The organism is Clostridia bacterium, from assembly GCA_017410375.1.
In the GTDB taxonomy this organism is placed as follows: domain Bacteria; phylum Bacillota; class Clostridia; order RGIG6154; family RGIG6154; genus RGIG6154.
Genome location: JAFQQW010000013.1, coordinates 1 through 57671 on the forward strand (window position 1 = coordinate 1; position 57671 = coordinate 57671).

A 57671-nucleotide genomic window follows, 5' to 3' on the forward strand; every position below is an offset into this window, starting at 1 on the left:
CTCCGCAAAACCCACCTTCCCCTCAAGGGGAAGGCTTCACAACGATTTGGTTTGTATCATTCTACAATGTTGCTTAACAATTTACGTTTGTTATATACTTTAGTTTCCTGTCTGTTCATCGGTAAACCTCTATTGAACCACACGAACATCGCGAGATTTTCGTTGCACAAAAAACAACACCCGTAAGGGGTGTTGTTTTTGTAATTTGAATTAGTCTTCGAATGTGCCGTCGTCGATGTACATCAACTGGAGGCAAACTTCATTGTTACCATGGTTTTCTGCACGCATTACAATTTTCGGGCAGAGATAGTAAGCGCCATCAACTTCGAATACATTTTCGGGTAAGTTATCAGGATCTTCAACAGTGATTTCTTCCGGAATCGGAATATCTGCTGCATCGATTTCCTTCAAGGTACCCTTGTCAGCATCTAATTTGTAAACAGCCTTGAAATCAGTGAGTTCATATTCTCTGGTTCCGGTAATGCCGGGAACAGTAATTTCGAAGATTTCACCGGATTTCTTAACTTCATAAGAGGTCATGTAACCTGCATAGTAGTCAGAAATTGTACCGTATTCACCATTAAACTTAGTATAATGGGTCAAAGCGTTACCACCGTTCATTGCAGTATAGTAACCGTAGGTTTCACTATCTGTGCTGAACAACAGGTTCCACTTGTAAACTTTACCGTTAGGCATCTGAGAGAAGGTGATGATATCGCCGGTCTTCAACTGAGCAGCGGATTTATCGCCAACAATTTCAGGTGCAGAATGTGCCTGGGTTGCATCCAAGGTAATGGTGATTTCGCTCAAGCCACCGCCACGGTATTTGTTACCATAACCGGTTACCTGGTATGCTTTACCATCTTCATTCTTAGTCAAAGCAACGTCGGTAATGAACATATAAGTACCACCACGAGAGTTGGAGTATTCGCTGGAGCTTTCGGTATCCAAGTAAGCAACAATCAAAGCAGGAACACCATTTTCGTCTGCATCATACCATGTAAAGTCTGCAGAAATATGGCTGGAGTACTGATTGCTGAAGAAAGAATCAGGCTTGGAAATCGCAATATCGTCTTCAATGATATCGCCATTGGTATGCGGAACGAACAGCATATCAACACCCTTCCAGATAAAGAGCTGTCTCATATCACTCTCAGAGCCAGAACCCAATCTGCCGCTGCTACATGCGTAGAATGCACTTCCGGGCGGTGTGGTCTTTCTGAAGAGCTTAAGATCTTCATCGCTGTAGTCAGCAGGATCTGCTGTACCCATGTTCTTAGCAACTTCGATTGTGTCAATCTTATCGCTGGAATCGGTAGAGAATTTGAAGAGCTGGGAAACAACTTCGCCATCTTTCTTCAAACCATATTTGGTCCAAACAGCATCTGTGATTTCTTCAGATTCATAAGGTTCAGAAGCTTCGCCTTCTTTAATAAAGGTTACATCGTCAGCAACGTTAATAACGCTAATGCCTGCATCTTTGGTGTAAACCTTTAAGCAGTAAGTATCGCCTTCCATAACATCGTTTTCAGTACCGATGTCGAGGAGATATGCATAATCTTCTGCGCCTGCAGTAGTGGTTGTTACGTATGCAATCTTACCATAAACGTCGAGGTGCAAGGTAGCATTGTCGCCTACTTCGCATTCGTCAACATTTACGATTGTGCTGTATTCATACTTTTCATCATCGATAACAACTTCGCCGTCACCGGTAATTCTCTGAACAACACCGCTTACATTTTCTGTGCAAGCTTCAAGATTGTAGGTGTTACCTACGATAGAATAAGAAACTACATCGTTTTCTTCAAGATCAGAATATCTTGCTTCTTCACCGTCTTTAACAATGCTGATTCTTACATCATCATCTTCCAGGTCGATTTTGCCGGATTCAGGGAATCTTGTGCCGTCTTTAGCAAGAATGTAGAAACCGCCGTTGGTCTTTACAACTCTGTCAACAACCATGGTCTTCATGATATCAACGAACAAAACGTCAATGATTTCGTTCTGGTCAATATCAATGATAAGAATCTTACCGTTGAAGGAAGGATCGCCATCTTCCTGCGGATCCAATGCAGTTACATCAAAGCTTCTGTCACCAACACCGTTTACAAAAACAGGAGCGGTAGCAGGCAACTGATAAGAAATCTTCTTGGAACCATCTTCATTTGCATATACTTTGATTTCATCATAGTCTGCATTAATGATATCTTCGGGAGCATATTCGATGAAGTCGGTCATTTCATCATCAATTTCATAATGAACGATGAACTTATAATCTTTATCTACTTTTTTGTCTTCCTTAGCATAGATAATTACAGGGTAACCCATGTAACCATCAATACCTTTGCTGGAATCCGTAATCCAATAGATGGTATCCTCTACACGAACCTGATTGGACTTCAAAGTACCTTCGCCAACCAAAGAAGCTGCATAGGTTTCGGTTACAACAACATCTTCAACCTTTTCAACCTTCAGCTTTTCGCTGAGCAAGGTTCTGCCAGGATAAGACATGTAGGTTTCGGTTTCACCGTAACCGGTCTTTTCGAGGTATTCAACGTCAATTGCGTTTGCAACCAATTTAGCTACAGTTTCACGGGAAGCATCACCGGAGGTGGTAATTACGTTTTTGGAGATATCCAAGTCGTTTGCAACTACCAGGTAACCTGTCGGCCAGCCGCCTCTTTCATTTGCTTCTAAACCATAGCCTACTACGCAAACGAGCATTTTAACTGCTTCGTTGTAAGTAACTTTGTCATCGGGTCTGAATGTGCCGTCACCGTCACCGTTGATAACACCGAGACCGGAAGCAATATTGATATAGCCTGCAGCCCAGTGAGATTCGGGAACATCGGTAAATTCAGTAGTACCGGAGCTGGTGTTTACAGAAGATTCCATGCCATAGATACGAACGATGATTGCAGCCATTTCCGCTCTGGAGATGGTGTCGTTCGGACGGAATGTACCAGCAGGATCGCCAGCGAGTACAGAGATTGCATTCAAAAGATTGATTTCATCTTTGTACGGGCTTTCTGCGATATCCGTAAAGCTTGTTCTTTCAACAGATACAATATTGTTTTCCTGCTTGGGAGTATCCACTACCGGAGCGGAAGGGGTTACTACCGGAGCAGCAGTACCTGCCGGATGTACAGTTAATTTGAATGTGTGCTTCGGAGTAGCTGCAGTTTCATCTTTCCAGTCTGCTACCTTTACAGTTTCGCAACCCGGAACGATCAAAGTGAAGTTACCGTCACCACGATCTTCAACAGATTTAATTGTGCTGTTGAACGGAGCAGAACCGCCATCATGTTCTAATGTACCGGAAATAGCTGCACCGGCAAGAACAGTTGCAGGATTTTCAGGAAGATTTTTTCCTAATACAACAATGCGGAACTGGTCGTTGGCAGAGCCATGATATTCGTACTTTAATTCGAATGCTTCAAAGTCTGCCGCAAATGCCGAAAAGGGTGCCAAGCAAGAAATAAGCAAAGCCACCGTGAGCACTAAGGCCCATGTTTTTCTAAACATTTTTTTTACCTCTCTTTCTTTATTAAAGTTCATCAAAACAACTCCCTTCAATAATAAAAAATATTTTTTTATCAGCGTTGCCGATGTAAATATACTATTATTATAGCATATTTTCAGATAATTTCAAGTACTTTTTTAAAAAAATATACTCGTATACATTATCCTTTAAAAATTATACTATAACTTTTTGGAAATTTCCATGTGTTTATATTAGATTCTTAGTGTTTTTTTTGTTTTTTTCCAATATAAATCCATTTTTAAAAAGAAAGAAAAAAGGCAATCCGAAAGATTGCCTTTTTCATTCAAAATTCATTATTTTGCAGCTAAACCAAAACGTTTTCTGAACTTATCAACCTGACCGCCAGCATCTACCAATTTCTGCTTACCGGTAAAAAACGGATGGCACTTGGAGCAAATTTCAACATTGATCTGATCCTTGGTGGAGCGGGTTTCAAAAGTTTCGCCGCATGCGCATTTAACTACGCAAGTTTTATATTCGGGATGGATACCTTCTTTCATGGTTTTCACCTCTTTCTTCTCAATAACAAATCTACAACAGTAAGATTATAGCACACATTTTTTCAAAATGCAAGTGCTTTTTTTAATTTTTTTGAAAAATTATGAAAATTTCGGGCAAGCGGTTCCCCGCTCGCCCGATAAATCTGATATTAGAACTTGTTTCTCTTGGTGTAGGTGGTGTGCAACAAGTCATGTGCCTTATGAGAACAGGGTTTTTCAAAGTATTCATCATAGAGCTTCTGAATAACCGGGTTTTCATGCGACTTTCTGATTGCTGCGCCTCTGTCTTCAGCATACAGTGCCTTTGCACGTTCTGCACGAATGTCAACGCCTACTCTGTCTTTTGCAGAAACGATAGGCTGACCGCCACCGTTTACGCAACCGCCGGGGCAAGCCATAACTTCGATGAAGTCATATTTAGCTTCGCCTGCTTTAATCTTTTCGAGCAATGCTTTTGCGTTCTTAGTGCCGTGAACAACTGCAACCTTAACAGGTTTACCTGCGATGGTAAGTTCTGCTTCTTTAATACCTTCAACGCCACGGATCGGTGCGATTTCGAGGTTTTCAAGAGGCTTACCTTCTAAGATTTCGTATACAGTACGGATAGCAGCTTCCATAACACCACCGGTAGCACCGAAGATAACGCCTGCACCGGTAGCTTCACCAAAGGGAGCGTCGAATTCTTCATCAGGAAGTGCATTGAAATCAATACCTGCTTCACGAATCATCTTCGCAAGCTCTCTGGTGGTCAGAGATGCATCGATATCCTGCTTACCGGAGCTGCTCATTTCGGGTCTCTGTGCTTCATATTTCTTGGAAGTACAGGGCATGATTGCTACAGAGTAGATATTATCCTTATTAATATTCTGCTTTTCAGCATAATAAGATTTGATTACTGCACCGAACATTTCCATCGGAGATTTTGCAGAAGAAAGGTTTTCTGTAAATTCAGGATAGTTATGTTCACAATATTTAACCCAACCGGGGCTGCAGGATGTGATAAGCGGAAGCTTTTCCTGCTTGGTGAAGCGTTCAATAAATTCTGTGCCTTCTTCCATAATGGTAAGGTCAGCAGAGGTATCTGTATCAAATACTTTATCAAATCCAAGTCTTCTGAGTGCTGCAACCATTTTACCGGTAACAGGTGTACCCATGGGCAGACCGAATTCTTCACCGAGTGCTGCACGAACAGCCGGAGCGGTCTGTACAACAACATGCTTTTCAGGATTGTCAATTGCTTCCAATACCTTCGGAACATCGTTCTTTTCGTACAATGCACCAACCGGGCAAGCTACGATACACTGACCACAGAAGATACAGTTTGTATCCATAACGGGAGTGTCGAATGCACAACCAACGGTTGTTGCAAAACCACGGTTCTGTAAACCAATTACAGAGATTGCCTGATTTGCACAAGCAGCTACGCAACGACGGCAGAGGATACATTTGTTATTATCACGCACATAAGATGCAGAAGAAGTATCTAAAGCAAATTTCGGATCGTTTTCACCGCTGTAACGAATTTCTTCGATACCGAATTCGTCAGCCAATTCGCGAAGTTCGCAGTTTTTGTTTCTGGGGCAAGTGAGACATTTCTTTTCATGGTTGGAAAGAATAAGCTCTAAGTTTGCCTTTCTTGCTTTACGAACAGCAGGAGAATTTGTGAAAACTTCCATACCTTCGTTTACAGGATATACGCAAGCAGGCTGCAAAGTTCTTGCACCTTTAATTTCTACCATACAAATACGGCAAGCACCAATTTTGTTAATCCCTTCCAGATAGCAAAGAGTCGGGATATGAATGTTTGCCAATCTTGCAGCTTCCAATACAGTGGAATTTGCGGGAACGCTGAATTCCATACCGTTAATTTTAATATTTACGTTTTCCATTCTTTTCCCCTCCTTACTTGCTGATTGCGCCAAACTTACAGGTGGATTCGCAGACACCGCACTTGATACACTTGGTGGTATCGATTACGTGTGCTTCCTTAACCTGACCGGAAATAGCGCCAACAGGACATTTTCTTGCACAAAGGGTACAACCCTTACATTTATCTGCATCAATTGTATAGGAAAGAAGCGACTTACATACGCCTGCACGGCACTTCTTTTCAACAACGTGTTCAACATATTCGTCACGGAAGTATCTCAAGGTAGAAAGTACCGGGTTCGGTGCTGTCTGACCCAAACCGCACATTGCGCTGGTCTTGATGGTGTTACTGAGTTCTTCCAGTTCGTCAATGTCTTCCAAAGTACCTGTACCGTCTGTAATCTTATTTAAGATTTCAAGCAGACGCTTTGTACCGATACGGCAGGGAACGCACTTACCGCAGGATTCATCCACAGTAAATTCAAGGAAGAATTTCGCGATGTCAACCATACAGGTATCTTCGTCCATTACAATCAAACCACCGGAACCCATCATGGAACCGATTTTGATTAAGGAATCGTAATCAATGGGAGTATCAATCAAATCAGCAGGGATACAACCGCCGGAAGGACCACCGGTCTGTGCTGCCTTGAACTTCTTGCCGTTCGGGATACCACCACCGATTTCGTATACAACTTCTCTCAAAGTAGTACCCATCGGAACTTCAACCAAGCCGGTGTTGTTGATTTTGCCGCCAAGAGCAAATACTTTAGTACCCTTACTGGTTTCGGTACCGAGTTTTGCAAATTCTGCTGCACCGTTTAAGATGATAACAGGGATATTTGCATAGGTTTCTACGTTGTTCAGTACGGTAGGCTTTTCCCAAAGACCTTTAACTGCCGGGAAAGGCGGTCTCGGACGGGGTTCACCACGGTTACCTTCAATAGAAGTAATAAGCGCAGTTTCTTCACCGCAAACGAACGCACCTGCACCAAGTCTGATATCCAAATCGAAATCAAAGCCGGTGCCAAAAATATCTTTACCCAATAAGCCGTATTCTCTTGCCTGATCGATAGCAACCTGCAGACGGTGTACAGCGATCGGATATTCTGCACGAACGTAAACATACCCCTGGTTTGCACCGATTGCATAACCTGCAATAGCCATAGCTTCGATTAAGCTGTGGGGGTCACCTTCCAGAACCGAACGGTCCATGAATGCACCCGGGTCACCTTCGTCGGCATTACACAATACATACTTCTGGTCATTTACAGACTTAGAAGCGAAATCCCATTTCATACCTGTGGGGAAGCCACCGCCGCCTCTGCCACGCAGACCGGAATCTTTAACTTCCTGGATAACCTGTGCGGGAGTCATTTCGGTCAAAACCTTACCGAGTGCCTTATAACCGTCACAAGCGATGTATTCGTCGATTTCTTCAGGGTTGATAACACCGCAGTTTCTTAATGCTACACGGTGTTGCTTTTTGTAGAAGTCAACTTCGTTTAAGGACTTAACATTGTTTTCGTCCACAACGGTTTCCTGATACAATAAACGTTTAACAATTTTACCCTTCAAAAGGTGCTGTTCTACGATTTCAGCAACGTCATCTTTCTGAACCATGCTGTAGAAAGAACCTTCGGGATAAACGATAACGATCGGGCCTAAAGCGCAAAGGCCGAAGCAACCGGTCTGGATAACCTTAACTTCTTTGTCGATATCGAAATTTTTGAGCTGCGCTTCAAATTCTTCAATAATCTGCTTAGAACCGGACGAAGTACAACCGGTACCGCCGCAGACAAGAACGTGAGATCTTACGAGTTCCATTTCTTATCCTCCATTTCCAAATTATTCGGCTTTACCAATTGTGTATTCGTCAACAACCTTGCCGTTTACAATGTGATCGCTCACAATTTTTGCTACTTTTTCTGCTGTCATTTTAACATATGTAACTTTTTCCTGACCGGGAACATAAACTTCAACAACAGGTTCCAAACGGCAAACGCCGATGCAACCGGTCTGGGTTACAAATGCATTGGAAATATTTCTCTTCTGCAATTCTTCCACAAAAGCCTGCATAACAGGTCTTGCGCCTGCTGCGATACCGCAGGTAGCCATACCTACAACGATACGGGTTTCTTCTGCACCTTCTTTACGAAGACCAACCTTGTTTACAGTTCTGTTTCTGATTGCTTCCAAATCTGCTAAACTTTTCATTACTATACACCTCCGTGAATTGATAAAATACCATCATTTATGTATTCCTGCATCCATAGAACCACCTCAGGCTCGTTGAACGGAACACCTGCCAAAACCTCCCGGATTTGCTTTGTATCAAACACAAACTCTTCTCCGTCCGAAACATGTCGGTACAGAAAATCAATGTGCTCGTTACAGGACGCGAGCGACGACATGGTCTGGGCGATATCCCCTAAAGGTACCCGGTCGATGTGGTCAAGCTTAAAGGTTGCGGTAACCACAGTCCCTACCCCAACCTCCGATTCGATATTGAGCTTTCCTTCCGCCTGCTCTGCCGCAAGCTTCAAAAGCGGAATGCCCATCCCCACCTTTCGGGGGGTTCTCGTCGTGGTAAAAGGGTCTGTCACATTTTTCAAAAACTCGGGTGCCATACCCTTGCCGTCATCCTTGATGGTTAAGGTAAGCAGATTCTGCTTTGTGTCCTTGACCACCGATATTTCCACCAAACTTGCGTTTGCAGAAATAGAATTCTGTGCAATATCCAGAATGTTTAAAGATAACTCTTTCATGGTATTAGTATTTTGCTAAGATATCATCAACATCATCAACGGTAAGACGTCCGTGAACATCTTCGTTTACGGTCAATACCGGTGCAAGACCGCATGCACCGATACATCTGGAAGCTTCCAGAGAGAATTTACCGTCAGGTGTACATTCCCCAACGTCGATGCCAAGTCTTTGCTTCAATCTTTCCAAGATTTCGCCGGAACCCTTTACATAGCAAGCGGTACCAAGACATACTGCAATTTTGTATTTTCCCTTCGGATACAGAGAGAACTGTGCGTAGAAAGTTACAACACCGTATACTTCTGCCAGGGACAAGCCCAGACCTTCAGCAATTATGGTCTGTACTTCAATCGGAAGATAGCCGTAAATTTCCTGCGCTTCATGCAGAACAGGAATCAAAGCACCGCGGGAATCCTTATGCTTTGCGATTACTTCCATGAGCTGATTTTCCTGCTCTTTTGTGCCATTAAAAGCAGGTACTTTTTTTTCTGCCATTTTACTGCCTCCTTTATTTTTGAATACAAAAAGTATTACATATAGTTTTAAGTATGACGCACGTATCACATCATACCTTATAGATTATAACACAACTTTTGACTAAAATCTACATTTTTATAAAATATAATGATTTTATTTTATATTTTCTTTTTCAAATACGAAATCAGTGTTTTTGCAGATTTTTCAGGAAGTTCAAGATAGTTTTCCGGCTCGGAAATATCCTCTAAGTAATGCGCATCCGAATTCTGTATAATTTGTTTTCGCAAATACGCAAAGCTTTCAGGCAATGCTTTTTTGGAAACTTCTACCGTTTCAAAGCCGATATCCGGCAACAAACCTAAGTTTGAAAGCACACTATATGAGCTTCTGTCCACATGGGCAGGCACTGCTACCCCACCGCATGCATCAGCATATTCTTTGATTTTTTCAAAGTCCAGTGTTGTGGCGGTTACCAAGAGCTTTTCTTCTGTACCGACAACCTCATCTTCTTCGTTCATGTATTGCTGATCACCGAAAATTTCAGGTCGGTTCAAAACAGGACCCATGTGATTTTTTACAATCTCCCCCATTTTCTCCGCACTTTCGATATCCGGAAACAAACACAACACATGTACTTCTTCTTCGCTTTCCACTTCCATACCGGGCACCACTACCAAATCCGTCCCTTCTGCCACCTTCATGGCAGACCGCACATTTCCAATGCTGTTGTGGTCTGAAATTGCAATGATATCCAAGCCCTTCAGAATAGACATATTCACCACATTATTCGGTGTCATGTCTGCATCACCGCAGGGCGAAAGTGCCGTATGGATATGCAAATCGTAAAAACACTTCATAACAGCTCCTTTATCGCGCAAGCTGCCTCAAAGGAAGAAAGCGATGTTTTTAAGATAGCAACCTCCTGCTGAACGGCTTTTTCCAAAGTCGCAGGCTCCGGGTCTACGCCTTCGCTCAGCACGATGCACGCCACATCCGTCAGCACCGCCACAGCCACAATATTTGTGTTGGACATAATGGTCACCCACGCATCGTCCTGCTGTGCTTTGGACATCACCCAGCTCAAAAGGTCACCCACATAACCGTTTTTCACATCTCTGTCCAGATTGATTTCTCCGGTTAAAATTTCAGCATTCAGCTTTTCAGCCAATTCTTTTACTTGCATAAAAACGCTCCTATTCATCCAGTTGATTCATTTCGTTAATCAAGAAATTCAGTTTTTCGCGGAATTTAAAGATACAGTCGGATTCTTTAGCATACCCTTTTGCAATATCCTCCGAAAGTGCTTCGCAGGAGGGTGCACCGCACGATCCGCAGTCCAGACGTGGCATATTTTTGTAAATTTCATCCCGCTTGTTCATGATTTCCATGGCTTCTTTAAAGGTTTTGCCAAGGCTCATAACCGGAATGTATTCTACCTCTTTATCAAACATCAGATCTTCCAGTTTAACATCGCCCATGTCCACAGGTTGATTGTCAAAGGTTTTGGAAAGCTTTGCAATACGCGAGCTTGCCACAAAAGAATTTTCTACCGCCAATATGCCGCCGACACAACCGCCGACACAAGCTAAGCACTCTACAAAATCCACTTCGTCCAGCTTTTCGTCGTCCACTTCTTCCAGAACCTTAATGACATTGTCAATGCCCGAAACCGAAATACTGTTTTCCAGCTCAAGTCCGCCCGTTTCACCGCCCGACAACGCCCAGGACAACCCGGACGAGGTAACTTTGGACGCATTTTCCACATTCTGCTGTTTAAACAGGAAGGGTGCAATTTTTGCATACACCTCAGTCATGGAAAGCACGCCGTCCAAAGCGGTGCTTTCAGTGCCGACAGGTGAAATATATGTAGCCATTTTTGCCGCACAGGGAGAAATGAAGAAAATGCCGATTTCTTCTGACTTCAAACCCGTCTTTTTTATAGTTTCCTTACGGGCAACCCTTGCTATGCATTCCATTGGACTGATAATGGGCAGAATGTGATCTACCAGATTCGGAAAACGAATCTGAATCAGCTTCACCACTGCAGGACAAGCAGAATTGATAACCGGTTTTTTCACATCTTTCCGCTGTAAATAAAGCTTTGTAGCTTCGGTAATCAAATCTGCACCGGTTGCCACGTCATACACTTCATCAAAGCCGATTTCTTTCAAAGCCGCCAAGACCAGATTCACGTTTTTGAGCATTTTGAACTGCCCGTAAAGTGTCGGTGCCGGCAACGCGATTTTATATTTATAATTATTTATTTTTTCAAAAGGATCCGTCACTGCCTTTTTTGCATGATACGGACACACACGGATGCATGCACCGCAATCCACACAGCGTTCCTTTACAATTTTTGCTTTTCCGTTCCGGACACGGATTGCTTCGGTCGGGCAACGCTTCAGACAGTTCGTGCATCCCTTACACGCATCTCTTTCCAAAGAAACAGAATGAAAATATGTATTTATACTCTTGTTTTCCATTTCTTTTTAATCACCTCTTTTGATATGCTTTTTAAGCAGGAATATTCACAAATATTTCTATTGTGGTTCCTTTGCCAAGCTCAGAACTGATATTCATTCTGTCGGCATATTTTTTAATATTCGGCAAACCCATGCCTGCGCCAAAGCCCAGCTCACGAACCCCTTCCGGTGCAGTGGAAAAGCCCTCCTGCATCGCCTGATTGATATCCGCAATACCGGGACCTTCGTCAGCCAGAATAACATGTACATATTCCGGAGAAATTTCCACATCAATCTGTCCGCCGTTGGCATGAATAACCATGTTGATTTCTGCCTCGTACATGGAAATCGCCACTTTCCGGATAACCTCGGGTGGCACGCCAAGCTTTCTTAATGCTTTTTTCACTTCACTGGATGCTTCTCCGGCTGCCTGGAAATCGGTCGGACTTACCTTGTAGCTTAATTTTACTACATCACTGTTCATAAGCTACCTCCCTGTCAGCGAACCAGTCCGCCGCTATAAAGCTTACCGCAAGCAGAATAGAGAGGCTCTTCGGTCGTCATAATAATCATATCTTTTTTCTTTGCCAGTTCAATAATTTCATCCTCGGGCATTTTACCGCGCACAAAGCAGATGGCACGAATGTCCATCATTTCCGCAGTGCGAACCACCTGCAGATTATTAAGACCGGTAAGCAGCAACCCCTGATTCTTTACATATGCCAGAACGTCACTCATCAGGTCGCTGCCGCAGGCAGAAAAAACTTCCTCGTCCAGCATATCCTCACCATTTAAAATTTGTGCATTCAAAATTTCTTTTACTTCACTGATTTTCATATGTTCACCTTCTCATAAAGATTTATATAATTAGTATAGCAAATTTTGCAAAAAAATGCAATAAGCAATTGTTGGGCACAAAACACAAAAAAAGAGCCTGTTTAGGCTCTTTTTTATTGGATATTCAGTTCAAGTCCTTCACGCATCAGCTTGATGGGGACACCCTCTTTTACAAACACATCCCGTACGATCACATTTTTCAGAAAATCGGATTCACGCATACAACGGAAATCCAGGCCGCAGCCGATATAATTTTCATCCGGATCATTAATGAATTTTTCCATACGGTAATCCGCTGTTCCATTGAAATGGATGTTTTCCAACAATACATTTTCCAAAGACGCACCGCCCGAAACCACACAACCGTTTTCCCAAAACACGCCGGAGGACTGATATGTGGATATTGCATACATAGATTTTCCTTCCGCATACACATCACGGATCACAGAATCCTTTAAGGTTGCTGCCAAATATACAGTTCCTCTGAACAAAGAACGCACATTTGTTACCGTAATGTTGAAAATTTCTCCATGTATTGCCGGACGATTTCTGTAATAATTATTTTCCCCGATACGCACAACACCCCAGGGACCGTATTCCTGATTGTCCGGATAAATTTCTTCCGAAGTAGAAATGTTATCAATCCGTATATTATAAAGCTTTGCGCCATCCGAACAACGAAGCGCAACCACCGTTGCCGCCGTTCTGGTACAAACATCCCGAATGGTAACATCATGTATGTCACAATTTCTGTCTTTACAAAGATACGCACCATCAAACTCTGCAGGAAATGCCGAAAGTGCCACAGAGTCATCTCCTGTTCTTCCCTTGATGCGCTCAATCAAAATTTCCGAACAACCGATTCTTAAATTGATGCCATCCTGATTCGGAACATGCGCTCCGTTATAAAAAGTAATGTCAGAGAGTCTGCCTCGCTTGCAACCAATTTGATTGATTGCCCAATAACGCATATTTACGCATTTGATACCTTCTATCACATAGTCAACAACGTTGCACAGAAAAATCAAATGGCTTGTTTGCATGGGAATGCCCATTTTCTGATAGGTTTGCTCATGCAGACCATTTTCATTGTTTCCGCCATCCAGAACAGCGTTTCCTCTGCCGAGAATTTGGATATGGCTTTGTTCTTCACCCAAATACGACCTTGATTCAAAACAAATATTTTTGTTTCGGAAAATATTTTCATAAACACCGTCTGCCAATGTCAGATGACAGTTATCTAAAATGATCGTGATGTCCGAGGGTAAAAGAATGGATTTTTCAATCACCCATTCCGTTAAACCGGTTCGTTCCGACAGTTTGGGAATAATCACAGTGTTAATATTTTGTTCAATCGCATAATCAATGGCGTTTTGAATGGACTCGGAGTCGGATTTCCCTATAATGTTTTTATCATTCGGTGTTACGCAGCGCATACTAAAAGCCCCTTTTACAAAAAAATTATATGCGTTAATTATAGCATTTTCAATCTTCTTGTCAAGTTAAAAGTTGCATTTCGAAAATTTTTCGTAAATTATTTCAGCAACGCCGCTTTATCTGTCTTTTCCCATGCAACGCCTAAATCTTCACGACCCATATGACCGTAAGCTGCGAGTTGTTTGTAGATAGGTGCTCTTAAACCCAACTGTTTGATGATTGCCGCAGGACGCATGTCAAACACTTTGTTTACGCGGTTTGCAATTTCTTCTTCGGAAATTAAACCGGTACCAAAGGTATCAATCATAACCGAAACGGGTTTTGCCACACCGATCGCATAGGCAAGCTGAACCTCACATTTTTTAGCCAATCCTGCCGCAACAACGTTTTTAGCGATGTAGCGTGCATAGTAAGCTGCGCTTCTGTCTACTTTCGTCGGGTCCTTGCCTGAGAAAGCACCGCCACCGTGACGTGCATAACCGCCGTAGGTGTCAACAATAATTTTTCTGCCGGTAAGACCGGTATCTCCCATAGGACCGCCGATTACAAAACGACCGGTGGGATTTACATAAATCTTGGTATCAATATCCAAAAGTTCAGAAGGAACAATAGGTTCAATAACAAGGCTTATAATATCTTTACGGATTTGTTCTAAGGATACGTCTGCTGCGTGCTGTGTGGAAACAACCACCGCATCAACGCGCACAGCCTTATCGTCGTCATATTCAACCGTAACCTGTGTTTTGCCGTCCGGTCTTAAATACGGAAGTGTGCCGTTTTTACGCACTTCTGTCAGGCGTTTTGCCATCTTGTGTGCAAGCATAATGGGAAGAGGCATCAGCTCAGGGGTTTCGTCGCAAGCATAGCCAAACATCATACCCTGATCCCCTGCACCGATGGAAGAGCTGTCTTCGGTATCACCGTCTTTCGCTTCTGCCGCCATATCTACACCAAGCGCAATATCTGCAGACTGCTCATGGATAGCGGTCATAACACTACAGGTGTTGCCGTCAAAACCAAAATCACCGTTGTTATAGCCGATTTCATTTACAGTATCGCGCACAATTTTCTGTACGTCCACATAACAATCGGTGGAAATTTCACCCATAACCACAACAGAGCCTGTAGTTGTAAAGGTTTCGCAGGCTACACGTGCAGCAGGATCGTTGGTATAAATCGCATCAAGCACCGCATCCGAAATGAGGTCGCACATTTTATCGGGATGCCCCTCAGTAACAGATTCGGAAGTAAAGAGTTTTCTCATAGTATAATCTATCCTTTCTCAAAAACGTAATTATATCGGTTTAAGCAAATGCCATAAGTCCCAAATGGCTCAAAGCAAGCATAACCAGCCCCGCAGTAACAACACCCAGTGCGATTGCAGGAAAAGAATGCTTAAGACGCATCCCCATAACAGATGCAATCAAAGCACCTGTCCAGGCACCCGTACCGGGAAGCGGAATGGCAACAAAGGCAAATAATGCCCAAAAAGAAACTGCATTTTTACGGGAATTTCTTTTCCTGGCATCTTCCTTTGCATTTGCCGCTTCAGCCTTTTTCTTCGCACGGTTTTCCAGGCGAATCACAAGACCTCGCAACAGCTTTGTTTTCTTCATCCATTCAAAAATCGGACGTAAAAACCAGATAATGAAAGGAACCGGAAGCAGATTTCCAACCACGCAAAGCAAAAGTGCTTCCAGCCACGGCATATTAAACGCAACGACCGCAACAGGCAATGCTCCGCGTAATTCAATCACCGGAATCATAGATATTAAAAGCACAATAATTTCATTCGGAACCGATGAAAGCAAATCTAATAAATAATCCATATGTCCTCCCATTTTTTATAAATCATATAGATTATACTATAAAAAACGACAAAAAGCAAGTTTTATTTTTCAGAGATTTTCACTAAGATGACCGTCATATCATCTTTACAGCCTAAAACCCGTCTTACCGCCTCCTCCATTAGTTTATCCGCACCATGCTGCGCACTGCAGTCCCCAAGATTTATCAAGAAATCCTTAATCCATTTATCATCGATACTCACGTCGGTCACGCCATCCGAAACCAGCAAAATCCAGTCCCCCGAACAAAAGGCAAGTCGGCGGTTTGCAGTCTCAATTTCGCCTACAATGCCGGCAGGCAGAGCCTGTGCCGCCAACACCCCCACCTGATTTCCTCTGCATAAATACGAGCAGGCGCTGGCGTTTTTAATAATTTCTCCCTCTCCGCTGAACAAATCCAGTACAAGCAAATCCAATGTGGCAAAATTCTCATCATAAGACTTAAGTACAAGCACGGAGTTAATCAACCGCACCGCCGTTTCCCGGGCAATGCCTGCCATGAGCATATGCTCTAAAAGACCGACCGTCTCCCGGCTTTCCTTTGCCGCCCGGTTGCCTGTTCCCATGCCGTCGCTTAAAGCAATCACCAGTTTCCCCTCTTCGGGGTACATAATAGCATAGCTGTCTCCGCACGCCTGCTCTTTTGACGGGCGTATCCGCGAAATACCAATCTGCGCTTCAAAATTCTCCTTTTCGCGATATGTAAAGATACTTCTTTCTCTGTTCGTGTTTTCCTGCAACAATGAAAAATTCCTGCCGGTCACTTTGCTCAAAACAGCCTTACTGTCTCTTATACAAGCCTCCTTCGATTTACAGTCAAGCACCGAAATCTCCGCCTCCAGACGATTGTTCAACCCTTTTGTAACCGACACATTTTCCACATACATTCCCAGCCCATCCAGCAAAGTAATGATCCTTTTTTCACTCTCCTCTTCAAAAACAACCGTCTCTGTTATTTCATTTGCCAGACAACGCACTACGCCCGAAACCTCACTGAGCTGCTTTGATACCAGTTCGCGGTTTTCTGCAATACGGTTTTCCCAGACACGGTTTACCCGAAACACCTCGTACACCTTATTGCATTCCGAAAGCATTCGTTCATTTTGCAGACATCGGTTTTTTATATTTGCCGACAAGTCTGTCCGCTCTGCCCAGCCCCGATGTATTGTTTTTTGCAAAAGTCCTGCAATTTCTGATCTCGCTGTCTCTTCACGCAGAATGCATCTACTCCTTTGTTCGCATTTTCCGCAAACCCTTTCGTACACATCCGCAGTCAGCAAAGCTGCTGTTTCTTTTTCCCCTTCTTTCCTGATTTTCCCTGCGTTTCCCATGGATGCCGCCAGTACGGAAAAAGCATCCGCAATACGGTTCAATCGTTTTACTGCCATTTTTTCAAACGCCTCTCTTTCGTTTTTTTGGTATATTCCTTGTCTTTGTGTCAAAAGCAAAATGCTTTGTTTTATTTTTAAAAGCCTCTTTTTCGGCATCAAAAGAAAAACTACACCTGCAATAAATATTTCCGGCAAACCAATCAGGAATCCCTCCGGATTGCCCGTATAAAATGTCATCAGCACGTCCGAAAGAACCATACCTGCAACAATACCCGGCTTACCAAGCCTTTTACACACACAGCAAAAAAGTGCCGCCACCGAATATGCACCCACCGCATATAGCATAGACGGACTTAAAAGACTCACAAAAAAACCAAGCACCGTTCCCAAAACAACACATGCTCCAACGGAAAAGCTATATGCCGAAAACAATACTATAAAAACAGAAAAGGTCTCTGCCAGATACAACCCCTGCGTCGGTTGCAGACGCGTAAGTCCTGACAGACAGATACAAAACACTGCAGCAATGCAAAAAAGCTCCTCTGCAGTTGCGCTTCTGCGCAGCTTAGGGGCAGACAAAAAGCGGAACACCGTTATATACGCATGCACCGAAAAAAGTCCCACAACAAGCTCTGCGCCTGCAAGAATCCAGAAGTAAAGATTTTTTTCTGCAAAACCGCCATAAATCAAATCCGCAAGAAATAAAGCTATGCAGTAAAACACACAGCCTGTCCGCTCCGTTACAAAGCCCCGTCTGCCTGCAGATGCAGCAGTCAATAAAAGAACTGCAATCCAGTATTTAAGTGCAGATATCCCGAAGCCGCCAAGCCCGATTCCCAATGCGATCCAGAGTGCCGACAATCCGCATGGCTCAAGACAGTATACTGCCGCAGCACAAGCCACGCCAAAAGGGGAAAGTGTTTGCAAAACACATCCCATGCCGGACAGCACCAGACAGCTTGTCCTTAAAATCTGAGCGACCGAAAACATTCCGATTCCCTTCCGGAATATTCTCCGAAAAGTCTCCATCCACACCCCTCCTTCCCTGCAATACGCTTACATTATACGCATTTAAATAAAAAAATCTTGTAGACTTTTCTGTTTTATGCACATTTCCCGCCAACATTTCCAAACAAAAAAGCATACCGCAAATGCGGTATGCTTTGATTTTATCTGCAGCCTCTGTTACAGTTCCCGTCCTCCGCATCACTGAAGAAATCGTGCTTCTGGGGCGGGTAAAATTCGTCCACAGGGAATTCGATGCGATCAAACAGCTCGCAGGGGTTTTCCGCAGAAGTACCCACGCATTCGCTTTCCGGTACACAGAAATCATAAACCGGAATGAGAAGCTGTACATTTCGTTCAAGCTTTACAATGGAGAACAAGCCTAAGGTTACATATACCTGTCTGCCTGCATCCGGTTCTGCAAACACATCATCAAAGCACTTGCAGATAAAGTCGGGCGCGCCGGCAATATCATACTGGTTGCAGCAGCAATGATTGTTGCAGCAATTTTCAGGCTCTACAATTTTTGCAGACAAGCTAATGGGTTCTACAACCTCAACGACCGCCTGGGGCATATTGGTTTTCATAAGCATCTGCGGATCTAATTCATCGTAGGCAAAAGTAGAACGGAAAATCTTGGATTTACCTTCGGAGCCGAACAAAACAACCTTTTTGTCATAAACCGCAAGCCCCTCTACCCGCTTGGTTTTCATTAAACCGCAGAATACATCTAATGTAACTTTAAAAAAGAATTTAATGTCAATGGTATAATAGCCCGAATTGAAAGGCACCGGTTCTACATCCTGATGTACATACAAAATTTGCGCATTGCTGACTTTAACGGACAATGCGTTTTCAATCAGCTCCTGCCCTTCACGGCAGAGATACACCCGCAAATCTTCGAGACATTCCTTGTCACGGCAGGAATCATACACCTTGTCTGTATGGATACAAACCGCTTCACGGATACCGTTGCAACCGTCACCGCAAATCGGACCCGGCACTACTTCTCTTCCCATATCCATTCCTCCTATTCTTATTTCGGGTTTCCCCATTTACATACTATGTGAAAAAACAAATAATGTGCCAAAAAACTCATGCGGGGACACTTTTTCCAAAACACAGATTGAATGATTTTATTGAATAACCACTCTTTCTCCCGCATATATTGAAACAAAAACCGGATAAGGAGAAAAAACTATGAAGCAAGTTCTGTACACACCGCAAGGACTCTGGAAATTTTACCACGACGAAAAAAAGGGCATCTGCTTTTATGCCCCGAAAAGCACAACACCCATGCTGTTATTCGAAAAGGGATGTGCTGATTTTGATACCGCCTGCGACGAAAAAGGCAATCTCTTTCTAATCAGCCAGGACGACAAAAACAATCTGTATTTATTCTATTATGATAAAAAACGTTGGAACCGCCAATGCATTTTAGAATCTAAAAGTGTTGTTCCGTATGACAAAAATTTCCGTCTTTTTTGCACAAACGGCTGGGTGCATGCCTTTTACAATATCCGCCACGAAGCCCAGTATCTTCTGGTGCACCATATGTTAAACGAAAACACAAAGCCGGAGGTCATTGAATCCAGAAGTTATCCGTTTTGTTATGCCGTCACGCAGGACAGCAAACAAAACATACATGTATTCTATGAAAAAAGCGGACTGATGCAAAAAACATTTTTCTGGCAGAACAAAGCCTGGGTAGAACCGAAGCTTCTTACCGAAATCAATGGCGACTTGATTTCTCTGCAGGGTATTTTTGATGAAAATGATGCGATGCATCTTGTGTACAGCCGTCGCAACAAGCAGGAATATTCGGTTTGTTATTTAAGCGAGCGGGGCACGCAAACTTTGCTCAGCGGTCTTGAAAACGCACCCGAGCCGATTATTTTGCAGTTTAAAGAGTATCACATTCTGTTCCGCATGGCAGGAAGATTGCTCCAAAGCAGTGCCATCCGTCCCGAAGAAGGCTTTTTAAAACCACAGTACTATTTCCCCGGAAGCTTTAATCCGCACAGCCTTTTCCGCATCAAAACCTCACAGACCTTACGTCGACACCATATTTTCGTCGATACTATTTACGGCACCGAGGCGCGTCCCGACCGTTTTGATGCGACCTTAATCGGAGAAGCTTTAAATGCCATTGATTTTGCTCTGCCCGAAAAACCCGTTGAGCAAGAAAGTGACCTTACACAGTATATGCAGGAGGTTTCGGATTTCCAAAAGGAAGAACAAAAAGAAACCGTCTATGATTCTCCTGCCCCCGAAGTGACGCCCCTCGATTCCAAATTAGATGCCTTTGAGGCACGCATCTCCGCCTTAGAAAACCAATTTAAAAAAGCAGATTCATGAAGAATCTGCTTTTTTTGATTAGTCGATTGTTACTTCTTTCATAACCTGATCCACTCTGGGTCTGTCCATATAGTCTGTGGGGATGCCTGCGATTTCATCAACCACATCCATACCCTCTACAACCTTGCCGAACGCGGCATACTGACCGTCTAAGTGCGGAGCATCCTGATGCATGATAAAGAACTGCGAGCCGGCAGAATTAGGATCCATTGCACGTGCCATGGAAAGCACACCTCTTTCATGCTTCAAATCATTCTTAAAGCCGTTTGCTGCAAATTCACCTTCAATTTGATAGCCCGGGCCACCCATGCCGTTGCCGTTGGGGCAACCGCCCTGAATCATAAAGCCCGGAATTACGCGGTGGAAAATTAAACCGTTATAAAAGCCTTCTTTAACCAGCTTTTCAAAGTTTGCCACGGATTTGGGTGCGATTTCGGGATACAGTTCAATTTTAATCTGCTTTCCGTTTTCCATTGTAATTGTTACCATTGTTCATTTCTCCTTTTATGTTTATTTATGGTTATTACCATTATAATTTTTTAATTCTGCGTATTCACCGTTCTCTAAAAAGACAGCCGGCGCAAAATAGGCGTTGGAATACACACTTCCGTCTTCTTTCTTATAAAAGCTGTGTTCGTCCCCTGTCGGTCCGTGACCATACAGATACACATCTGCCTTTCCCTCAAGGTCAATTACCCGATGACACAAAAGAAAGTCTTTTCCGAAGAGCGTTACGATTGTGTTTGATTCCACCACCTTGCTTTTATCTGCAATTTTCTGAACATATTCAGGTAAATCGTTATTTCCGCGAACAATAAAAACTTGTTTTGCATGGTTTTCCATACATTTGATCAGTGTCGGAATGTAGTCTTTGTATAAAGGAATGTCTTCCTCTTTCCGACCTGCCTTTAAATTGTCGCACAAATCACCCGTATGCACAATAATATCTGCCTTAGCTTTTCGAATCAGCTTTTTAATAAACGGATATCCGTCTAAAGGAATATCACCGATATGCAACAGCTTTTCCCCTTTGTAATTTAAAAGATGTGCAGGAATTTCAACCGCTCTTCGTTCGTTGGGAATGGTGCTGTATATGCTTTCATCTGCGGTATAATAAATCGGATTGGACAAAAGGATACATCTGTCCTCTTTATATACACTTACGCGCACAAAGTTTACCTTATCGGTCATAGAAACAGATATTTCGCCCGTGTAGTCGTTTTCAACGTTTTCGGTTTTAACATCCTTGCCGTTCACCGTCCACACGACCCTTGATTTTTCAGGCAGTCCTTTTACGGAAGTATATACCGTTTTGGCTTCGTTGGTAAACACAACATTCCCCATGTCGTTTCCGTCTTGGTCGTAAAAACAAAAATCCACATGTTGCAGATATACAGGGTCACCCGTGTAGAGATTTCCCGCTTTCATGCTTTCAATAAATTCGTTTTCACAAGGGTTTTCTGCCGCTATATACGCACAGAAATTATTACGATCAAACCAGTTTAAGCTGTTGGAGTGATTGTCGCTGTCGCCATATCCACTGATAAAAATTCCGTTCGCGGATAAAGTATCCCAAAGCTTTAAAAAAGTTGAAAATTTTGTGTTGTTTCTGCCAATCGGAAAGCCTACCTCCAGCATGGTTGCACCATACGCACGGTTTGAAACGTAATCGTCAATCACCTCGGGTGCAAGCTCGTCTGCAAGTTCGGGATTTAACCGCAGTCTGTCTTTTAAAGCATCAAACGGATGGTTTCTTGCATAGATTCCGCCGTACGCCTTTACATGCTCGATTGCCTGTTGTTCGGTTACATTATAATTGTGTTTCTGATAGTCAATCACAGGCACTTTTGTGGAAAAACAGATTTTATGCGGTCCTGCCGCTGTAATTTCATAGGTTACAATAGGTGTTACGCCATATTTTTTGCCGATTTCATCCGCAAGCCGTTGTTGCTCAATTCTGCCCTCTTCAAAGGCAAGCGCCCAGTCGATGGAAAGACTTTTTAAGAACAAAGTAGCTTCCGCCCCACATCGTGCAGACACGGAAAAGGTAATCTGGGCTAAAATATTATCGCCACCGCCTATTTTTTCTGCATCCGTCAAAAGATTTAAATCAATGGTATCCGCTTCAAAAGATAATGGTTTTACAACGCGATATGCGTTTTCCAGTCCTTCTGCGTTGCCCGCCACATATAAAATATGACCGTTTTCAAATTCAGGCGGTCGCTGAGAAAGCTTTACATCTACCATGACTCTTGCATTTTCTCCAAATCCCTTAGCATGCATAGCAAGATGAAGCATGGTTTTTGCAAGCAAAGCATATTCATGACGTTTTTGCGAAGAACCGAAGGCAAGGCTTACGGTTGACCATTCCTCCGTTTTTCCCTTTGCCGTTATATTTAATATTTTGTTATCATCAATAAACCATGTGCAATCTTCGTCTTGCTTCTCCACCGTAAAACCCTTATGTCTTGGTCTTAACGGATCATCTGACGGCTCATGAATCATAATTTCACCTTGGGAAAAATCAAAGTATGAAACCTGATTTTCTCTCGGACCCATGCGACTGTCATGATCGGTTATATACATATGTTGCATCCCAAGCTTTTGGGCATTGTAAAAATGCCCCTCCATGCTCGCCTGACTTTCCCAGGCAGAATGCATATGTAAATGTATCGGCCAATATTTCATAGTACCCCTCCTTGCTGTATCAAAGTACAAATCATACAGGCAGACCCGTAAGCTTTTCATCTGCTCCGCAATTGGATTTTTGCTCTGCACCCGCTAAAGCTTCTGCCGTTTTTTTAATAATATCAACAATCTGTTTTGCACATACTTCCGAGCCCTCATCCGTTAAGTGGATATTGTCATCATTTCTTATATACCGATTAATGTCTTTCGCTACGGTACTGTACAAATCGTTTATAATAACACCTTTTTCTTCAAGCAAAGGAACAATCATTTTATTGTATCTATCTATTACTAAATTTCTGTTATACATATTTTCTCCCGAAACAGGGGTCGTTGTTGCAAAAATAACCTTATCATATTTTGAGAGCAATATGTCGGCTACTCTGAGCATATTTGTTCTATATTCATCCTCTGTGGAAAAAGACCCGTCCCCAAACAAATCACACGTATCCCACAAACCGTTATTCCAATGCACAATTCTGCTGCCTGCCATATCCGCTCTCCAGTCGAAAAGACCTCGCAAGGTATATTTGGCAAACCGACAATTATCTTTTGGCTGAAAGACTTCGTATACATCGCCTAAAAGCTCCGGCACAAGGCACCCGTAACCGATTAGTCTTATAGAATCTCCTATCAATGTTACCTTCATTTTTTCTTCTCCTTACCAAAGTATTTTTTTAGTTGCAATGCTTTTCAATAAACTCTATGATTGCTGTATTGTCCGTAAGTCCATGGGGGTGATGTCCACAATTTTCTTTCCCGAACACAACGATATTGCCATTGTTTTTCCGATAGTATTTTTCAAGAATCTGTCCGTTTTCATCATAAGGTACAACCTCGTCCGAATCACCGTACACCATAACAACCGGAATATTGTTTTGAATGAGTATATCCAGCTTATCCACCGGATTTTCTCTGTAATTGATTAAATCAATAAGATTCATGCCCGTTGCATCTACAAATTCCTGCATCATGCTGTTTCCTGCTTTACCAATACCTGCAGGACAAGACAGAAAATTCATAACCGGCGCATCAAGGTAGAGAACCTGCACATACGAAGGATGCCTTGCTGCAAATTTAGATGCAATCAATCCACCACAGCTCATGCCGATGGGTACACACTTTTTATGCAAACCAAATTCGTTAGCCACATACTCTGCAAACCGCTTTTTTAAATCAAGGTCTTCATCTAAACACCAACGCGTAATATTTTTTATGTAAGCCAAATGCCATCCGCGTTTAAGCATTTCAATCTCAAGATTGGGAAACGCATCAAAATATTCGGTTTTAATCATCCAGTTTTTGTTCTTGTTCGGCTTCAAAGGAAAAACCAGTATTGCTTCTCTTCCCTCAAATTCAAAATCAATTCTTTTAAATCCGTTCCACAAAGATTCTTTCAATCTTAAATCCTTCTTTCTTTTTTGCCAAGTTTCAAATAAAAGGCAAATAATTCAGACACTGTTTCCAGGTATATTTAATTCTCGCTTCGTCTTGGCTTTTCGCCTTTTTCAATATCCATCGGTGTTGAATGCTGCAGCTTAATGTTTCCGTCACTACAAGCTACAATTCGAGGCGCATCAAACCCAGAAACAGTTACATTTTCAAAAATTATATCTCTGAAATTCAATGCTTTGGCAACAGGCAAATCTCTTGCACCTTCCCTTGCCGTAATGATACAGTTTTTCATTTTAAAAGTCAGCGGTTCGTCTTCAGGACAACAGATATTTATAGGCAAGCATACGTCATTAAAAACACAATCTTCAAACATAATGTTATCTAATGCTCTGTTACATGCCCACACATGCCCGAAAGCTTGCGAAAATACCGAATCCACATTTTCAAATCTGCAATTTTTAATTAAAATGTCGCCCGGTATTCTCCTGATTTTCGCACGGTAGTCACAGTAATACAAAAACGCGTTAAGACAATTGTGTCGACAATTTTCATCGGTAGCTGCTCTGTTTTTTTTCTGTTCCGGAGACAAATTACCACGAAAACCGTATTTGTTCGGTGCAACAACCGCACAATTTTCAACCAACACATTTGTACCTCCAAAGCGCAAAGCACTACAGGATGAATTCAGCACAGAGTTTCGCACAACTACATTGATATTATCGAATCCTGCAATGGCATCATCCCCCGAATAAAACACAGTATCTTCCACAACCACATCGTCGCAGGTTCTTATGTCAAAACCATCGTGCCCACCAAGCACAGTAATACCTTTAACATGTATATTTTTACTGTTCTGAATGGCGTGCGCCCAGTTGGCACTGTCTTTCATCGTATAGCCTGAAAGTGTTACATTTTCACAAAACCACATATTTATGCCGTGCGGTCCTCTGTATTTTTCTTCACCCAGTTCATCATAGCAGTTTTGCCCGGATATGGTTGCATTTTTTCACCGATTATGGCGACATTTTTCGCATTTATCGCCCGGACTATCGCATTATTCCAACGACTGTATGGCTTTACGGATCGAGACTGACTTATTGATGTATCAACAACTTTCTCAAGGTCTTCCGGATTTACGGGTTCTATCTTATCATCAAGATACGCACAATAATCTTCAGGATCTGTGCTTCCTGTCAAAATCGCCCCTTCCATAAGATGCAATGTAACATTAGACCTTATTCGTAATCCACCAGTCAAAAAATTTCCACACGGAATAACAACTTCTCCTCCGCCTGCCAAAAAACATTCATCAATCGCTTTTTGAATTTGCTTTGTACAAATCTCATTTCCGGCTTTTGCACCAAAATCAGTAATATAGTACACGATGCCCACTCCTCATTTTGTAACACTATTTAACTTTCCTAAGTAAAAATCGCATAATTCAAAACCCGTTTTTCATATACGCCACTTTACATGCACGGGCATAACATTGCGAAACATATTCTTCAATTGTCATTTGGGTATACATATCATTGTCGTGTCGGTTTGGCTTACTGGTTTTATTCAGTTCAAATGTAAGAATATCGTTATAAGCGTATCTGTTTAATCTTTCAACAACGCTTTCCCAGGACGTAATGCCATCAAAGGGAAGCAGATGTAAATCGTCTGTCCAGATAATATTCCCGTCAAAATCACTGACCCCTAAATTGTCATTTAAATGGGTCGCAATGAGTCTGTCCCCGTACAAGCTTAGCATATCTTTTCCTCTGTTATAGCAAAGCTCATGCCCCGTATCCCAGCAAAATCCAACATTTTTGCATGTAGAAAAGGCATTCATCAATGATGCAAGGTATGCTTCGCCCTCGGTGTTCTCAAAGGCAATTCTGACATTTGATTTTTCAGCCTCCCGAACAACCCGTCCGAAATTCTCAATTCCTGCCGAATTTGGTCCGTCGCTCGGCTCAAAACCGATGTATGTATGGGCAACCATAATCGGAACACCCGATTCCGCACAATCTCTAACACACTCTAAAAGCTCATTTACGGCTTTTTCCGCTTCGGCATCACGCTTCCACATCTTTGCTGCATTTATAAAAGGTGCATGGACAGACTGATATATCATTCCGATTTCATCGGCTAATTTACGATAACTTTTTGTTTGTTTATCCCAATTTGTAAAAAAGGCATCAAATCCCGTTTGTTTGAAAAGAGAAATCTGTTCTTCTATACTGATTCCATACTGTGAACTTGTTCCCAAGCACAACTTTGTTTTATACACAACAATCAGCCCCTTTCCATATCATTACTTATACGACAAAATACGTTTTCTGACAAAATTGATTGCATGGCAAGCAGTCAGTTCGCGGTTTTTGTTGCGGTTGTACTTTAAATTAAGCTTAAAGTACTCGGTTTTATTTTTATCCGAAACACCGATATAGACAAGCCCCACAGGTTTTTCAGGCGTACCACCGTCGGGACCTGCAATGCCGGTTGCGGAAACACCGATGTCCGCATTTGCCGCAATGCGTGCCCCCTCTGCCATTTCCATAGCCGTTTCCGGACTTACTGCACCATACGCCTCTAAGGTTTCATGCTTTACACCAACCAAGGCTTCCTTGGCGGAATTGGCGTATGTAACATAGCTTTGGTCTAAAATGGCAGATGCGCCCGGCACACCACCTATTTTGGAGGCAATTAAACCTGCTGTACAGGATTCTGCCGTTGCAATTTTAAGCTTCTTTTCAATCAAAAGCTTTACAGTTACCGCTTCTAAGGTATCCTCACCCGTGCCGTACAAATCTTCGCCAAACACAGCATACAGCTTGTCGGCAGTTTTGGAAATCAGCTGCTTAGCTTCATCTAAATTCTTACCCTTGGCAGTTACCCGAAGCAAAGCCTCTGTTGCCTTGGCATAAGGTGCAATGGTAGGGTTGGTCTGGTTGTCAATCAAATCCTTTACCATTTGTGCTGCCTTTGACTCACCTACACCGAAAATATGATAGAATTCGGATTTTAAAACGCTGTCGGATTTTTTGAGCAGATATGGCTTAACAAAATTTTCAAACATCACGGTAAGCTCTGCCGGAGGTCCGGGAAGCACCACAATGATTTTTTCGCCGTTATCATATAAAAAGCCCGGTGCTGTGCCGTTTAAATTTTTAAGTGCCAAAGCCCCTTTGGGAATTAATGCTTGCTTTTTATTGCTCTCGGGCATTTCTCTGTCTCTAAAATAGTAAAGCAAATTGTCAAGGCTTTCTTTATGCATTTCCATCTCGAGTCCCAATGCTTCTGCCACCGTTTCTTTGGTGATATCGTCCGCAGTAGGTCCTAATCCGCCCGAAAAGATTACCATATCCGAACGGTCGATTGCCATTTTTGCATATTCTAAAAGTCTGTCATGGTTATCCCCCACAACGCCCTGATAATACACATTGATGCCTAAAGCAGAAAGCTCCTGTGAAAGGTACTGCGCATCGGTATTTAAAATGTCGCCCAAAAGAATTTCGGTGCCGACGGCTATAAGCTCACAAACCACTTATGCATCCACTCCTTCGATATACATGGTTTCGGTTTCCGCAATACATTTTTCAATAATGGCAGGAATATCCAGTGCTTCCTCCGCATATTCCACAAATTTCAACACCGGCTTTGTTTTGGGGTGCTTGGGTACAAATACCGTACAGCAATCCTCATAAGGCAAAACCGAGGTTTCGAGTGTACCGATTTTTCTTGCAATTTCAATAATTTCGTTTTTGTCCATACCAATTAACGGACGCATAACGGGCATGGATGTAGCGCAATCTGTAACGCTTAAGCTTTCTAAGGTCTGGCTTGCCACCTGACCGATGCTCTCACCCGTAATGAGTGCCGCGCTCTTGCCCATTTGTGCAATTTTTTCGGTGACCATCATCATCACTCTGCGCATAATAATGGTCAGCAAATCCTCAGGACATTTTTCATAAATTTCAAGCTGCGGCTCGGTAAAGGGTACGATATGCAAGGTAAAGGGACCTGAATATTGTGCTACAATTTTTGCAAGCTCGATGACCTTTTCCTTTGCACGCTCTGAGGTGTACGGAGGCGAGAAGAAATGCACCGCTTCTAATGCCACACCTCGCTTGGTTACCATATAGCCTGCAACGGGGCTGTCAATACCGCCCGACAAAAGCAGAGTTGCTTTGCCGTTGCTTCCCACCGGCATTCCGCCTGCACCCTTAATTCTGCCGCCATGCACATACGCCGCAAAATCACGCACTTCAGCCGTTACGGTAAGCTCTGGATTTTTTACATCCACCTTAAGGTGTGGAAACTTACTTAAAATATATCCACCCAAATCTCTGCAAAGCTCGGGAGATTGCATGGGGAATTTTTTATCTGCGCGCTTGGCTTCACATTTAAAGGTTTTCGCATTTTTCAGCTGGTCGCCAAGATATGCCACCGCTGTTTCGCAGATGGCTTCAAAGGTCTTTTCGCAAGGGGCTGCCGGCACAACCGAGGCAATACCAAACACTTTTCCTGCTGCTTCAATAGCGCGGTTAATATCAAAGTTTTCTTTTGGGGTAATCAAAATGGTAGACTGCCCCTTTTTCATATCAAATTCACCGGCACATTTTAATGCCGCCTTTGCGTTTTTCATCAATCTGTCTTCAAAAGCACGGCGATTCAATCCTTTTAAAACAATTTCGCCAAGCTTGAGCAAGAGAATTTCTTTCATGTTCATAAATCCTTTCTATCTTCGTTTAAAGCGCTTTAAGAATGCAACCTGCTTTGCCATTTCTTCTGCCGCTAAGTCCAGTTCTTCGTATGTGGTATCATTACCAAGGCTTATGCGCACAGAGCCTTGTGCCAATGTACGTCTTACACCCATACTTTCCAAAACATGGCTGATTTTTGTAGACTTTGATGTACATGCAGAGCCTGTGGAAACATAAACGCCCACATTTTCAAGGGCATGAAGCAAAACTTCTCCTCGCACACCGTCGAATCCGACATTTACAATGTGTACCGCTTCTTCTCCGTTTATTACCGCTTCGGGAATTTTTTCAAGCAGTTTTTCTTTTAAATACTCTCTTTTTTCTTTGAGGTCTGCCATAAGACGTGTACCGTCTTTTGCGATGCGCTCCGCTTCTAAACCAAACGCCACAATTCCGGGTGCGTTCATGGTGCCTGAGCGGATTCCTTCCTGGTCACCGCCAAAGCTTTGTGGCGAAAGTTTAATACCTTTTTTTACATACAGCGCACCAACACCCTTTAAGGCATGTACTTTATGTGCCGAAAAGCTCATTAAATCCACCTGCATTTTAGAGGGGTTAAGGGGTATTTTTCCCAACGCTTGCACACAATCGGAATGAATTACAGCTTTAGGTGCAATTTCTTTTAATTTTTCTATAGGTTGTACGACCCCCGTTTCATTATTAACCGCCATCACCGAAATGAAAACCGTATCGGGGCGTACCGCTTGCTTTAATTCTTCTAAGTCCACTTCCCCGTTTGGCTTTGTGCCGATGTAAGACACCTGCCAGCCATTCGCTTCCAGATGTGCAAAGGTATGCAAAACTGCATGATGCTCCATCTTTGTGGTAATAATGTGTCTGCCCTGATGCTTTAAAGACTGCACCGCACCTAAGATTGCTAAGTTATCACTTTCTGTTCCGCCCGAGGTAAACACAATTTCAGAGGCGTCACAGCAAAGGGCGCCAGCGAGTGCCTGCCTTGCTTTTTTGATTTCCTTTTCGGCTTTTAAGCCTAGCCCATGCAATGCCGATGCATTACCGTAGCATTCGGTTGCTACCCGGTTAAACGCATCCAATGCCTCTTTGGAAGGTCTGGTGGTTGCCGCATTATCCAAATAAACTTCCATGTAAAACTCCTTAAAATAAACTCTCATTATAGTTTACTATAAATTTTAAAATTTTTCAATAAAAAAGTGCGGAAAATCCGCACTTTTTTGTTATTTTTCCAAACATTTATGCAATACAACACCCACATAAGAGGCAAACCCGTGATTTAAGCTGTTGCTTACATCCTTGTGCTCCCATAAGGTTCCGGATTTTTCAACCATATCCGCAAAGAAATCCTTTATTTCTTTCAGCAACAACTCGGTTTCACCAAGCTGAAGCAGAATATCCATGCGCAGGTAAATACCGTTCATTGCGTTAGAGGGCTCATACGGAACAACAAAATCATGTGTACCATTCATACCGAACACTTTCAAAACGGTTTCCTTAAGTTCTGCATACATAGCATCATTCAAATCTGCAACACCGCACCATACAGCATAATACTGGCAGGTTTCGGACACGTTGTCGGTGTTTTTGGCAATGCCGTTCTCATAAACTGCGTTTTCTTCAAAATACTTGCCGTTAAAGGATTTTTCGATAATTTTTGCTTTTAAAGCTTCCGCTTTGCCCTCCGGAATCATTTCCGGGAACAGAGCAGTCACACAATTTAAAAACTTATAGTAAAGCATATTGGTGGGATAGTTAATATCTTGTGTCCAATCATTACATTTGGACCATTCCACAAAGTTCCAGTTTTCTAATTTTTCAACCAATCCATCCGCATTTTCTCTTTTGGCAAAGAAATCCACCAAATCCTGCACACGTTTTCTGTATTTTTCGGGGTTCTGCCCACTTCTTTCGATTTGCTCATAAATCTGCACAACAAACCACATAGACCATTGCGGAATGTATTCGCCCTTTAAAATAGCTGCCGGATAACACATGGGAATCATGCCCTCAGGCAAGTCATCAAAATCGGTTGCCACCACAAAGTTATTCAGCATCATCTCGTTGATGGTGGTTTTTCCAGTCAGGAAATATTCGGTTCGTGCCGTAAACATTGCATCCATCAGCCAACCTGCCCGTTCTCTTGTGGGGCAATCCATAAACACATCCACCGCATTCTGACGGAAGGTGTTTGCAGCAGCTTGATATATACCATGCAATGCCTTGTCGTCCGTGTGCAGTTCCGGAATTTCTTCCAAAGGATAGCAGTACTCGCGTACCGAAGCATCTTCTAAAACAAGCTCACCCTCGGTTACAAAGACGTAAAGATAACGGAAACCGTATACCTCCATGGTTTCGCCTTCATATTCGCCGTCTGACATGTGGTAATCTATTACATTTGTGATGTTGTTTTCTAAAATCGGGAACACACCGTCAAGACTTCTTTCGCTAAAGCCGATAATCAAACGGGCATTTTTGGAAACATTGACTCTGTGACGGATAAAACCTGTCACATTCTGACCAAAATCCAACACAATATACTGTCCCTTAGAAACGGTATACGGGAATTTTAAATCAGACTTCTGCTCTGTCACCTGATAGTCATAGCCATACATATCATAAAGCGGCCTGTACTCAATTTCTTCCAGCTTAAAGCCGTCTTTACCGTTATACCCAACAGGGTTAATAAATCTTTTTTCCGGGATTTCCGGCGTTACGGGAACGAGATTTCCTTTCCATGCACAAGAAACAGGATTAACAATGTCATAGTTCGGAAAAGGCGCTTTACGAATCATATAAGAAAGCTTAGGCTGAACTTCTTCCACCGGCACTTTCAGCATGCTACCACCTTTACGCACATACACTTCCGAGAACTGTCTCTGATAAGAATAGCGCATAACTTTCTGAATGCGTTCCACATCTGCAAAGCCCACAAAGTTATAACCGGTTGCCGCAACAGGCTTGCCCTCGGCAGTAATTTCCGCCTGCAGAAAGCCTGGTACATTGATGCATGCAAAATTATCACAGTTATAGCTTGCAACCTCAATCACAATCTGGTTTAACCCCCAGGAGGTGTGCTTTGTGATATCCATAGTATCAATTCTGGTAAACCCTTTGGGTGCACGGGCAGGACCGTAGCCTGCAAATTCACCGTTTACCGTAATTCTGTAGTAAGTCGCACCGGTGATTTCCAAAATTACATTTTCGCCGTTACATTCGAAATTTGCCGCAAAAAATGCGGTAATGTTCATCTCTTTACTTAAGTCTTTTAAAAAGACGGGTTTAGAAATTTTAAACATAGTTATGTATCTCCTTATAAAAGTTCTTTTTCCATAAAGGGCATTGCAGGAAGCCCCAGACTGTTAAACAAATGTGCATGCACAAAGTTGTGTTGCAGATAGCGCACTTTTTTCGCATTTTTACACGGTTCCTTGCTCCACGCCACATTGCCTGTCGCCGCAAACAGAACCTCTTCCCAACCCTTTTCGGTTTCCACTTCAAAACCACCGATGGCAACATTATCGCCTATCAAGTAGTCATATGAATTTGTAAATTCTACACATACTGTGCCGTCTTTTCTTATGTAAGCCTTTTCAAATTCCGGATACCGCCATAAAAGGTCATGTCCGTAGCATTCCGAAAGAGCACAGCCTGCCATACGTTCACCGATTGCCTGCTTTTCAAAGGGATGAATGTTATGCTTTTCACCGCAATCAATGGCATTTACACAGTACACATTTTCGTTTTCCTTTTCAAAATCAATCAATGCCTGACGCACAGCGCACCAACCGTTTTCTGCGCCGTTGTCGTATCCCGGAAGAAGGGTTGTGATAAAGCAAAGGTCATCGGCTTGTAAATCCCGCATCCAGGTTTTCCGAAGCAAATTCATGCCTGCCATATATCTGTCGTAGCATTGTGCTGTCTCATGGGCATCCGACTCACCCTGATACCAGATTACGCCCTTTACACTATACGGGCAAATAGTCTGAAACATGGTTTCGTTGGTGCCGCCAAAACGGGAAAACAATTCGGGGTTTGCATAATGGTCCACGAAGTCATACCCCTGACCGACAGGATGTGTAGGTCCACGGAATTCCAGGTCATCTATGTACGCCTTATTAGAGGGTCTGTAATCCTCGGGCTTCATACTGTCTAAGGATTCAAAATGGTCTTTTACAAACGGATAAACTTTTTCATCTTCCATCATATCCTTACGGGGAATCCAGAAAAATACCGAGCTTCCGCCCCAGTTGCAGGAAATGATACCAACCGGCACATTTTCCTGCTCAGCAACACGTTTTGCAAAGGTATAGGCTACGGTAGAAAGCTCTCTGCCCACCGTACCGCCTGCAATTTTCCATGGGGTATCACAAGCCTTTTGAGATATAAACGGCCAACCCCAGCAGTCTTGTCCCACCTGATGTCTTCGTGCAACCGTAATGAAACGCACATCATCATTTTTATGGAACTGTAATTCGTACATACCATTTTTCGAAACCGCAAGAGGCATTTCCATATTAGACTGTCCGCCTGCAATCCACACTTCCCCGACAGCGACGTCCTTTAAAACAATCTCTTCTGTACCGCTTTTGACAGAAAGCTCATATCCCTTACCTGCTTCAAAAGACGGAAAAAGGAGCATAAATGAACCGTCCTTGCCAACTGTTTTCGCAGTTGCACCGCGGAAAGTTCCGACAACCTCCGCACCGGTTTCACATGCTCCCCAAACTCTGATTTCTTTATTTCGCTGCAATACCATAGAATCGGTAAAAATAAATGCAAGCTTTAACATCCTTTTAAATCCCCTTTTCGCATCGTTTTCTTAAAGTTTCCAGCACTTTTTTCTCTATCCGGGAAACCTGCACCTGAGACACACCAAGCCGATTTGCGACCTGCTGTTGTGTCTCTTCTTTAAAGTATCTTAATAATATCACTTTTTGACTGCGCTTGTCAAGGGAATCTAACAATTCTTTTAAAAATATCCGCTCTACTGTTTTTTCCTCTTCATTCTCCTTTACAATAATTTTATCCAGCACAAAACCGCTGTCGTCATACTGTTCATAAATGGATGTACATGGTTTGACTGCATCTAAGGCTTCGGCGATTTCTTCTTTGGAAAGTCCCGTCGCTTCCGACAGCTCCGAAACGGTTGGCGACCGTTGCAGTTCTTTGAAAAGCTTTTCTTTCGCGTACCCGATTTTCCCTGCATTCTCCTTAATGCTTCTTGAGATTTTCACCGACCCGTCATCCCGCAAATAACGCTTGATTTCACCGATAATCATGGGCACAGCATAGGTAGAAAACTGAAAGCCCTTGCTTTCATCAAAGTTTTTTACCGCCTTTATCAAGCCCATAGCACCAATCTGCACCAAATCCTCGTACTCGACGCCACGTCCCAAGAATCGTTTAACCACCGAATACACAAGTCCCATATTCTGTTCTACGCGCCCGTTGTCCATTTTAAGCCCTCAATGTCTTTCGCATAATCACCTTGGTTCCTTCACCTATTTCCGAAATCACGTCCACCATATCCATAAAAGACTCCATTACAGTAAAGCCCATACCCGACCGCTCCAGCTCAGGCTGGGTGGTAAACATGGGTTCTCTTGCCTTTTCCACATCGGGGATGCCCACGCCTTTGTCACGGATAATGATTTCGAGCTCGTTTCCGTCATATGTAGCAGACAGCACCACTGCGCCGTCCTCATTTTTGTAGCCGTGAATAATGGCATTTGTAACCGCTTCGGAAACTGCAGTTTTGATGTCGCAAAGCTCTTCCACCGTTGGGTCGGCATCCATTAAAAATGCCGTTATCACCTGCCTTGCCAGTCGTTCATTTTCTCCGATTGCAAGAAATTTTATCTCCATACTGTTTCTCATTTAATCACCCCGCAAACTCTCTTTTCCGCCTTTTCCATGGTTTCATAAAGCGGAATAATCTTATGTAATCCTGAAAGATTAATTACCCGCTCCACCTCCGGCTTTGCGGCGGCAATAAACACCTTACCTTCCATCTCACGGATTCTCTTGTACCGCCCTAAAATCAATCCGATACCTGAGCTATCCATAAAATCCAGATTGCTTAAATCAAACACCAGATTTTTTATGGGTTTTTCCCGGATTTCTTTATCTATGGCAGAGCGCATCGGCCCCACATTATAATGATCCATATCGCCCGTGATTGCAACAATTAACGTATTGCCATTTGTTCTGATTTGCATGCTTACCCATCCTTTCTTACTATCAGCATACTGCATTCAAAAGTATTTTTAGGTAAAAAAAAGTCGTAAACTTCAAAAAAGTTTACGACAATTTTTTTAAGCTTTAAAGTTTTGCAAGGCTTTCTAAAACCTTATCTAACATTTCCTGATATTTAATACCCTTCTGGCGTTCTTCCTCTACCAGATGAGCAGGTGCCTTTGCGGTAAAGCCCGGGTTATTTAACTTGCCCTGAACACGCTTTACTTCCGCTTCTAAGGTCTGCTTTTCTTTGGTCAGACGTTCTCTTTCCTTTTCGATGTCAACCAAATCACCAACCGGGAGATAGATTACCGCGCCGTTGGATACAACCGATACGGTATTTTCTTCCACATCCGCTTCCACAAATTCCACTTCGGAAGCAGAAGCCAGCTTCTTAAAGTAATTCTGACCGTTTGCAAAAATTTCTTTGTCCTCGGTCTGGATATAAAGCTTTGCTTTTCTGGAGGGCGGAACATTCATGCCCGCACGGGTATTTCGAACCGCTTTGATGGCATCCATAATCATGCTCATCTGCTTGTCTTCTGTTTCAAAGGTCAGCTTTTCATCAAATTCCGGCCAGGTAGTACGCATAATGGTTTCCCCTTCATGCGGTAAGTGCAACCAAATTTCTTCGGTGATGAACGGCATAAACGGGTGAAGCAGTACCAAAGTGTTGGACAAAACATGTACCAATACCTTCTGTGCGGTTTTGTTTGTGGGGTCTGTTTCTTCATACAGTCTGGGCTTAACCAGTTCAATGTACCAGTCGCAGAATTCGTCCCAGATAAAGTCATACAGCTTTGCAACCGCAACACCTAATTCAAATTTATCTAAGTTTTCAGTAACTTCTTTTGCCAGACGGTTGAATTTGTTCAAAATCCACTTATCTTCCAGACAAAGTTCTCTTGCATCCGGTAAAGTTACATCGTCAATGTCAAGGTTCATGAGTACAAATCTGGATGCATTCCAGATTTTGTTGGCAAAGTTTGCACTTGCCTGTACGCGTTCTTCATAGTAACGCATATCGTTTCCGGGCGAGTTGCCGGTTGCTAACATAAAGCGAAGTGCATCCGCACCAAACTGCTCGATAACCACCAACGGGTCTACACCGTTGCCCAAAGACTTGGACATCTTTCTGCCCTGGCTGTCGCGTACAATACCGTGAATAAATACATGCTCAAAGGGTGCTTTGCCGGTGTGTTCCATACCGGAAAATACCATTCTTGCAACCCAGAAGAAAATGATGTCATAGCCGGTAACCAACGTGCTTGTGGGATAGAATTTTTCGAATTCTGCAGTCTTTTCAGGCCAACCCAATGTAGAGAAAGGCCAGAGTGCAGAGCTGAACCAGGTATCCAGCACGTCGTTATCCTGCCACATTTCTTTACCGCAATCGGGACAAATTTTCACATCTTCTTTGGAAACAACCATTTTTCCGCAATGGTCGCAATAATATGCAGGAATTCTGTGTCCCCACCAGAGCTGACGGGAAATACACCAGTCACGAACATTTTCCATCCAGCCAAGATAGGTCTTGGAGAATCTGTCCGGAACAAATTTAACGGTACCGTTCTTTACAACCTCTACAGCAGGCTCAGCCAAAGGCTTCATCTTAACAAACCACTGCAAAGAGGTAATCGGTTCAACGGTTGTACCGCAACGGTAGCAGGTACCTACATTGTGGGCATGCTTTTCAATTTTAACCAGATAGCCCTGTTCCTCGAGGTCTTTAACCATCTGCTCTCTTGCTTCATAACGGTCCATACCTTCGTATTTACCGCCATACGCATTCACTCTTGCTTCATCATCCAAAATCTTAATGATGGGCAGGTTGTGGCGCTGACCCACTTCAAAGTCATTCGGGTCATGTGCAGGTGTGATTTTAACCGCACCGGTACCGAATTCCTTTTCAACATATTCGTCCGCAATCAGCGGAATTTCTCTGTCGGTAAGCGGAAGCTTTAACATTTTACCAACCAGGTGGGTATAACGCTCATCCTCGGGATGTACAGCAACAGCAGTATCGCCTAAGAGTGTTTCGGGACGGGTGGTTGCAATAATTACATACTCGTCAGTGCCTACTACAGGGTAACGGATATGCCAGAAATTACCTTCCTGTTCCTCATACTCTACCTCTGCATCCGAAAGTGCGGTGATACAATGGGGACACCAGTTGATAATTCTGTCACCACGATAGATTAACCCCTTGTCGTAAAGGTTTACAAACACTTCTTTTACGGCTTTGGAGCAACCTTCGTCCATGGTAAAGCGTTCACGGGACCAGTCGCAGGAGGTACCCAGCTTTTTAAGCTGTTTAATAATGGTACCGCCATACTTTTCCTTCCATTCCCATACAAGCTTTAAAAATTCTTCACGGCCAAGGTCATGACGGGTTAAATTCTTTTCTTTACGGAGCACTTCCTCTACCTTAATCTGTGTTGCAATACCTGCATGGTCGGTACCGGGCACCCATAATGCTTCATATCCCGAAAGGCGCTTATAACGAATGAGAATGTCCTGCAACGTTTCGTCCAAGGCATGTCCCATATGTAACTGGCCGGTTACGTTCGGAGGCGGAATCACAATGGTATACGGTTCTTTTTCAGAGGATGCATCTGCCTTGAAATAACCGTTTTCCTCCCATTTTTTATACAGACGTTCTTCTATTTCAGAAGGCTGATAAGATTTATCTAAATTCTCATACTTGCTCATGATTTGTTTCTTCTTCCTTTCCTTCTTTTAAAACTTTAAAAAATATTCTTGCATAAGAAAACATGGCATAAAACGCAGCGACCACTGCAATTCCCGACAAAAGGGTTGCCCAGAATATCAGTTCCGCTTTATTAAACACATTAAAAAATGTCAGCAGGAATATCACAAATGCCGTGCTGTAAAAGACAACTGTTGCAAATTTGCCCGAAATATTTGCCTTTATCACAATATCTTTACGAAGCAAAATAAACGTGCCTACCGCCATCATGACCTCTTTTACAAAAAGCAATGCCACCAGCCAGGGTGGAATCAGCTTTGCAATGAAAAGGCACACAAAAACCGTAAACTGGGTCAGTTTATCTGCAATGGGGTCTAAAATGGTTCCGAGTCTTGAAACCATGTTAAACCGTCGTGCAATCCATCCGTCCATCACATCCGAAAGTGCTGAAATGCAAAGCAATATAAAAGTTACAATGTATTTGCCTTTCGCAAAGGTCGTCGCCCAGACAGGAACCAATATAATTCTTATAATTGTAATTATATTCGGTAGTGTCAAAAAAATCCCTCCAATTACATATCTGCCAGAATTTCCAATGCGACACCTGTTTCTGCCGCCGGAACCAGGATCTCAAAAAAGTACCGGTCATCATCTAAAAAGGATTTACATTTGGTCAGGATGCCTGCTTTTCTGAAATTTTCCAAAACCTGCGTAACCCGCTCTGCTTCAGCAGTTACCCAGATACTATTCCACATAATAACACCTCTTATTTATCGCAAAAAATATGCTTTTACGCAATATAATAGTAGTATACCACATTTTTTTTACAAATGCAACAATAAATTTGCACACTACGCAGCACACTTTAATCCAAATGAAGCTTATAAAAAATGATAAGATAGGTTGCAAGAATTGCAATCATTGTCATCAAGAATACAATCAGGAGCGTTGCCGAAACCGGAAAGCTTTTTTGCTTCCTCGAATGTTCTTTATAATAAATCAAATTTTTGATGGTTTCGTTCTCATAAATCATATCATCCCGTTTAAATATCTGCCACAAAATATAAACACCCGATATGGTAATGGTAAACTGCGCTGTAAGATGAATTAAATCCCCGAGCAGATTGGTTTGTCCGTACGGAAAAAATGTAGTTGCAACCACACTTGTGAGCATTGCGGCATAAAAAACGCCAATCCAGACATTTATGATTTTCACGCCCGACTCCGGCTTATAGTTCGGAGACTTTTTTACATAATCGGGCACTTTGTTCTTCTTCATAATGACTCCTTTTCAAACACACAAACCACCATTTTTACGAAATACTCGCGCAAAAACCCTTTGCAGAACGGCTTTAAGAATCCGCGAAGCGGTGCTTCATTGTAATACACCGATTTAAAGTCTGCATTTTTACGGATTTTGTTGAACCTCTTGATGGTCATTTTATTTAAGTACGAAAAATACTCTTTACCGTTTTCATCTAATCCGATACGGAAGGAAATACGCTCATCCCCGTCCGGTTTGTCTTTTACAAGGTCTTTGTACACTGCGATTAAAGTTTCATCCGAGAAAAAGGTCTGCACCCACGGCATACCGATAACATCACTTAAATGTGCACCATATGGATGATTGTAGGGCGGAAAATTCACATACAGTCTGCCGCCCGGCTTTAAAATCCGCTTCATTTCGCGAAGAACCGCCTCAGGTTTGGACACATGCTCCATCGCGTCATTCATAATAATGGTATCAAAGCTGTTGTCCGCAAAATCTGTTTTCGCGGCATCCTGACAGGAAAATGTAAAGCCTGAAAGTCCGAGTTCATCTGCGAGTGCTTCGGATTCCTCTTTATACTTTTCCACCACGTCAATACCAACAACTTTTTCAGCGCCCTGACTTAAGTAGTAAAGAGACTTTCCGCCTGCACCACATCCCACATCCAGAACCGCTTTATCCTTAAACATAGTTTCCACATCAGTAAATGCAAGATAAAACTTAATGGTTTCCTTTCCTTTTTCATACTGCCAGCGGGAATAACGCATACCGCCCTCCGCCTGTGTATTAAACGGATGTACGGGCAACGGAAAACACTTATTCAATGCTTTTAAAGTACTTGCTGCAAATCCCATTTTCCAATCTCCTTTTTTCAATAAGCCGAATAGACAATCTGTCCGTCTTTTACAGTTTGTACAACTTCAAAATCCTTATCCAGAATCACAAAATCCGCCCGCATACCGGGTTTTAAGATGCCGATATCCGTTTCATTTACAGATTTTGCCGGGGTTTCGGTTGCCATGCGCACCGCCTCTTCCAACGGAATACCCATCTTTGATACAGAACGCACCATATCATAAACCGTAGAAGTACTGCCTGCCAAGGCACCGTCATCGGTACGGGCAATACTGTCCTCTACCGTTACATGCATATCGCCAAGCATATATTCTCCGTCTTCAAGACCGGTTGCCGCCATACAATCCGAAATCAGAATCATACGGTCACTGCCAAGCAGTTTATACGCCATGCGTACCACCTCGGGCACCACATGAATACCGTCTCCGATAATTTCCACATAAAAAGGCTTGTCAAAGGCAGCACCGATTAATCCGCTTTTTCTGTGATGTAACGGATTCATTGCATTAAAAAGATGTGTAACATGGTCTGCACCTGCATTAAACGCGGTAACTGCCGTTTCATAGTCGCATGCCGTATGTCCCAATGATACTTTGATACCCATTTCCGAAGCCTTTGCAATAAACTCCAGATTCTGTCCGATTTCAGGTGCTACCGTAATCAGTTTAATCTTATTTCCCGAAAGCTCCTGTAACCGGTATAAAAAGCCGATATCCCCTTCACGCACCAGAGACTCCACATGTGCACCGCGCATTTTTGCATTAAGATATGGTCCTTCGATATTCAGTCCTTTTATTTCCTTTTTATCCTTGAAGAAAAGTACCATTTCTTCCATATCCGCATCGGTTGCAGTAACCGATGTGGGATAAAAGGTTGTGATGCCTTTAGAATACATGTAATAAATGTATTCTTCATAGTTTTCTATTATCATGGCATCCTGCCCGACTACACCGTGTGTATGCACATCCACAAGACCCGGAATAATATACCCTTTAAATTCTTGCGTTTCTTCAGGTTCCATTCCGATAATTTTGTCTTCATATGTAAGTGTCAGCGGGACAAAATGAAAATTTTCATCCAAAACCTTGTATCCGGAAAGTATCATTTCTTCTTCTCCTTTTTGATTTTTCGTGTATATCATAATTCATATTATTATAGCATATGCACTCTTTTTTGTCAATTCATAAAAATATTTTCTTCTTATATAAAAATAGTTGCTTTTTTTAAAATTTAGGTGTATAATATATAATATCTTGAGTTATGGAAAGGTAAATGCTTATGTTCAAAAGAAAAACATCCTCTGCTGAAACCCCAAAGCCCGAAAAGAAAAGAAGCAAGTGGTCGCCCGTATGGCGTTTTATCCGCAACTTTATCATTTTTCTTTTTGTTTTTTCCGTGCTTGCGGTTTTAATTATCGGCACGCTGTTATATAACCATGCCATTGACACCATGCCCTTTGACTACGCATCTGTTTCCACCCGTGAGCTGGACTACTCCTCCATCATTTATGCTCTGGACGAAGACGGCAATCCGGTTGAATATGACCAGATTCACGGCGAAGAGAACAGGCTCTGGATTAACTTTGATGACATTCCGCAGGATCTTTTAAATGCATTTGTGGCAATTGAAGATGAGCGTTTTTACGATCACAGCGGGTTTGACTTACCCCGTACCTTCAAAGCAACCTATAACTTCATTTTTAACAAAAGCTCCTCTTACGGCGGCAGTACCATCAACCAACAGCTGGTTAAAAACTTAACCGGCGAAAATGAAAAATCTGCAGAGCGAAAAATTTACGAAATCTTCCGTGCAATTGATATGGATAAGCACCTGAGTAAAGATCAGATTCTTGAACTGTATTTAAACACAATCTATCTCAGCCAGGGCTGTAACGGTGTTAAAACCGCTGCCGAAAAATATTTCGGCAAGGAAGTAAAGGACCTGACCCTTGCGGAATGTGCTTCTCTTGCAGGCATCACACAGTTTCCTTCCCAGTACGATCCTATTTTAAATCCGCAGAACAACAAAGACAAGCAAGAGGTTGTTCTGATGAAAATGCTGGATCTGGAAATGATTACAAAAGAACAGTATGATGAAGCTGTAAACGAAAAGCTCAACATTCAGAACAATGAGATTTCCAAAACCTCCAGCCAGTCTACTTTTGCAGACCATATGCTTAATGAGGTTATCGCAGACATTCAGACTGAGCTTGGCGTAAGCGAAACTGTTGCCACTAACATGGTATACAGTGGCGGTCTTCAGATTTACACCACACTGGATTTAAGTGTTCAGGATGCTATTGATGAAGTGTATGACAACCCTTCAAAATATCTTTCTTCCTACAATCCTGACAATCCGGTTCAGTCCTCCATTGTAATTATAGACCCCTCCACCGGTGCTATTGTCGGCATGCGCGGTGAATTAGGCGAAAAGGAAGGCGCGTTTACTTTAAACCGTGCAACCCAGACTCTGCGTCAGCCCGGTTCTGCCATAAAACCGTTATCCGTTTATGCGCCCGGCTTTGAATACAAGAAATTTACACCCAACAATATGTTTGTGGACGAACCTTTGGTTGTTGACGGGCACAGATTCCGCAACTCCTCCGGTGGACACAGCGGTCCCATTTCGGTAAAAGCCGCAATTACCGTTTCTTCAAACATTGTTGCTGTAAAAGCCTTACAGAAGGTTGGCTATGAAAACTCTTTTGATTTCATGGTAAACAACTTAAACTTTACAAGCATGCATCCAAACGACAAGGCTGCAGCGCCCTTGGCCTGCGGTGGCCTGACAAACGGTGTCAGCGTACTGGAAATGACAGCTGCCTACACCACCTTTGCAAACAGCGGTATTTATGTAAAGCCTTACTCTTATAGTAAGGTTACCGACAAAGACGGAAACGTAATTCTGGAACGCCGTAAAGACAGCTCGGTTGCCATGTCGGACGAAACCGCATATTCTATGCTCAATTGTTTAAGAACTGTTGTAACCGGTGGTACCGGCTATGGTGCAATTTTCTCTTATGATTACTATATCGGCGGCAAGACCGGCACGACCGACGACTACAAGGACCGTTGGTTCATGGGTATTACCCCTTATTATGTCGGCGGTGTTTGGTTTGGTTATGACATTGCAAAAACCATTAACGGCTATAGTTCAAACCCCGCAATGATTTTGTGGAAAAATGTTATGTCGCGCATTCACGAAGGATTACCTCCGAAGCAGTTTGATGCGCCCGAAGGTGTGTCTGCAGTCCGCATTTGTATTGACAGTGGTCTGCTTGCAAGCGATTTGTGCTCTAAGGATCACCGTGGTTCCCGTGTTGAAACACAACACATGAGCAAAGCGGTTGCACCTACAGAAACCTGCGACGGTCACAAGTCCGTTCAGATTGACACAACCACCGACATGATTGCATGCAGTGCATGTCCGTCAGACGCTTTGGAAACACGCGTAATGTTCGTGGATTCAAACACCCCAACCTGCTCAACACATGGTGACGGAACTGTATATTCTGACGCGCAGAAACGAAAACCGACTACCGGAGATGACACAACAAAGGATAAGACCCCCGGCAACAATGACGATTCCGCGGAAAAAACAGACAAACCTGAAAATGCCACTATAGAAAAACAACAGAGTTCGGAAGCTGATGAGAAAACAACAACATCTTCGAACACGGAAACAAAAAAGGAACAGGGAAATAACCCAACGCTTCCCGCTCCTGAACAACATTAGCAGCAATTTAAAAGGTCAGATGCCTTAGGCATCTGACCTTTTTTTATAGAATAAGCATTGCATCTCCAAAGGAAAAGAATCTGTATTTCTGCTCCACCGCCTGCTTGTAAGCTTCCAGGACCTTTGTACGGTCATACAACGCACTGACCAGCATCAGAAGTGTGGATTCGGGCAAATGGAAGTTGGTAATCAGGCAATCCACCGCTTTAAAGCGATATCCGGGATAAATAAAGATATCTGTCCAGCCATGGGATGCGGTAATTTCACCCTTTTCGGACGCAACCGTTTCCAGTGTTCTTGTAGAAGTGGTTCCTACCGCAAAAACACGTCCACCATTCTTTTTTGTGCTGTTGATTACATCTGCCGTTTCCTGTGTGATTTCATAAAATTCACTGTGCATTTTGTGGGTTGTGATATCCTCTACTTTCACAGGACGGAAGGTGCCTAAGCCCACATGCAACGTCAGATACGCAATTTTAACACCCTTTTCTTCGATTTGCTTTAAAAGCTCGGGCGTAAAATGCAAGCCCGCCGTGGGTGCTGCTGCTGAGCCGGTATTTTTTGCATATACCGTCTGGTATCTGTTTTTGTCTTCCAATTTTTCGGTTATATAAGGTGGCAAAGGCATGTGCCCCAATCGGTCAAGCACCTCTTCAAAAATGCCGTCAAACGCAAAATTTACGGTTCTTAGACCATCTTCAGCAACACCGTCCACCGTACAGCGTAAGCTACCATCACCAAATACGATTTTTGCTCCGGGACGGGTTTTCTTGCCGGGTCTTGTCATAACCTCCCATCGGGTATCAGTCAAACGCTTTAAAAGCACAACCTCCACATGAGCACCCGTTTCTTCTTTTACACCGTACAAACGTGCCGGCAGTACTTTTGTGTCATTTAAAACCAGACAGTCCCCTGCCTGCAGAAAATCCAATAAATCTTTAAAATGCTTATGGGATATACCGTCGGTCTGTCTGTCAAGCACCATAAGGCGCGAGGAGCTTCTGTCCTCAAGCGGCGTCTGCGCAATCAGTTCTTCCGGCAAATCATAGTAATAATCCTTTAACTGAAATCCTGTTTTCATTTTTGTCCTTTCGTTACGGAGTGATGGTCACTCCTGTATAATAATGCTTGATAATCTGATCATAGGTAAACCCGGACATTGCCATACCTTTTGCACCATACTGGCTCATACCAACACCGTGCCCGTATCCGGTGCCTTTTAACGTATAGGATTCAACCTTTGCACCCGCATTGGCATCCACCTTTCCTGTAGCACCTAATATACGGCTTACACCACCAAGCACGCCGTTTTTGTCTAAACTGCTAGGGTTACCCGCAAAGGTTTTCCCGCTGGCACCGAGCACGGTAACACCGCCACCCGAGCCGGGAGCATAATTTTTAATAATTTCATAGCTTTGGCTTCTTAAACCAAGCTTATTTCTCGTATCAATGTTTTTAAACGTATATGTACCGTTTGTACCTGCAAAGGTCAGCTCCTTCACAGCCCCATCATCCGAATAGATGCTGACGTACAAATCGGTAAACGTTCCGATGTTCATGCCATTGCGGTCTGCGATACTCTGCAATTCTGCAATGGTGAAATTCTCCTCCCATGCATGGCTGTCCGGCTTGGCAATCGCCTGATAGGAATCATCTACACTCACAAGATAGTCAAACGGATATCCCCAGACATTTTCTACATTGAAGGTTCTGCAATTAGAGCTTGCAGAAGAATACAGTGCTTCAATCAGCGCACCATTATAAGTAATTACCTGCCCTTTTGTTTCATTTACAGCCTGATTGGTATCTGCCTTTTCCACATCTGCACCGCCATATACCTGCGACATGGTGGTATTGTACACGTCAAAGCCCTGAGACTTATATTTATCCTTACTGCGCGCCACGAAGGTTCTGGCACAAACTGCCTGCACCTTTAACGCCTCCATGGGCCATCCTGTGGACATTTCCAGCGGAACCACGCCATACAAATATTCTTCAATATTCAAGTGGTTTACAACCGTTATAGCCGAGCCCTTAGGCACAAGCTCGATTTCACCGCGGTAATGCTTGTTTTTTACCGTCAGTAATCCACCTGCGCTCATGACAGTCATTTTTTCGCCATAAAAGGTTACAGGCTGTGCTCCACCGGTAATGTACCAGTTTTTATCGGACTGGGAAATGGTTGCCGATGCCAGCCATCCCAAGTCTGTACCATCACACCGCAGATACACACCGCCGTCCGCGGAAACCGTAACCGAGCTTAACGCCGATGATCCGAAATAGATGCCCACGCGAACCATTTCGGGCACGGTAACCGCAAAGCTTTGTATACTGCAAAAACTGCAAAGCATAACAATCAAAAGTAAAAAGCTGACTGTTTTTTTCATAAAAGTACCTCTTTTTTCATCCGTTTCTCTTTTTCGACAACAACTGTCAGTTTTATTTTATCACGAATTTACTTCTTTTTCAAGTTCTTTCTCTGTTTTTACTGCAATTCCCATTTTTAAAAGCTTTTCAGCAGTAATGCCGTTCCCCGCTATAAGTGTACCCGAAAACGTGCCGTCATAAATGCTTCCTGCTCCACAGCTTGGACTGTTTGCCTTTAAAATTGCAAGCTTTACATTATATTTTTCCGCCATATCTGCCACTTGCTTTGCACCGGCTTCAAAAAAGGCGGTCACATCTGTGCCGTCTTTTTGAATTACCTTTTTGTCTACAATTTCCGAGGGTAAACGAGGTGCAGGCAATCCGCCCATCATTTCAGGACACACCGCCACATACCTTTTCCCTTTCAGAAACTGTATAACCGCATCGTTTTTATTGTCAGAGCCATTGTATTTGCATTTTTCGCCCAACAGACAAGCACTGACTAAAATCATGCCTTTTTCCCCTTTTTCTTTGTTTTCTTTTGCTTTTCCTTCAGCAATTCATAATCCTTTTCGTTTTCTTCATCCATATTCTGAAGCAACACTCTGTCTATGTAAAAGATATGTGTATACCCCACAAACGCCATACCGCCAAAAGCAGTAAGGAAGATGCCGATAGTCGGATAAATCGCAAAGGCAAGTGCAATCACAGCTGCCGATGCCAGCTGTAACAGCAGATTTTGCGGAAGCTTTATGAATACAAGTGCCATAGAATATCTGTACAAATCCTTTAAGCTTACCTGATAAGACACCGCCATAGGATACAAGTAGCTTCGCATCATCAAAAACAAACCCATAAGAACAAGAATGATGTAGTTTACAATGGTTAGCTTCATTTCACCGTTCATGCTGCCGTAATAATAATACATCCAAACCATAAAAAGCACAAAAACACTGTTGATTAAGCCAACCCAAAAGCCCTGCTTATAGTTTTTCGATGCCTTTTCCAGCATATCGCTGAATCCCCAGGAATGCTGTTCACGGGCATAGTTTCTCAAAACATATGTAACACCCATGGTAGCAGGTCCCGAAATTAAGGCAATCAGCGGTATACAAATCAGCATAAACTGCAACATGTTACCATATACAATCGCACCGTCAACCGGTCTGGTGTGAAATGCATACATTCCAAAAAGTGCAAACACAGCAAATGCCAGTACCGGAAGGGATGCCACAAACTGCGTTGCGCCCAATGCAATCATGCGTCCCCATTTTCTCTGTATAACGCCAAAATACACCTTAATCGGTGCTTCTTTTTCTTTCGATACCCCTTTGCCTTCCGGCATCGGTTTTGGTTTTACCCAACTGTATAAGCCCATATTTTCCTCCTAAAACTCAATACCGCGTCTTGCAGAAATACCCCGATCATAGATGTGCTTTACCTGCTGCATTTCGGTTACATAATCCGCTGCTTCAATCAATTCTTCCGATGCATCTCTACCGGTCAGAACCACTTCGCAATGTGCATTCTTTAAAAACTGCAATAATTCCTGTTCTTCAATAAATCCGCAAGCAACTGCACCCAGAATTTCATCCAGCACCAGCATGTCACATTCGCTGTTGCATGCCGCAAAGAAAAGCACTCGTGTTTTTTCTTTCAGTTCTTCTTTTTCAGAGTCAGTCATGTTGCAAACAAATCCGAATTTTTCTTTTACACAATGAAATTCAACCGCCTCAGCCAATGTAATACATTCGCCCGACGGCTCACATTTTAAAAACTGATAAAACAGCACCTTTTTACCGTATCCGGCACACCTTGCAGCCAATCCTGCGGCGCAGGTGGTTTTTCCTTTACCATCACCGGTATAAATGTGAATTGCCACGATAATTATCCCCTTTAATTATTTCTGTTTTCCATTTGTCGTGCAAGCGAAATCAGGAACGAAGCCTTTTCGCCGAACGCATCGCTTAGTGCTTTTGCCGCATCTTTCGTACAGGATGCAATCAATTCTTTGCACTTTTCAGCGCCATACACAGAAAGGTAAGTACTCTTACCACTTGCGATGTCGCTCCCCTTGGTTTTTCCGGTATCTGCATCCGGGTCATTGTCCAGTAGGTCATCCACCAACTGGAACGCCATACCGATGTTATCACCATACACTTCACCTGCACGGATTTCTTCTTCTGAACCGCCTGCAAGCGCAATCCCTGCACAAACCGAGGCTTTAAAGAGTGCACCGGTTTTTAAACGGTTCAATTGCGAAATCACATCCGCATCTGCTTTTTTGCCCTCGTAGTACAAATCAATCATCTGTCCGCCACACATGCCATGCAAGCCTGCGCTTTCCGCAATGATAGAAATAGCACGCACCTGCTTGATATCGGTAACAGACTTTGCCATCAGCTCAAAGGGATATAGCAGCATGGCATCCCCTGCCAAAAGCGCTGTCGCTTCGCCGTACACTTTATGGTTGGTCGGCTTACCACGTCTTAAATCATCATTATCCATAGCAGGCAAATCGTCATGAATCAGCGAGCTTGTGTGAATCATTTCCATCGCTGCCGCAAAGGGTAATGCCTTTTCCACATCTCCGCCTGCCATTTCACATGCCGCAAGAAGCATGACAGGACGGATACGTTTTCCGCCTGCCTTTAAGCTGTAGCACATGGAATCAGTCAGTTCCTTGTAATACCCCGATTCCTCCAACATCTGTTGCTGAAGCTTTAAGAGATAAGCTTCGATTTTGCTTTTATATTGCTCAAAGCGTTTCATCCGTTTTCTTCTCCTTCAAAAACTACTTCTTCCAATCCGTTTTCGCCTTTGGAAAGAACGGTTACCTTCTGCTGTGCATCATCTAACATTTTGTTACAGATTTTAGAAATTTTTACGCCCTCTTCATAAAGAGACAGCATTTCATCCAAATCTCCCGTACCGCTTTCCATCTTCTGTACAATTGTATTCAAGCGCTCCATATGCGCTTCAAATTTCTTTTCTGCCATTTTCTATTTCCTTTCCACCTTAGTAACTTTCGAACAAACCAAGCCGTCTGTCAGCACCGTTTCCAAGGCATCACCTACACAAACATCCTCTGTTTTCCGAACCACGTTTCCCGTATCAGTCCTAGTTACGCTGTAACCACGGCTTAAAACGCCTAACGGGCTTAAAGATTCCAGCTTTGCCACATTTTTTGCGAACTGCTCTTTTTTGTTTGCCAATGCATTTTCTAAAGCACGCAAAGCCCGTTGCATATCGGCATCAATAATCAGTCTTTTTTTATCGTATGCCGAAAGCACACCGTCTTTAGAGATTCTGCCTGCCAGCTGTTGCACAAGTGCACGGTTTAAATCAATTTTGCGCAAAGCACTTCCGCGCATCCGTTCAAGAAAACCTGCCAGCACACCCGAAATTTCTGTCATGGATGGGGTTGCAAGCTCTGCCGCTGCTGAAGGCGTTGGTGCCCGCAAATCTGCTACAAAATCGGCAATGGTAAAATCCGTTTCATGACCGACCGCCGAAATGATGGGAATCTCGGAAGCATAAATGGCTCTTGCCACAATCTCTTCGTTAAACGCCCACAAATCCTCAATAGAACCACCGCCACGGCCTGTGATGATTACATCTGCAAGGGCATTGGCGTTGACATACGCAATTGCTTTTGCAATTTGCTCTGCCGCACCGTCCCCCTGCACCAAAACAGGACAGACCACCACATCTGCTAGCGGAAACCGCCGATTCAGTACATTTAAAATATCCCGGATTGCTGCACCGGTCGGAGAAGTTATCACCGCAATTTTTTGCGGAATATACGGAATTTCAACCTTATGCGTTTCTGAAAACAAGCCTTCCGCTTCCAGCTTCGCCTTAAGCTGTTCGTATGCCACATAAAGGGCGCCTACGCCATCGGGTTGCATTGCCTCGATGTACACCTGATACTGTCCGGCACTTTCAAAAACCGAAACGCGCCCAAACACCACGACCTTCATGCCGTCCTCGGGCTTGAATTTCAAACGCATTGCGGCATTTTTAAACATGACTGCACGCACAGCACCGCCTGCATCCTTCAACGTCATGTACAGATGCCCTGACGTATGGTGCTTAAAATTTGAAATTTCACCTTTGACCCAAAGACCCGAAAGTAAAAGATCGGTGTCTAAAACGCGTTTGATGTATCCGTTTAATTCAGAAACACTTAAAATGCGCTCACTCACTCTTTGCTTCCTCTTCCTTCTTGCGGAGCACACCGCGAAGCAAACCGTTTACAAACCCGCCCGCTTTGGGAGAATCGTAAATTTTTGCCAATTCTACTGCTTCAAATATAGAAATGCTGTCCGGAATATCCTCACGGAAATAGATTTCATATACCGCAAGACGCAACAACGCCTTGTCTACCTTTGAAATGCGGTTTAAGGTCCAGCTTTTCACCGCACCTGAAAGAATACCGTCAATTTCCTCTTTTTTTGCAAGCACGCCGTTTACCACGTCTGCAATATATTCCTTATCACCTTTTGTATAATTGTATTCCGCAAAGAAATCTTCCATTGCTTTTCCCGGTTCGTTGCTGTTAATATCCAGCTGATAAAGCATTTTAAACGCACCGTCTCTTGCTTCCTTACGACCCATAATTTCCTCCTAATTCTCTTCCAGTAATTTATGCTTCATATTCCAAAGCTTTTGGCTTAAATCCACATAGTATTTGTGGGGATTTTCAAACCGCATCACTTCATCCCAAAGGCTATCCACCTGCTGTTTGCAGTATGTGCGGATTTCCTGCAGAGAATATTCCGGGTACACGCAGTCCCCTTTATCAAACGCCTGCACCAAAAGCTTGCGGGCTGTAAAATCCGTTAAGGTTTTCTTTTTCCATGTGTACTCAGGATCAAAAATGGTATAGGGCTTGGTGTCATCAATCTGCTCACCAAACAAGGTTACCACATCCGCAATCGCCTTGCCCGAATCCTTTTCGTACAGTCTGTATAGCGTTTTAAAGCCCGGAGTTGTGATTTTTGCCACATTTTCACTCTTTTTGATTTTTGGAATTTCCACGCCGTCCTTTTCTACAGACACCAGCTTATACACGCCTCCGAAAACCGGCTCGGATTTTGAGGTGATTAGCCGTTCGCCTACACCGAACGCATCAATTTTCGCCCCCTGACGTAATGTTCCGCGGATGATATGCTCATCCAGGGAATTGGATGCCATGATTGTGCAGTCTGAAAAACCTGCCTCGTCCAGCATCACTCTTGCCTTTTTGGAAAGATACGTAATATCACCGCTGTCAATACGAATACCTTTTGGTCTTGCACCCAAAGGCTCTAACACTTCTTTAAACACTTTAATGGCATTGGGAACACCTGATTTTAAAACATTAAAGGTGTCTACCAGCAACACACAGCTATGCGGATACAGCGAAGCATATGCCTTAAAAGCTTCGTACTCACTGTCAAACGCCTGAATCCAGCTGTGTGCCATAGTTCCTACTGCCGGAATGCCGTATAATTGTTCCGCCACCGTACATGCCGTACCGTCGCAACCGCCAATATATGCCGCTCTGGCACCAAGCACCGCCGCGTCGGGACCTTGGGCGCGTCTGGAACCGAACTCCACAACACGTTTTCCCTCTGCTGCCCTTACGATACGGTTGGTCTTGGTTGCAATCAGGCTCTGATGATTAACGGTCAACAAAATCATAGTTTCCACAAACTGCGCCTGAATCATAGGACCGCGTACAATCACAATAGGCTCCTGCGGAAAAATCGGCGTCCCTTCCGGCACAACCCATACATCACAGGAAAACTTAAAATTCTTTAAATACTGCAAAAATCTTTCTGAAAAGATTTTTTTACTCCGCAAAAATTCTATATCCGCATCAGTAAAATGCAATTCTTTAATATAATCACAAAGCTGTTGCACGCCTGCCATGATTGCAAAGCCGCCATCATCGGGAATTTTGCGGAAAAACATATCAAAACAACCAATACGACTGTCCATACCATACTCAAAATAGCCGTTTGTCATGGTCAATTCGTAAAAGTCTGTCAACATGGTCAGATTTATTTTAGAATCAATCATTTAAAATTCCTTTCTGCCTCAACAACAAAAAAGGCGAGATTTCCTCGCCCTTTTTCACTGTTTTTTATTATTGTCTACTTTGTTTACGCGTAAAAAATACACAATAAGCTCGTAAATATACAGCAAGGCAAGCACTACCCCTATAATCATAATACGATGCGACATGTTGTTAATGCTTGCAGGAAATTGTCCGTTTAATCTCAAAAACAAACCGGAAAGTGCAATTACAGCAAACATCACCGGATAGTACCATGTAAGCTTTTTACGCAGAATGAGTCGGACTGCAATGAATGCAACAAAACCAACTATGCCACCCCAGAACATAAATCCGAAGATGTTCCATGCCAAAAGCACATTCTGATAAGTGGCGAGTGCATTTAAATAATAAAGCCCCATCGCTGCAATAATTGCATATACTGTTGATAACAAAAAGCGGTTTACCACTTGCTCATTTTCAGGTTTCTTCGCCATTTAAGATAGTCCTCCTTGTCAATCTAATTCCCCGAAACAATGCATAACAACCGTGAGCATCACAATTGCCGCCGTTTCGGTTCTTAAAATACGTTTACCCAACGAAACCACAGATATTCCGCCGTCTGAAAGCTTTTCGATTTCCTTTTCGGAAAATCCACCCTCGGGACCGACAAATATACCGCAGGTCCCACCCGGCTGAACTGTGTTTAATACCTCTGTTATACCTACTGTCCGTTCCTTTTCGTAAGCACAAATGCCTGCATCACAATCCTGAAGCATTTTTAAAGCCTCATCAAAGGATACGGCATCATAAATTTTCGGAACTGTAGGTCTTTTGCACTGCTTTGCCGCTTCAAACGCAATCCGTTGCCAGCGCTCGGGCTTGCCCTCTTTTGCAACCGCAAACTCGGTTTCTACCGGCACAACTGCCGTGATGCCAAGCTCTACGCTTTTTTGAATAACAAGCTCCATTTTAGCGCCCTTAGAAAGTCCCGCAAACAACATAACCTTTGTTGCAGGCTCCGAGTCGTCTTTTACAGCCTGCCCTACTTTAACAGTAACGTCGTTTTTGGTTACGACCGTAATCGTTCCGGGATAGGTATAGCCCGATCCGTCGCAAACCTCCACCGAATCACCCGGCTTGAAGCGCATCACGCGACTCATATGCTTTCCTTCGTCGCCCGAAACTAAAATCTCTTTGTTTTCATAAATTTGAAAATCAACAAAACATCTATGCATATTACACCTTAAATTTTACTATTTTCTGACGAATTTGTCAACCTAATTTTTAAAATTTCTCAAAAATACTTGAAACTTTCACTCTTTTGGGATATAATAAAAACCCGAAAGGTGGTTTGATTTGTATGATGGATGAAAAAAACGTAAACGATACTGCTTTTGAAGATCTGGGTGATGCAGTAGAAATTCTTTGCACCAACAATGAATTTGAAGCAGACATTTTCATATCCAAATTGCGTGCTTTCGGCATTCCTGCCTTTTTATCCTTCCCCGGAGAAAGCGGTGCCGCAAAAACCATGTGTGGCAGAAGCAATCTGACCATCCGGATTATGGCGCCCTCTTCTAAGGCGGAAGAAGCCAAAGAAATTCTGGCAAAAACTGAGGAAGAATACGATTTTTCCGAGGCAGAAAACTTTGCACCGCCCGAAGACGAAATGTCTTATTTTAGTTTTCTTGCAAAAGGTTTTATATACGTTTTGGGTATCATCCTTTTGTTTATCATTCTGACCATCGTCGCTTCTTACAATTAAAATACTTTAAACGTTTGCGGAATTTCTGCAGACGTTTTTATTTTGCTTCGCAGGTCATGATTTCACCCACACCGTTTAAAACATAGGTCGGTGTATACGGAAAATCCGGCAGCATTTCAAGGGTCGTAACACCGCTTAAAACCAGCACCGTATCAATCATAGATTCAAGTCCCGATACAATATCGGTGTCCATGCGATCGCCCACAAACGCGGTTTCTGCACTGTGACAACCTAAACTTTTTATAGCGTGGCGCACCATCAGCGGATTGGGCTTACCCACAAAATAAGCTTTTTTACCGGTTGCAATTTCAATGGGTGCAATCAGCGAACCGACTGCCGGCATGATGCCGTTTTCGGTAGGTCCCGTGATATCAGGATTTGTACCAATCAGTTTTGCGCCGTTGTTCACAAGCGCAATTGCTTTTTCAATTTTTTCGAAATTATAGGTACGGGTATCCCCCATAACCACATAATCGGGATTCACGTCGTTCATGTAGATTCCCTGATCATACAGTGCATTCATCAGACCTGCTTCCCCAATTACATACGCACTGCAATTCGGCTTCTGATGAGCTAAAAATTCTGCTGTTGCCAACGCACTGGTATAAAAATGCTTTTCAGGCACTTCCAAGCCCATGCGCTTTAGCTTTTGACTCAGTTCTGTCGGTGTACGTTCTGCACTGTTGGTCAGAAAAATGAATTCCTTTCCGCTTTCCTGCAGCCACTTTACAAATTCAGTCACCCCGGGCAACAGATTGTTGCCATGATAGATGACACCGTCCATATCACAAATAAAGCCTTTTTTCTCCTGTAAAACGCCCATACAATTCCCTCTCTCTGCTTAGCGTGTTTCTATATATTATATATCAAACTCAATAGAAAGTCAACCAATTCAGACGGCTGACATAGACTCTTTTGGCAAATTTCCCCACAAAGCCAGCCGTGTGCTTGACTTCCGCATAAAAACCGCGTTTTTCCATAAAACGCATATCGGTTGCCGTCCGGGTTAAGAAAACGCCGGGATAAGCTTTGTACTCGCCCTCATACACAATGTATTGTGCAAGCTTTTGGCGCACACCGTCTAAGGTGCGCTCGGAGCGAATATCCTTTGCCGCCTTAATTCCCGCATAATGCAAAGCATCCTTACAAAACTCAATGCAAGTGTAACACTTGTTTACACGGATTGGCTTTCGGAAAACTGTTCCCAAAGCATCCGCCAGATTATAAAGGTAACCGTCTGAATCATACATCACATCCCGTATGAAATTACGCACCTCTTCATACTGCTTACGGGTAACCGGAATACGGAACACGCAAAGGTTTACAGGGGAAGCACCGCCTAAAGACAACGTATAATAGCTCTCCCGTATAAACCCTGCCGTGATAAAATTTTTAATGGATACTCTGCCAAAAGAATACAGCGCACTTAAATCCTTGTTCAGACTGATAGACATATGATTGTATTCATTATGTAACACGCCCCGAATCATTTTACCGACTACAGAGGGTGTCCTAGTCACAGTAACATAAATGTACACCTGTCTATCCCCCGTTATTCTTCTTTTTTCTTGCGCATCATCAGCTCAGAAACCGCTTCTTTTGCGCTTTTCCCTTCATAAAGTACCGCATAAGCCGTTTCAACAATAGGCATTTCCACGTTGTGCTTTTTTGAAAGTGCGAATGCCTCTTTACAGGATTTAACCCCTTCTACGACCATGCCCACCTCGGAAAGCGCCTCCTCTAAAGATTTACCCTTTCCGATTAAAATACCGGCTCTGCGGTTACGGCTGTGCATACTGGTACAGGTTACAATCAGGTCCCCGATACCCGTAAGTCCGCTGAACGTATCGGCTCTTCCACCCATGGCAATGCCGAGTCTTATAATTTCTGCCATGCCGCGAGTCATAAGTGCCGCCTTTGTGTTATCTCCAAAGCCCGAGCCGTCAGAAATGCCGGCACAAAGAGCAATAACGTTTTTCAATGCACCGCTGACCTCTGCACCAATCACATCGGTGTTGGTATATACCCGGAACATGGGCGAAATAAACAAATCCTGCACAATTTCTGCTTTTTTAATATCCTCACAGGAAGATACGATGGCTGTCGGCAAGCCGATTGCCACTTCTTCCGCGTGGGTCGGACCGGTTAAAAGCACAGTGTTTTCTGTTTCCAATGTGTTTGAAATTACAACCGTTAACCGCTCCAGTGTGTTTTCATCAAAGCCCTTTGCTACACAAATTACAATCTGGTTTTTATAAAAGGGCTTTAACTGCGTGCAAACAAGTTTTACCACATGTGACGGTACGGCAATCAGTATAAAATCTGCATCCTGAACGGATTGCTCCAGATTGTCGGTCAAATCCACCGATTCGGGCAGAACCGCCTGAGGCAAGAGTTTATTCTTTCTCTCTTTTTTCATTTCCGCAATTTCCTGCGGGAATGCCGACCACATGCAAACTGAATGGTTCTTTTGTGCCAGCTGTACGGCAAGAGCTGTTCCCCAGCTCCCGGTACCTAATATCGCAATTCGCATTATTTACTCTCCTGTTTCTTTTTTCCGAACTTATTTTCAGTTCCGTTTAAAAGTCTTTTGATGTTTTCTCTGTGCTTCACAAACGTAATAACCGTTAAGATAAAGGACGCCACAATTAAGTGCAAGTTTCCAAAATGCAAAACCGCAAAAAGAATCGTCGCCAACAAAATACCCGAAAGGGTGCTTACCGATACAATTTTGGTAAGCAAAATCATCACACCCATGTAAATGGCAGCAATCAGGAAAATGCGCCAGTCCCAGATGGCGATTACCCCTAAAATAGTCGAAATCCCTTTACCGCCTCTGAAACCATAGTACAACGGAAAAACATGACCGAGTACCACAAAAAGACCGGCATAAACCGCTTCGGTATCGCCAAACAGCAATTTACAAAGAACACACGCTAATATGCCTTTCACGAAATCCAACAGGAACACAACATAACCTGTTTTCTTGCCTAAAATGCGTACTGCATTGGTCGCACCGGCATTACCGCTGCCTTGTGTACGGATGTCAACACCCTTGATTTTACCGATAACCAGCGCGCCGTTTAAGCTTCCCAGCAGGTAGCCGATTAATGCGGATAACACAATGTATAATACGTTCATAGTTATTCCCCTCTTTACTTCTTCTCATTCTTTTCGCGGACAATGAAGCGCAGAGGCGTTCCCTCTAAGCCAAAGGTGTCACGCACCTGATTTTCAATATAACGCACATAGGAAAAATGTGCCAGCTCGCTGTCGTTTACAAACAGAATAAAGGTAGGCGGCTGAATAGCTGCCTGGGTCATATAATAAATCTTTAAACGTCTGCCCTTGTCGGACGGAGGCTGTACCCGAAGCACCGCTTCGTTTAAAACATCGTTCAAAACACCGGTTGCCACGCGCATTCTGTTCTGCTCATATAC

General features: G+C 43.2%; 58 protein-coding genes (1 of these 58 running past the window's edge). 3 read left to right on the forward strand and 55 right to left on the reverse strand.

From position 1 onward, the window contains the following. Positions 1-210: 210 nt before the first annotated feature. From IJE10_01345 to IJE10_01425, 17 genes are all read right to left on the reverse strand, one after another. Positions 211-3525: an S-layer homology domain-containing protein gene (locus tag IJE10_01345; GenBank protein ID MBQ2966749.1), complete on the reverse strand. Its 3315-nt coding sequence runs from the start codon at positions 3523-3525 to the stop codon at positions 211-213. A 312-nt stretch (positions 3526-3837) separates the two neighbouring features. Next, positions 3838-4044 (reverse strand): 50S ribosomal protein L31, encoded by a 207-nt coding sequence (gene rpmE / locus IJE10_01350; GenBank protein MBQ2966750.1) that lies wholly within the window; start codon positions 4042-4044, stop codon positions 3838-3840. A gap of 149 nt (positions 4045-4193) precedes the next feature. Beyond that, positions 4194-5933 carry an iron hydrogenase small subunit gene (locus IJE10_01355; GenBank protein MBQ2966751.1) on the reverse strand — a complete coding sequence of 580 codons (1740 nt, stop codon included), beginning with the start codon at positions 5931-5933 and terminating at the stop codon, positions 4194-4196. A 13-nt stretch (positions 5934-5946) separates the two neighbouring features. Further along, entirely contained in the window at positions 5947-7740 is a 1794-nt protein-coding gene (nuoF, locus tag IJE10_01360; GenBank protein ID MBQ2966752.1) for an NADH-quinone oxidoreductase subunit NuoF, read from the reverse strand. Between the two features lie 21 nt (positions 7741-7761). Next, entirely contained in the window at positions 7762-8130 is a 369-nt protein-coding gene (locus IJE10_01365; GenBank protein MBQ2966753.1) for a (2Fe-2S) ferredoxin domain-containing protein, read from the reverse strand. Positions 8131-8132: 2 nt separating this feature from the next. Then, entirely contained in the window at positions 8133-8681 is a 549-nt protein-coding gene (locus tag IJE10_01370; GenBank protein MBQ2966754.1) for a sensor histidine kinase, read from the reverse strand. 4 nt (positions 8682-8685) lie between these two features. Then, positions 8686-9174: an NAD(P)H-dependent oxidoreductase subunit E gene (locus IJE10_01375; GenBank protein ID MBQ2966755.1), complete on the reverse strand. Its 489-nt coding sequence runs from the start codon at positions 9172-9174 to the stop codon at positions 8686-8688. A gap of 140 nt (positions 9175-9314) precedes the next feature. Next, a complete protein-coding gene (locus IJE10_01380) occupies positions 9315-10013 on the reverse strand; it encodes a PHP domain-containing protein (protein MBQ2966756.1) in 699 nt (232 codons plus the stop codon). Next, the gene (locus IJE10_01385) at positions 10010-10339 is read right to left on the reverse strand and encodes an AraC family transcriptional regulator (protein MBQ2966757.1); all 330 of its coding nucleotides are present in this window, start codon (positions 10337-10339) and stop codon (positions 10010-10012) included. Before IJE10_01385 ends, IJE10_01380 begins: the two co-directional genes overlap by 4 nt. Positions 10340-10349: 10 nt before the next feature. Beyond that, a complete protein-coding gene (locus IJE10_01390; protein ID MBQ2966758.1) occupies positions 10350-11639 on the reverse strand; it encodes a 4Fe-4S dicluster domain-containing protein in 1290 nt (429 codons plus the stop codon). 31 nt (positions 11640-11670) lie between these two features. Further along, a complete protein-coding gene (locus IJE10_01395) occupies positions 11671-12102 on the reverse strand; it encodes an ATP-binding protein (GenBank protein MBQ2966759.1) in 432 nt (143 codons plus the stop codon). Positions 12103-12116: 14 nt separating this feature from the next. After that, positions 12117-12455, reverse strand: a complete 339-nt coding sequence (locus tag IJE10_01400) for a hypothetical protein (GenBank protein MBQ2966760.1) — start codon at positions 12453-12455, stop codon at positions 12117-12119. 113 nt (positions 12456-12568) lie between these two features. Further along, a complete protein-coding gene (locus tag IJE10_01405; GenBank protein MBQ2966761.1) occupies positions 12569-13891 on the reverse strand; it encodes a hypothetical protein in 1323 nt (440 codons plus the stop codon). A gap of 98 nt (positions 13892-13989) precedes the next feature. Further along, a complete protein-coding gene (gene metK / locus IJE10_01410; protein MBQ2966762.1) occupies positions 13990-15156 on the reverse strand; it encodes a methionine adenosyltransferase in 1167 nt (388 codons plus the stop codon). A 40-nt stretch (positions 15157-15196) separates the two neighbouring features. Then, on the reverse strand, positions 15197-15721 hold the full coding sequence (locus tag IJE10_01415; GenBank protein ID MBQ2966763.1) for a small multi-drug export protein: 525 nt from the start codon (positions 15719-15721) through the stop codon (positions 15197-15199). Positions 15722-15783: 62 nt separating this feature from the next. Next, the gene (locus tag IJE10_01420; GenBank protein ID MBQ2966764.1) at positions 15784-18099 is read right to left on the reverse strand and encodes a SpoIIE family protein phosphatase; all 2316 of its coding nucleotides are present in this window, start codon (positions 18097-18099) and stop codon (positions 15784-15786) included. A gap of 140 nt (positions 18100-18239) precedes the next feature. After that, the gene (locus tag IJE10_01425) at positions 18240-19094 is read right to left on the reverse strand and encodes a hypothetical protein (protein ID MBQ2966765.1); all 855 of its coding nucleotides are present in this window, start codon (positions 19092-19094) and stop codon (positions 18240-18242) included. 181 nt (positions 19095-19275) lie between these two features. On the opposite strand from IJE10_01425, the gene IJE10_01430 reads away from it, so the two are divergent. Further along, complete coding sequence (locus IJE10_01430; GenBank protein ID MBQ2966766.1) at positions 19276-20433, forward strand: hypothetical protein; 1158 nt, start codon at positions 19276-19278, stop codon at positions 20431-20433. An 18-nt stretch (positions 20434-20451) separates the two neighbouring features. On the opposite strand, the gene IJE10_01435 is transcribed toward IJE10_01430, so the two are convergent. The 21 genes from IJE10_01435 to nagA form a co-directional block, all read right to left on the reverse strand. Continuing rightward, on the reverse strand, positions 20452-20922 hold the full coding sequence (locus IJE10_01435; protein ID MBQ2966767.1) for a peptidylprolyl isomerase: 471 nt from the start codon (positions 20920-20922) through the stop codon (positions 20452-20454). Between the two features lie 21 nt (positions 20923-20943). Beyond that, positions 20944-23121, reverse strand: a complete 2178-nt coding sequence (locus tag IJE10_01440; GenBank protein MBQ2966768.1) for a metallophosphoesterase — start codon at positions 23119-23121, stop codon at positions 20944-20946. A 31-nt stretch (positions 23122-23152) separates the two neighbouring features. After that, on the reverse strand, positions 23153-23770 hold the full coding sequence (locus IJE10_01445; GenBank protein MBQ2966769.1) for a hypothetical protein: 618 nt from the start codon (positions 23768-23770) through the stop codon (positions 23153-23155). A 28-nt stretch (positions 23771-23798) separates the two neighbouring features. Continuing rightward, a complete protein-coding gene (locus tag IJE10_01450; protein MBQ2966770.1) occupies positions 23799-24521 on the reverse strand; it encodes an alpha/beta hydrolase in 723 nt (240 codons plus the stop codon). A gap of 74 nt (positions 24522-24595) precedes the next feature. Continuing rightward, positions 24596-25444, reverse strand: a complete 849-nt coding sequence (locus IJE10_01455; protein ID MBQ2966771.1) for a right-handed parallel beta-helix repeat-containing protein — start codon at positions 25442-25444, stop codon at positions 24596-24598. A gap of 2 nt (positions 25445-25446) precedes the next feature. Next, positions 25447-25899, reverse strand: a complete 453-nt coding sequence (locus tag IJE10_01460) for a hypothetical protein (protein MBQ2966772.1) — start codon at positions 25897-25899, stop codon at positions 25447-25449. A 58-nt stretch (positions 25900-25957) separates the two neighbouring features. After that, on the reverse strand, positions 25958-26794 hold the full coding sequence (locus IJE10_01465; GenBank protein ID MBQ2966773.1) for a sugar phosphate isomerase/epimerase: 837 nt from the start codon (positions 26792-26794) through the stop codon (positions 25958-25960). 24 nt (positions 26795-26818) lie between these two features. Further along, positions 26819-28051, reverse strand: coding sequence for a competence/damage-inducible protein A (locus IJE10_01470; protein ID MBQ2966774.1), 1233 nt, complete (start codon positions 28049-28051; stop codon positions 26819-26821). Then, positions 28052-29230, reverse strand: a complete 1179-nt coding sequence (thiI, locus tag IJE10_01475; protein MBQ2966775.1) for a tRNA 4-thiouridine(8) synthase ThiI — start codon at positions 29228-29230, stop codon at positions 28052-28054. 15 nt (positions 29231-29245) lie between these two features. After that, positions 29246-30376 carry a cysteine desulfurase gene (locus tag IJE10_01480; protein ID MBQ2966776.1) on the reverse strand — a complete coding sequence of 377 codons (1131 nt, stop codon included), beginning with the start codon at positions 30374-30376 and terminating at the stop codon, positions 29246-29248. A gap of 90 nt (positions 30377-30466) precedes the next feature. Next, complete coding sequence (locus IJE10_01485; GenBank protein MBQ2966777.1) at positions 30467-32542, reverse strand: hypothetical protein; 2076 nt, start codon at positions 32540-32542, stop codon at positions 30467-30469. 14 nt (positions 32543-32556) lie between these two features. Continuing rightward, entirely contained in the window at positions 32557-34035 is a 1479-nt protein-coding gene (locus tag IJE10_01490; GenBank protein ID MBQ2966778.1) for a hypothetical protein, read from the reverse strand. Positions 34036-34039: 4 nt separating this feature from the next. Beyond that, positions 34040-34702: a SigB/SigF/SigG family RNA polymerase sigma factor gene (locus tag IJE10_01495; protein ID MBQ2966779.1), complete on the reverse strand. Its 663-nt coding sequence runs from the start codon at positions 34700-34702 to the stop codon at positions 34040-34042. A 1-nt stretch (position 34703) separates the two neighbouring features. Next, on the reverse strand, positions 34704-35123 hold the full coding sequence (gene spoIIAB / locus IJE10_01500; GenBank protein MBQ2966780.1) for an anti-sigma F factor: 420 nt from the start codon (positions 35121-35123) through the stop codon (positions 34704-34706). Then, entirely contained in the window at positions 35120-35464 is a 345-nt protein-coding gene (gene spoIIAA / locus IJE10_01505) for an anti-sigma F factor antagonist (GenBank protein ID MBQ2966781.1), read from the reverse strand. Before spoIIAA ends, spoIIAB begins: the two co-directional genes overlap by 4 nt. Before the next feature lie 103 nt (positions 35465-35567). Continuing rightward, positions 35568-38195: a valine--tRNA ligase gene (locus tag IJE10_01510; GenBank protein MBQ2966782.1), complete on the reverse strand. Its 2628-nt coding sequence runs from the start codon at positions 38193-38195 to the stop codon at positions 35568-35570. Next, positions 38182-38751, reverse strand: a complete 570-nt coding sequence (locus IJE10_01515) for a CDP-alcohol phosphatidyltransferase family protein (GenBank protein ID MBQ2966783.1) — start codon at positions 38749-38751, stop codon at positions 38182-38184. Before IJE10_01515 ends, IJE10_01510 begins: the two co-directional genes overlap by 14 nt. A 14-nt stretch (positions 38752-38765) precedes the next feature. Next, positions 38766-38948 (reverse strand): hypothetical protein, encoded by a 183-nt coding sequence (locus tag IJE10_01520; GenBank protein MBQ2966784.1) that lies wholly within the window; start codon positions 38946-38948, stop codon positions 38766-38768. A gap of 110 nt (positions 38949-39058) precedes the next feature. After that, a complete protein-coding gene (locus tag IJE10_01525) occupies positions 39059-39472 on the reverse strand; it encodes a hypothetical protein (protein MBQ2966785.1) in 414 nt (137 codons plus the stop codon). Further along, complete coding sequence (locus tag IJE10_01530) at positions 39469-40317, reverse strand: class I SAM-dependent methyltransferase (GenBank protein ID MBQ2966786.1); 849 nt, start codon at positions 40315-40317, stop codon at positions 39469-39471. Before IJE10_01530 ends, IJE10_01525 begins: the two co-directional genes overlap by 4 nt. Positions 40318-40334: 17 nt before the next feature. After that, complete coding sequence (gene nagA, locus IJE10_01535; GenBank protein ID MBQ2966787.1) at positions 40335-41423, reverse strand: N-acetylglucosamine-6-phosphate deacetylase; 1089 nt, start codon at positions 41421-41423, stop codon at positions 40335-40337. Between the two features lie 173 nt (positions 41424-41596). Between nagA and IJE10_01540 the strand changes: the two genes are divergently transcribed. Then, positions 41597-44053: a PBP1A family penicillin-binding protein gene (locus IJE10_01540; GenBank protein MBQ2966788.1), complete on the forward strand. Its 2457-nt coding sequence runs from the start codon at positions 41597-41599 to the stop codon at positions 44051-44053. A gap of 43 nt (positions 44054-44096) precedes the next feature. Here the strand turns inward: IJE10_01540 and queA are convergent, their stop codons facing one another. Genes queA through IJE10_01600 form a run of 12 tightly spaced genes read right to left on the reverse strand, consistent with a single transcriptional unit; the run spans position 44097 to position 53701 of the window. After that, entirely contained in the window at positions 44097-45134 is a 1038-nt protein-coding gene (gene queA, locus IJE10_01545; protein MBQ2966789.1) for a tRNA preQ1(34) S-adenosylmethionine ribosyltransferase-isomerase QueA, read from the reverse strand. A gap of 13 nt (positions 45135-45147) precedes the next feature. Continuing rightward, positions 45148-46440, reverse strand: a complete 1293-nt coding sequence (locus IJE10_01550) for a SpoIID/LytB domain-containing protein (protein MBQ2966790.1) — start codon at positions 46438-46440, stop codon at positions 45148-45150. A 60-nt stretch (positions 46441-46500) separates the two neighbouring features. Next, complete coding sequence (locus IJE10_01555; protein ID MBQ2966791.1) at positions 46501-46932, reverse strand: DUF523 domain-containing protein; 432 nt, start codon at positions 46930-46932, stop codon at positions 46501-46503. Continuing rightward, on the reverse strand, positions 46929-47798 hold the full coding sequence (locus IJE10_01560; protein ID MBQ2966792.1) for a DUF624 domain-containing protein: 870 nt from the start codon (positions 47796-47798) through the stop codon (positions 46929-46931). Before IJE10_01560 ends, IJE10_01555 begins: the two co-directional genes overlap by 4 nt. Before the next feature lie 9 nt (positions 47799-47807). After that, on the reverse strand, positions 47808-48311 hold the full coding sequence (locus IJE10_01565) for a cob(I)yrinic acid a,c-diamide adenosyltransferase (protein MBQ2966793.1): 504 nt from the start codon (positions 48309-48311) through the stop codon (positions 47808-47810). A gap of 5 nt (positions 48312-48316) precedes the next feature. Continuing rightward, positions 48317-49192 (reverse strand): polyprenyl synthetase family protein, encoded by an 876-nt coding sequence (locus IJE10_01570; GenBank protein MBQ2966794.1) that lies wholly within the window; start codon positions 49190-49192, stop codon positions 48317-48319. Further along, entirely contained in the window at positions 49189-49419 is a 231-nt protein-coding gene (xseB, locus tag IJE10_01575) for an exodeoxyribonuclease VII small subunit (GenBank protein MBQ2966795.1), read from the reverse strand. Before xseB ends, IJE10_01570 begins: the two co-directional genes overlap by 4 nt. A 3-nt stretch (positions 49420-49422) precedes the next feature. Beyond that, entirely contained in the window at positions 49423-50628 is a 1206-nt protein-coding gene (gene xseA / locus IJE10_01580; protein ID MBQ2966796.1) for an exodeoxyribonuclease VII large subunit, read from the reverse strand. After that, positions 50621-51040 carry a transcription antitermination factor NusB gene (nusB, locus tag IJE10_01585; GenBank protein MBQ2966797.1) on the reverse strand — a complete coding sequence of 140 codons (420 nt, stop codon included), beginning with the start codon at positions 51038-51040 and terminating at the stop codon, positions 50621-50623. Before nusB ends, xseA begins: the two co-directional genes overlap by 8 nt. 9 nt (positions 51041-51049) lie before the next feature. Next, positions 51050-52489, reverse strand: a complete 1440-nt coding sequence (locus IJE10_01590; GenBank protein MBQ2966798.1) for a nicotinate phosphoribosyltransferase — start codon at positions 52487-52489, stop codon at positions 51050-51052. 54 nt (positions 52490-52543) lie between these two features. Further along, a complete protein-coding gene (locus IJE10_01595) occupies positions 52544-52960 on the reverse strand; it encodes a hypothetical protein (protein ID MBQ2966799.1) in 417 nt (138 codons plus the stop codon). Positions 52961-52978: 18 nt separating this feature from the next. Continuing rightward, a complete protein-coding gene (locus tag IJE10_01600; GenBank protein MBQ2966800.1) occupies positions 52979-53701 on the reverse strand; it encodes a 16S rRNA (uracil(1498)-N(3))-methyltransferase in 723 nt (240 codons plus the stop codon). A gap of 125 nt (positions 53702-53826) precedes the next feature. Between IJE10_01600 and IJE10_01605 the strand changes: the two genes are divergently transcribed. Further along, positions 53827-54231: a hypothetical protein gene (locus IJE10_01605; protein MBQ2966801.1), complete on the forward strand. Its 405-nt coding sequence runs from the start codon at positions 53827-53829 to the stop codon at positions 54229-54231. Between the two features lie 37 nt (positions 54232-54268). On the opposite strand, the gene IJE10_01610 is transcribed toward IJE10_01605, so the two are convergent. The 5 genes in view from IJE10_01610 to der are tightly spaced (at most 49 nt apart) and all read right to left on the reverse strand, a layout consistent with a single transcriptional unit that may run on beyond the window. Next, complete coding sequence (locus IJE10_01610; GenBank protein ID MBQ2966802.1) at positions 54269-55054, reverse strand: HAD family hydrolase; 786 nt, start codon at positions 55052-55054, stop codon at positions 54269-54271. A 49-nt stretch (positions 55055-55103) separates the two neighbouring features. Beyond that, positions 55104-55769, reverse strand: coding sequence for a hypothetical protein (locus IJE10_01615; protein ID MBQ2966803.1), 666 nt, complete (start codon positions 55767-55769; stop codon positions 55104-55106). Positions 55770-55783: 14 nt separating this feature from the next. Then, positions 55784-56767, reverse strand: coding sequence for an NAD(P)H-dependent glycerol-3-phosphate dehydrogenase (locus IJE10_01620; protein ID MBQ2966804.1), 984 nt, complete (start codon positions 56765-56767; stop codon positions 55784-55786). Further along, complete coding sequence (gene plsY / locus IJE10_01625; GenBank protein ID MBQ2966805.1) at positions 56764-57372, reverse strand: glycerol-3-phosphate 1-O-acyltransferase PlsY; 609 nt, start codon at positions 57370-57372, stop codon at positions 56764-56766. The genes IJE10_01620 and plsY overlap by 4 nt, the downstream gene beginning before the upstream one ends. Positions 57373-57386: 14 nt before the next feature. Then, positions 57387-57671, reverse strand: partial view of a ribosome biogenesis GTPase Der gene (gene der / locus IJE10_01630; protein MBQ2966806.1) — the final stretch only. 1041 nt of this gene lie beyond the right edge of the window; 285 of the gene's 1326 nt are visible here — the last part of the coding sequence; the start codon falls outside the window, past its right edge; it ends in the stop codon at positions 57387-57389.

Bases quoted from the DNA above. Each gene is read 5' to 3' on its own strand.
- IJE10_01520 (MBQ2966784.1), bottom strand. From the start codon at position 38,948: ATGTGGAATAGTATCTGGGTAACTGCTGAAGCAGAGCGGGTTACGCAG.
- IJE10_01530 (MBQ2966786.1), bottom strand. From the start codon at position 40,317: ATGGGATTTGCAGCAAGTACTTTAAAAGCATTGAATAAGTGTTTTCCG.
- IJE10_01555 (MBQ2966791.1), bottom strand. From the start codon at position 46,932: ATGATTTTAGTCAGTGCTTGTCTGTTGGGCGAAAAATGCAAATACAAT.
- IJE10_01365 (MBQ2966753.1), bottom strand. From the start codon at position 8,130: ATGAAAAGTTTAGCAGATTTGGAAGCAATCAGAAACAGAACTGTAAAC.
- IJE10_01375 (MBQ2966755.1), bottom strand. From the start codon at position 9,174: ATGGCAGAAAAAAAAGTACCTGCTTTTAATGGCACAAAAGAGCAGGAA.
- xseB (MBQ2966795.1), bottom strand. From the start codon at position 49,419: ATGGCAGAAAAGAAATTTGAAGCGCATATGGAGCGCTTGAATACAATT.
- IJE10_01590 (MBQ2966798.1), bottom strand. From the start codon at position 52,489: ATGATTGATTCTAAAATAAATCTGACCATGTTGACAGACTTTTACGAA.
- plsY (MBQ2966805.1), bottom strand. From the start codon at position 57,372: ATGAACGTATTATACATTGTGTTATCCGCATTAATCGGCTACCTGCTG.
- IJE10_01510 (MBQ2966782.1), bottom strand. From the start codon at position 38,195: ATGAGCAAGTATGAGAATTTAGATAAATCTTATCAGCCTTCTGAAATA.
- IJE10_01610 (MBQ2966802.1), bottom strand. From the start codon at position 55,054: ATGGGCGTTTTACAGGAGAAAAAAGGCTTTATTTGTGATATGGACGGT.
- IJE10_01440 (MBQ2966768.1), bottom strand. From the start codon at position 23,121: ATGAAATATTGGCCGATACATTTACATATGCATTCTGCCTGGGAAAGT.
- queA (MBQ2966789.1), bottom strand. From the start codon at position 45,134: ATGAAAACAGGATTTCAGTTAAAGGATTATTACTATGATTTGCCGGAA.
- rpmE (MBQ2966750.1), bottom strand. From the start codon at position 4,044: ATGAAAGAAGGTATCCATCCCGAATATAAAACTTGCGTAGTTAAATGC.
- IJE10_01380 (MBQ2966756.1), bottom strand. From the start codon at position 10,013: ATGAAGTGTTTTTACGATTTGCATATCCATACGGCACTTTCGCCCTGC.
- nagA (MBQ2966787.1), bottom strand. From the start codon at position 41,423: ATGATACTTTCCGGATACAAGGTTTTGGATGAAAATTTTCATTTTGTC.
- nuoF (MBQ2966752.1), bottom strand. From the start codon at position 7,740: ATGGAACTCGTAAGATCTCACGTTCTTGTCTGCGGCGGTACCGGTTGT.
- IJE10_01600 (MBQ2966800.1), bottom strand. From the start codon at position 53,701: ATGCATAGATGTTTTGTTGATTTTCAAATTTATGAAAACAAAGAGATT.
- IJE10_01425 (MBQ2966765.1), bottom strand. From the start codon at position 19,094: ATGGGAAGAGAAGTAGTGCCGGGTCCGATTTGCGGTGACGGTTGCAAC.
- IJE10_01570 (MBQ2966794.1), bottom strand. From the start codon at position 49,192: ATGAAACGCTTTGAGCAATATAAAAGCAAAATCGAAGCTTATCTCTTA.
- IJE10_01345 (MBQ2966749.1), bottom strand. From the start codon at position 3,525: ATGTTTAGAAAAACATGGGCCTTAGTGCTCACGGTGGCTTTGCTTATT.
- thiI (MBQ2966775.1), bottom strand. From the start codon at position 29,230: ATGAAAGAAATTCTCTTGCTCAAGCTTGGCGAAATTGTTTTAAAAGGA.
- IJE10_01560 (MBQ2966792.1), bottom strand. From the start codon at position 47,798: ATGGGCTTATACAGTTGGGTAAAACCAAAACCGATGCCGGAAGGCAAA.
- IJE10_01525 (MBQ2966785.1), bottom strand. From the start codon at position 39,472: ATGAAGAAGAACAAAGTGCCCGATTATGTAAAAAAGTCTCCGAACTAT.
- IJE10_01485 (MBQ2966777.1), bottom strand. From the start codon at position 32,542: ATGTTTAAAATTTCTAAACCCGTCTTTTTAAAAGACTTAAGTAAAGAG.
- IJE10_01435 (MBQ2966767.1), bottom strand. From the start codon at position 20,922: ATGGTAACAATTACAATGGAAAACGGAAAGCAGATTAAAATTGAACTG.
- IJE10_01355 (MBQ2966751.1), bottom strand. From the start codon at position 5,933: ATGGAAAACGTAAATATTAAAATTAACGGTATGGAATTCAGCGTTCCC.
- spoIIAB (MBQ2966780.1), bottom strand. From the start codon at position 35,123: ATGAGAAACAGTATGGAGATAAAATTTCTTGCAATCGGAGAAAATGAA.
- IJE10_01430 (MBQ2966766.1), top strand. From the start codon at position 19,276: ATGAAGCAAGTTCTGTACACACCGCAAGGACTCTGGAAATTTTACCAC.
- IJE10_01395 (MBQ2966759.1), bottom strand. From the start codon at position 12,102: ATGAACAGTGATGTAGTAAAATTAAGCTACAAGGTAAGTCCGACCGAT.
- IJE10_01490 (MBQ2966778.1), bottom strand. From the start codon at position 34,035: ATGTTAAAGCTTGCATTTATTTTTACCGATTCTATGGTATTGCAGCGA.
- IJE10_01400 (MBQ2966760.1), bottom strand. From the start codon at position 12,455: ATGAAAATCAGTGAAGTAAAAGAAATTTTGAATGCACAAATTTTAAAT.
- spoIIAA (MBQ2966781.1), bottom strand. From the start codon at position 35,464: ATGCAAATCAGAACAAATGGCAATACGTTAATTGTTGCAATCACGGGC.
- IJE10_01595 (MBQ2966799.1), bottom strand. From the start codon at position 52,960: ATGGCGAAGAAACCTGAAAATGAGCAAGTGGTAAACCGCTTTTTGTTA.
- metK (MBQ2966762.1), bottom strand. From the start codon at position 15,156: ATGAGAAAACTCTTTACTTCCGAATCTGTTACTGAGGGGCATCCCGAT.
- IJE10_01415 (MBQ2966763.1), bottom strand. From the start codon at position 15,721: ATGGATTATTTATTAGATTTGCTTTCATCGGTTCCGAATGAAATTATT.
- IJE10_01385 (MBQ2966757.1), bottom strand. From the start codon at position 10,339: ATGCAAGTAAAAGAATTGGCTGAAAAGCTGAATGCTGAAATTTTAACC.
- IJE10_01405 (MBQ2966761.1), bottom strand. From the start codon at position 13,891: ATGCGCTGCGTAACACCGAATGATAAAAACATTATAGGGAAATCCGAC.
- IJE10_01445 (MBQ2966769.1), bottom strand. From the start codon at position 23,770: ATGAAGGTAACATTGATAGGAGATTCTATAAGACTAATCGGTTACGGG.
- IJE10_01480 (MBQ2966776.1), bottom strand. From the start codon at position 30,376: ATGGAAGTTTATTTGGATAATGCGGCAACCACCAGACCTTCCAAAGAG.
- IJE10_01605 (MBQ2966801.1), top strand. From the start codon at position 53,827: ATGATGGATGAAAAAAACGTAAACGATACTGCTTTTGAAGATCTGGGT.
- nusB (MBQ2966797.1), bottom strand. From the start codon at position 51,040: ATGGGTCGTAAGGAAGCAAGAGACGGTGCGTTTAAAATGCTTTATCAG.
- IJE10_01540 (MBQ2966788.1), top strand. From the start codon at position 41,597: ATGTTCAAAAGAAAAACATCCTCTGCTGAAACCCCAAAGCCCGAAAAG.
- IJE10_01550 (MBQ2966790.1), bottom strand. From the start codon at position 46,440: ATGAAAAAAACAGTCAGCTTTTTACTTTTGATTGTTATGCTTTGCAGT.
- IJE10_01370 (MBQ2966754.1), bottom strand. From the start codon at position 8,681: ATGAAAGAGTTATCTTTAAACATTCTGGATATTGCACAGAATTCTATT.
- IJE10_01420 (MBQ2966764.1), bottom strand. From the start codon at position 18,099: ATGGAGACTTTTCGGAGAATATTCCGGAAGGGAATCGGAATGTTTTCG.
- IJE10_01390 (MBQ2966758.1), bottom strand. From the start codon at position 11,639: ATGGAAAACAAGAGTATAAATACATATTTTCATTCTGTTTCTTTGGAA.
- IJE10_01455 (MBQ2966771.1), bottom strand. From the start codon at position 25,444: ATGTGGTTTTGTGAAAATGTAACACTTTCAGGCTATACGATGAAAGAC.
- IJE10_01495 (MBQ2966779.1), bottom strand. From the start codon at position 34,702: ATGGACAACGGGCGCGTAGAACAGAATATGGGACTTGTGTATTCGGTG.